The sequence below is a fragment of the Ruminococcus flavefaciens genome, assembly GCF_900116855.1.
GTDB classification, from domain to species: Bacteria; Bacillota; Clostridia; order Oscillospirales; family Ruminococcaceae; genus Ruminococcus; species Ruminococcus flavefaciens_R.
The window spans coordinates 1-57,671 of the sequence record NZ_UETD01000006.1 but is presented as its reverse complement, the minus strand read 5'-3'; the positions used below and the strand labels follow the sequence as shown (position 1 = coordinate 57,671).

Annotated in this window: 32 protein-coding genes and 1 tRNA gene (1 of these 33 running past the window's edge); 27 read left to right on the top strand and 6 right to left on the bottom strand. The window is 47.4% G+C overall.

Annotated elements, in window-relative coordinates; translation table 11 throughout:
- The 4 genes in view from DSZ37_RS07355 to DSZ37_RS07340 are tightly spaced (at most 23 nt apart) and all read left to right on the top strand, a layout consistent with a single transcriptional unit that may run on beyond the window.
- Positions 1-141 carry the 3' portion of a hydroxymethylglutaryl-CoA synthase family protein gene (locus DSZ37_RS07355; RefSeq protein ID WP_109726276.1) on the top strand. It extends 1,089 nt beyond the left edge of the window, so the window shows 141 of its 1,230 coding nt (coding positions 1,090-1,230); its start codon lies off the left edge, out of view; it ends in the stop codon at positions 139-141.
- Positions 142-164: 23 nt separating this feature from the next.
- Positions 165-8,627: an SDR family NAD(P)-dependent oxidoreductase gene (locus DSZ37_RS07350; RefSeq protein WP_109726275.1), complete on the top strand. Its 8,463-nt coding sequence runs from the start codon at positions 165-167 to the stop codon at positions 8,625-8,627.
- Between the two features lie 21 nt (positions 8,628-8,648).
- Complete coding sequence (locus DSZ37_RS07345) at positions 8,649-14,513, top strand: SDR family NAD(P)-dependent oxidoreductase (RefSeq protein ID WP_146198167.1); 5,865 nt, start codon at positions 8,649-8,651, stop codon at positions 14,511-14,513.
- 2 nt (positions 14,514-14,515) lie between these two features.
- Positions 14,516-19,540: an SDR family NAD(P)-dependent oxidoreductase gene (locus DSZ37_RS07340; protein WP_109726273.1), complete on the top strand. Its 5,025-nt coding sequence runs from the start codon at positions 14,516-14,518 to the stop codon at positions 19,538-19,540.
- A gap of 272 nt (positions 19,541-19,812) precedes the next feature.
- Here the strand turns inward: DSZ37_RS07340 and DSZ37_RS07335 are convergent.
- Together DSZ37_RS07335 and DSZ37_RS07330 are read right to left on the bottom strand one after the other, a co-directional pair.
- Positions 19,813-19,899, bottom strand: a tRNA-Leu gene (locus DSZ37_RS07335).
- Between the two features lie 81 nt (positions 19,900-19,980).
- Positions 19,981-21,663 (bottom strand): putative bifunctional diguanylate cyclase/phosphodiesterase, encoded by a 1,683-nt coding sequence (locus DSZ37_RS07330; protein ID WP_109726272.1) that lies wholly within the window; start codon positions 21,661-21,663, stop codon positions 19,981-19,983.
- A 359-nt stretch (positions 21,664-22,022) separates the two neighbouring features.
- Between DSZ37_RS07330 and aroB the strand changes: the two genes are divergently transcribed.
- The 5 genes from aroB to DSZ37_RS07305 all read left to right on the top strand — a co-directional run bounded on the left by aroB (position 22,023) and on the right by DSZ37_RS07305 (position 27,048).
- Positions 22,023-23,063: a 3-dehydroquinate synthase gene (gene aroB, locus DSZ37_RS07325; RefSeq protein ID WP_109726271.1), complete on the top strand. Its 1,041-nt coding sequence runs from the start codon at positions 22,023-22,025 to the stop codon at positions 23,061-23,063.
- A 2-nt stretch (positions 23,064-23,065) separates the two neighbouring features.
- Positions 23,066-24,298: a 3-phosphoshikimate 1-carboxyvinyltransferase gene (gene aroA, locus DSZ37_RS07320; RefSeq protein ID WP_109726270.1), complete on the top strand. Its 1,233-nt coding sequence runs from the start codon at positions 23,066-23,068 to the stop codon at positions 24,296-24,298.
- Positions 24,279-25,358 carry a chorismate synthase gene (aroC, locus tag DSZ37_RS07315; protein WP_109726269.1) on the top strand — a complete coding sequence of 360 codons (1,080 nt, stop codon included), beginning with the start codon at positions 24,279-24,281 and terminating at the stop codon, positions 25,356-25,358. The genes aroA and aroC overlap by 20 nt, the downstream gene beginning before the upstream one ends.
- A 9-nt stretch (positions 25,359-25,367) precedes the next feature.
- The gene (locus DSZ37_RS07310; RefSeq protein WP_028520127.1) at positions 25,368-25,961 is read left to right on the top strand and encodes a DUF4364 family protein; all 594 of its coding nucleotides are present in this window, start codon (positions 25,368-25,370) and stop codon (positions 25,959-25,961) included.
- A gap of 235 nt (positions 25,962-26,196) precedes the next feature.
- A complete protein-coding gene (locus tag DSZ37_RS07305; RefSeq protein WP_109726268.1) occupies positions 26,197-27,048 on the top strand; it encodes a patatin-like phospholipase family protein in 852 nt (283 codons plus the stop codon).
- A 236-nt stretch (positions 27,049-27,284) separates the two neighbouring features.
- Here the strand turns inward: DSZ37_RS07305 and DSZ37_RS07300 are convergent, their stop codons facing one another.
- On the bottom strand, positions 27,285-27,857 hold the full coding sequence (locus DSZ37_RS07300) for a biotin transporter BioY (RefSeq protein ID WP_109726267.1): 573 nt from the start codon (positions 27,855-27,857) through the stop codon (positions 27,285-27,287).
- Between the two features lie 286 nt (positions 27,858-28,143).
- Between DSZ37_RS07300 and DSZ37_RS07295 the strand changes: the two genes are divergently transcribed.
- The gene (locus DSZ37_RS07295; protein WP_109726266.1) at positions 28,144-30,528 is read left to right on the top strand and encodes a cation-translocating P-type ATPase; all 2,385 of its coding nucleotides are present in this window, start codon (positions 28,144-28,146) and stop codon (positions 30,526-30,528) included.
- 342 nt (positions 30,529-30,870) lie between these two features.
- Here the strand turns inward: DSZ37_RS07295 and DSZ37_RS07290 are convergent, their stop codons facing one another.
- Positions 30,871-31,122, bottom strand: coding sequence for a heavy-metal-associated domain-containing protein (locus DSZ37_RS07290; protein WP_109726265.1), 252 nt, complete (start codon positions 31,120-31,122; stop codon positions 30,871-30,873).
- 238 nt (positions 31,123-31,360) lie between these two features.
- On the opposite strand from DSZ37_RS07290, the gene DSZ37_RS07285 reads away from it, so the two are divergent.
- Both DSZ37_RS07285 and DSZ37_RS07280 read left to right on the top strand, forming a co-directional pair.
- Positions 31,361-32,731, top strand: a complete 1,371-nt coding sequence (locus DSZ37_RS07285; protein WP_109726264.1) for a peptidoglycan DD-metalloendopeptidase family protein — start codon at positions 31,361-31,363, stop codon at positions 32,729-32,731.
- 62 nt (positions 32,732-32,793) lie between these two features.
- Positions 32,794-33,399, top strand: a complete 606-nt coding sequence (locus tag DSZ37_RS07280) for a uridine kinase (protein ID WP_109726263.1) — start codon at positions 32,794-32,796, stop codon at positions 33,397-33,399.
- Between the two features lie 74 nt (positions 33,400-33,473).
- Here the strand turns inward: DSZ37_RS07280 and DSZ37_RS07275 are convergent, their stop codons facing one another.
- On the bottom strand, positions 33,474-36,584 hold the full coding sequence (locus DSZ37_RS07275) for a glycoside hydrolase family 11 protein (protein ID WP_109726262.1): 3,111 nt from the start codon (positions 36,582-36,584) through the stop codon (positions 33,474-33,476).
- A gap of 497 nt (positions 36,585-37,081) precedes the next feature.
- Here DSZ37_RS07275 and DSZ37_RS07270 point away from each other — a divergent pair, with 497 nt between their 5' ends.
- From DSZ37_RS07270 to bglS, 4 genes are all read left to right on the top strand, one after another.
- Complete coding sequence (locus tag DSZ37_RS07270) at positions 37,082-40,036, top strand: family 43 glycosylhydrolase (RefSeq protein ID WP_109726261.1); 2,955 nt, start codon at positions 37,082-37,084, stop codon at positions 40,034-40,036.
- A 173-nt stretch (positions 40,037-40,209) separates the two neighbouring features.
- Entirely contained in the window at positions 40,210-40,962 is a 753-nt protein-coding gene (locus DSZ37_RS07265) for a helix-turn-helix domain-containing protein (protein WP_109726260.1), read from the top strand.
- A 188-nt stretch (positions 40,963-41,150) separates the two neighbouring features.
- Entirely contained in the window at positions 41,151-41,942 is a 792-nt protein-coding gene (locus tag DSZ37_RS07260; RefSeq protein ID WP_109726259.1) for an AraC family transcriptional regulator, read from the top strand.
- Between the two features lie 91 nt (positions 41,943-42,033).
- Entirely contained in the window at positions 42,034-44,457 is a 2,424-nt protein-coding gene (gene bglS, locus DSZ37_RS07255) for a beta-glucanase (RefSeq protein WP_109726258.1), read from the top strand.
- Positions 44,458-44,624: 167 nt separating this feature from the next.
- Here the strand turns inward: bglS and DSZ37_RS07250 are convergent, their stop codons facing one another.
- Entirely contained in the window at positions 44,625-45,491 is an 867-nt protein-coding gene (locus tag DSZ37_RS07250; RefSeq protein ID WP_109726257.1) for an AraC family transcriptional regulator, read from the bottom strand.
- 223 nt (positions 45,492-45,714) lie between these two features.
- Here DSZ37_RS07250 and DSZ37_RS07245 point away from each other — a divergent pair, with 223 nt between their 5' ends.
- The 11 genes from DSZ37_RS07245 to upp all read left to right on the top strand — a co-directional run bounded on the left by DSZ37_RS07245 (position 45,715) and on the right by upp (position 57,495).
- Positions 45,715-46,605, top strand: a complete 891-nt coding sequence (locus DSZ37_RS07245) for a hypothetical protein (RefSeq protein ID WP_109726256.1) — start codon at positions 45,715-45,717, stop codon at positions 46,603-46,605.
- A 19-nt stretch (positions 46,606-46,624) separates the two neighbouring features.
- Positions 46,625-48,703 (top strand): glycoside hydrolase family 3 C-terminal domain-containing protein, encoded by a 2,079-nt coding sequence (locus DSZ37_RS07240; protein WP_109726255.1) that lies wholly within the window; start codon positions 46,625-46,627, stop codon positions 48,701-48,703.
- Between the two features lie 11 nt (positions 48,704-48,714).
- Positions 48,715-50,028, top strand: coding sequence for a xylose isomerase (xylA, locus tag DSZ37_RS07235; protein WP_109726254.1), 1,314 nt, complete (start codon positions 48,715-48,717; stop codon positions 50,026-50,028).
- Between the two features lie 47 nt (positions 50,029-50,075).
- Complete coding sequence (locus tag DSZ37_RS07230; protein WP_109726253.1) at positions 50,076-51,485, top strand: ABC transporter substrate-binding protein; 1,410 nt, start codon at positions 50,076-50,078, stop codon at positions 51,483-51,485.
- Positions 51,486-51,552: 67 nt separating this feature from the next.
- Positions 51,553-52,542 carry a carbohydrate ABC transporter permease gene (locus tag DSZ37_RS07225; protein WP_109726252.1) on the top strand — a complete coding sequence of 330 codons (990 nt, stop codon included), beginning with the start codon at positions 51,553-51,555 and terminating at the stop codon, positions 52,540-52,542.
- On the top strand, positions 52,530-53,381 hold the full coding sequence (locus DSZ37_RS07220; protein WP_109726251.1) for a carbohydrate ABC transporter permease: 852 nt from the start codon (positions 52,530-52,532) through the stop codon (positions 53,379-53,381). Before DSZ37_RS07225 ends, DSZ37_RS07220 begins: the two co-directional genes overlap by 13 nt.
- A 203-nt stretch (positions 53,382-53,584) precedes the next feature.
- Positions 53,585-55,258 (top strand): formate--tetrahydrofolate ligase, encoded by a 1,674-nt coding sequence (locus tag DSZ37_RS07215; RefSeq protein WP_109726250.1) that lies wholly within the window; start codon positions 53,585-53,587, stop codon positions 55,256-55,258.
- 15 nt (positions 55,259-55,273) lie between these two features.
- A complete protein-coding gene (gene tsaE / locus DSZ37_RS07210; RefSeq protein WP_109726249.1) occupies positions 55,274-55,714 on the top strand; it encodes a tRNA (adenosine(37)-N6)-threonylcarbamoyltransferase complex ATPase subunit type 1 TsaE in 441 nt (146 codons plus the stop codon).
- On the top strand, positions 55,695-56,390 hold the full coding sequence (tsaB, locus tag DSZ37_RS07205; protein ID WP_109726248.1) for a tRNA (adenosine(37)-N6)-threonylcarbamoyltransferase complex dimerization subunit type 1 TsaB: 696 nt from the start codon (positions 55,695-55,697) through the stop codon (positions 56,388-56,390). The genes tsaE and tsaB overlap by 20 nt, the downstream gene beginning before the upstream one ends.
- Before the next feature lie 22 nt (positions 56,391-56,412).
- Complete coding sequence (rpiB, locus tag DSZ37_RS07200; RefSeq protein WP_109726247.1) at positions 56,413-56,850, top strand: ribose 5-phosphate isomerase B; 438 nt, start codon at positions 56,413-56,415, stop codon at positions 56,848-56,850.
- A 15-nt stretch (positions 56,851-56,865) separates the two neighbouring features.
- Complete coding sequence (upp, locus tag DSZ37_RS07195) at positions 56,866-57,495, top strand: uracil phosphoribosyltransferase (RefSeq protein WP_109726246.1); 630 nt, start codon at positions 56,866-56,868, stop codon at positions 57,493-57,495.
- Positions 57,496-57,671 lie beyond the last annotated feature (176 nt).

Sequence of the window (57,671 nt, the reverse complement as noted above, 5' to 3'; positions counted from 1 at the left end):
AGAAAGACCATTTTCGGAGCTGACAGCTTCGTAAATTCCTATGATAAAGAAAAGGATTATATGAAGAGAGCTGCTGAAGGACGCAAAATGCTTTGTTTGCGAAAAATAACCGATTACAGAAGAGAATACGAGTGGATATGATACAGGAAAAGGATGGCTGATTTATGAATCACGATATTTCTATCGTTGGTATGTCTATAAAGGTTCCCAATGCTGATAACATTGAGCAGCTCTGGGATATTATGAAGAACAAAGAGGTATGCACAGGAAAAATACCTGCGGATCGCTGGGATGCTGAAGCTCTTACTCCGGATGTGAACTGGATGGGATCAATAAAGGACTATAATGACTTTGATCCTTCATTTTTCAGGATCTCTCCGAGAGAGGCATGCCACATGGAGCCTCAGCAGAAAATGATCCTTCAGGAAGTCTGGCGATGTATCGAGGATTCAGGCATACCGCTGAAGGAGCTTCAGAGAAAAAAGACAGCTGTATATATATCATATTTCCTCATAGATAATAAGAATAATTTCCTTAAACGCGGTGATATACCCGAGAAATATGATCTGGCAGGCAATGTTGAGTGCAGTCTTTCAAACAGGATATCCTATTGCTTCGATCTCACAGGAGAGAGCCTGACTGTCAATACCGCTTGTTCGGGAGGACTTGTATGCCTGTATCATGCAAAGCGCGCTCTTGCTGAAAAAGAGTGTGATTATGCGATAGTTGGCGGAGTCAATCTTAACCTTGATGAGTGGAAGTATAAGTGCCTTGATCAGGGGCATATGCTCAGTCACGACGGAAGATGCAAGGCATTTTCCATAAACGCCAACGGCTATGTCTCAAGCGAGGGTGCTCTTGCCTTTTTACTGCAGAGAAAAGAGGATACCGAAAGAGATCATAATGATGCCTATGCAGTTATCAAAGGGGCGGCTGTCAATTACACCGGAAAAAGCTACAGTATAACCGCTCCCAAAATTGAGAGCCAGAGAAATGTCATTCTTGGCGCACTTGAAGATGCGGGTATGAATGCGGATGAAATATCATATATCGAGGCACACGGAACCGGCACGTCTCTTGGTGATCCTATTGAGATCGAAGCACTTACACAGGCTTTTCGCAAGTATACCGACAGGAAGAATTATTGCAATATCGGTACAGTGAAGTGCAATATAGGGCATCTTGAGCCTGCAGCAGGTCTGGCAGGACTTGCAAAGGTGGTATCGATGTTCAGGCACAGAGCTATCCCGCCTATCGTAGACAACGGAGAAGAGAACCCGATCATCGACTTTGAAAACAGCCCATTCAGGACGAATTATGAGACTGTGGAATGGAAGCAGGACGGACCTCTGACGGCAGGCATAAGCTCTTTCGGATTCAGCGGCATGAATTCTCATGTTATCGTTCAGGAATATGTATCGGAGCAGAAAGCCGATACACTTTCTGCTGCTGTGAACAATGATTTTATACTCAGTGCAAGAACAGAGAAGAGTCTGAAAAAAACTGTCAGAAAGTGGAAGGAAGCTCTTACAAAAAACGGAGAAGACTTTGATATAAATGATCTTTGCTTCAATGTACAGAACAGCAGATCAGATTTCAGGTACCGTATACATATCAAAGCCAAAGATATATATGAGCTGATAAACGGACTCGATTCAGCTGATATCTTTCATTCGGAGAATAGTGTTCCCGATGAGCTTGAGATTAATATGTACTTCCTGCCTTCATATGAAGATACAGATAAGCTTTTTGCAAGGTTTGAAAGTATACGCAGTTCATATAGCAGATACTGTGACATGATATCTTCAGAGACAGATATCTCTGACGGACCTGAAGCTGACCTGACCCGGCAGTTTGTACTTTCATACTGTATTTATGAAATGCTTCTCGATTCGGGAGTAAATGTAAAAAGGCTCAGGGCAGGAAAGGGCTCAGAGCTTCTCACAGCAGCTCTGGCAAAAGCTGTCAGCCTAAGCGAAGCTGTAAAAGTATATACAGGACGTATTAACGCGGACAATATTGATGTTTTCCCTCTTTCCATGGACATCACAGACGGTAATAAGATTTTTTATCATGATATCCATGTTGAAAAAGACAGGATACCAGAGCTTATAAACTGCTTTCGCAACAGCTTCGTACACATGAGTGAAAATGACCGCAGGATATCGGATAAGCTGTTATCAGATGTTAAAAAGCTCTATCATACACAGAATACCATAAAAAAGAATATTGATCTATGGAACGACGTTCTGACTGAGCATGATATACCGCTGACAGACTTTATCAACGGCAGTTATGATGTCAGGGATGCAGATGAGTGGTTCATCATCAATATAGTTTTTGCCGATGTTTATATTGAAGTTCTCAACAGGTGGAAGATAACCGACAGGCTCAGATTTGAGAATGCTGATATAAGGCTTATGAAATCGATGATAGCAGCAAAATGTCTGAATCGTTCTCAGCTTATTGAAGCAATAAAGGGCAATATTTCAAACGCTCCGGAATATATAGATATACCTGTGACAGATATATGCAGAGAAGAGCTTTCTGCTTTTGAAAACTATAATGAAAGAGACATCGTATCGTTTATTATGCAGAACAAGGACGAGAGATCATCATATGCCGTATCTGACGACATATGCAGCAGGATAAGAAATATGATCGCAGATCACTGGAAAAAAGGCATCGATATTGACTGGGAGCACATAAACAGTGGAGTCACATATAGGAAATATCATCTTCCTGTATATCAGTACGATTATTATGAGCCGTCTTTAAATGAAGAAGCGCCTGCTGCAAAAACTGCGGAAATAGATACAGAGAACGTGACAGTTGACGCTGTTAGCAGCATAGTAAGAGATATTGCTGCTGAAACCGTTTTTATGTCCTCTGATGATATAGATAACAACACTAATCTGAACGATTACGGATTTGAATCCCTTACCATAGCTGAATTCATCAAAAGGCTGAATGAGAGGCTCGGTATCTCTCTTACACTGCTCACATATTTTATGTACCCTACTGTAAACAAGATAGCGGGCTACATTTTCAAGGAATATGGTCAAGCGCTCAGTATTGGCGGCAGCAATGATCTTTCTGAGACAGCTGACAATAATGCCGCAGGGGATAGTCAGCTTGCCGACTGCCTTATAAAGGCTTTTTCGGATATCACAGGCATAGACGAGGAATACATAGAGCTGTCGAATGAACTCTCGGATTATGACCTTGATGCCTATAAGATGAGTCGTATCATTGAGATGATAAACAAGCATTGCGGCATTTCTGCAACTCCGCTGCTTTTTGCGGACTGTCTTACCATAAATGACATAATGGAAAGAGTTGGTGAATTATCTTCCGGTGTGGATAACGGAACCATAGATGAGACTGTTCACGTTACGCAGGAGGTCTGTGCTTCGCAAAGCAGGAAGATTGCCATTGTAGGAATGTCTTTGGCAGTTCCCGGGGCTGATGAAATGGACAGCTTCTACGGTTTGCTTGAGGAAAACAGGAGTGTTCTTGGTGAGGTCCCTTCAAGCCGATGGGACTGGGACAGCTTTTACGGCTCACTTGACGATAATTCTTCGTATAGAAAGCTGAAGTACAAGGCAGGCTTTATAGAGGATTTTGAGTTTTTTGATAATGAATTCTGGAATATTTCTTATAAGGAGGCACTTGTCACCGATCCTCAGCAGAGAGTACTGCTCGGTGCTGTACTGAAGGCTGTAACGGACGCAGGTATCCGGCTTGAGGACCTTGCCGGCAGAAAAGTGGGTGTTTTCACCGCTGCGACCACGGATGATTATTATTCTCTCGTAAGCGGCAACGGGCTCCTTTCCGATCCTAAACGTCTGACGGGAAACTATCATTGCTTTATAGCTAACCGTATTTCATTTATGTTTGATCTTCATGGTCCAAGCGAAAACATAGACACAGCCTGCTCAAGCGGCATTGTCGCCTGTCACAGGGCAAGACAGGCACTTCTTGATAAGGAGTGTGATATTGCAGTTGTTGCAGGTGTAAATGTTATAGCTATCCCCGAGACATTTCTTTCCCTTGAAAGAAGCAATATGCTTTCCGCTACAGACGCCTGCCATTCCTTCAGCAGTGAGGCAGACGGCTATGCAAGAAGTGAAGGTGCAGGCGTACTGATACTGAAGACTTATGACGATGCTGTAAAAGACGATGATCATATTTATGCGTCCATATGCGGATCTGCTGTTTCGCATAGCGGAAGGACAGGCGGTATAACGACACCTGATATCGATTCTCTTTCGGATGTCATTTATGACGCATGGAAGGATTCGGGAGAGTTTATCGGTGAAAACACATTTATCGAGCTTCACGGAACAGGGTCCGTAATAGGCGATTCCATTGAGTATACAGCTCTTGAAAGTTCCATCAGGCATATGGAGCATGACAGCGGAAGGACACTTGCGCCCGGAAGCGTGTTTGTAGGGACATTGAAGCCTGTTATCGGACACCTGGAGGCAGCTTCGGGTATCGTGGAGATAATAAAGGCTGTTGTCCAGATGAATAATGACACCCTGTTTGCAATAGGCGGACTGGAAGAGCTCAATCCCAATATATCCGAAAATGATCATAGCTGTATCGAACTTCTCAAAGCTCACAGGAAGTGGAAGAAGCATACTGACGAGCGTTTAAGGTGCGGTATTAATTCATACGGATTTGGCGGATTGAATGCACATATCGTACTTGAATCCTGCGACGGTAATATCTCTCTTGATACAGAGGTATATCCTCGGAATCTTTATCTGTATTCCGCAAAAAGCAGAGATGCGCTAATTGAACTGGTAAGGAGAAATGCGGAATTTTTACAGAGCGATGCGGATGTCAGCGGAAGAATAGACGATTATGCTTATACATTACAGTGCTGCTGTCAGCATTATACATACAGAGCAGCCTTTACAGCCGGCAGCAGGGAAGAACTTATAGGTAAGCTCATCGGTTACTGTAATAATGAGGTCGGTGAAAGAGAGATTTCCTGCAAAACATACAGCGCTGATGATATAGAAAGTGCGATTTCTGAAAGGAAGATCGACATTTTAGCGGATATTTGGCTCGGAAATAGCGGCAGGATCGACTGGAAAAGGTTATACGGCGGAGCTGAAAGAAACAGGGTAAGAGTTCCATCCTACCCATTTTCAAAGAAACGCTGCTGGCTGGAGCTAAGTTATAATCAAAGCGGAATATCTGATGATATCACCTTCACACAGACAATAGGCTTCAATGACAGTATAGTCTCCGATCATCTGGTGGGAGAGTGCCGTTATGTTCCGGCAGTGAATTATCTGCTGAACGTAGCAGAAAAGCTGAAAGAGGCATATCCCGATAAGTGCTTTGAAATGTGCAGTGTGCGTTTTATCATGCCTTGCATAGTAATGAAGGATACGGTTATAGAGTATTCCATCAACCTTGCTGGTAAGGGGGGCAGCTTTGTCGCAAAAGCTCCCGATTCGGATATAGTATACGCAAAGGGAGAGATAAAAAGACGAGTGGCTCCCGAAATGCTTCACGACTTCGGATCTGTCAGCGGTGACAGCATTTCAGCAGAGGCTCTCTACGAGCGCATAAGACAGAGAGGGATATACTATGGCGAGACTTATCGGAGGATAAAGAATGCAGTTGTTGGCAGTGATCGCTTTGAGGGCAGTATCGTCACAAGCAGCTGTGATACGATCGCAGAGCGTGCGGCATTATTTGATTCATCACTGCAAGGTGTATTTATGTATTTAGACGATATGTTCGTGCCTTTTGAAGCTGAGAGCGTCTATTTAGACCCCACAGTCAGTGCAGGCAGTTTCAGAAGCAATATGGATATATCACAGGATCATTATGATATAAGCTTCTCTGATGAGAGCGGAAGAACGGTTTTTGAAGTAAACGGACTGGTTATGAGACAGGCAAAGAAGGAGAGCTGCGGTATATTAACACCTGTATGGGAAAAGATCCATACCGACAGAGAGAATGCGGAGAGCGATCCCGAGAGGACGATAGCTGTGATGCCTGTGTTCTCGGAAAAAAACTTCGCAGTGCTGAAGAGCTACTATCATAACATAGGATATATATGCACTGATGATATAATAAATGGCAGTACGGAAGAATTTGACAGCACGGTAAGAAGAGTGATATTTGTCGTTCCCGAAGAAAGAAGCAGTCTCAGCTATCTTGCTGAAAGCTATAAGACGGACAAGACGGCAGTATCCTTCTTCAGACTTGTCAAGAAAATGATCGAAAATGAAATGGACGGCTGCGATATAAGCATTATGATCGTTACCCATTCGGCATTTAACGTCACAGGCTGTGACAGTATCGATCCATTTGGTTCGGATGTTATCGGAATGGCATTATCTGTCAGGAAGGAGATAAGCAACTGGCAGATCACCTGCTTTGATACAGACACATTTACCGAAGATACAGTCAGGGCAATGGAAGCAATAAACAGATATTCCTCGGGAGCGTCAGCGCTCTATGCTTTCAGAAACGGCGAAGTTTACATAAGAAAGCTTGAAAAGACGGATGTGCCCGATAAAAGCAGCATTGCTCCTTTCAACGAAGAAAGTGTTGTGCTTATCATCGGAGGAGGATCAGGCATCGGAGCTCTTACAGCAGCTCATATCGCCGACAGGTATCACAGCAGGATAGCTGTATGCGGAAGAAGGGCAGTGTTAAAGGATAAACCGGACTATGTCGATTATTATTCATGTGACATATCCGATCCGCTTCAGGTTGAAAGGCTTTTTGACGGAGTACTCCGGAAATACGGCAGGATAGATACGGTGATCCATTCCGCTCTTGTACTTGATGATTCAACTATAGCAAACATGACCGAGGAACAGCTCCTCAGAGGTCTTGCGCCAAAGACATCGGGTGTAATAAACGTTGTCTCGGCTATGAGAACTCATAATGCCGGGCAGTTAATAGTGTATTCGTCAGTGATGTCCTTTGCTAACTATGCAGGTCAGAGCAACTATTCCGGCGGAAGTGTATTTATCGACAGCTTTGCGGCATATGCTGCAAGTGAGCTGGGCATCAGATGCAAGGTATTCAACTGGGGTCTATGGTCACAGACAGGTATCGTCACAGACAGCTTCCATGTAGGAGTCATGAAAAAGAAAGGCTTCCTTGGAATGGAAAATGCTGAAGGCATGGAAATGCTTGAAGCCGGACTGCGCTGTACATACGGACAGATGGTAGTGCTGAAGCAGATAGGCTCAGGTGTTACGGACGAGCTTAATGATCACAGATATCCCGAAGCATATGCTGATACAGAAGATGGCGGATTTTCCGATTACCTTGCCGAAAGGCTTATTACCGCTGATAAGGTGAATGAACTTCTTGACTATAAGAGCAGGATAAAACATATTTCCGTAGCATTTGCGGACAGGATACTGAAAACAGTTGGGAATGCCAGTGCGGCTATAACAGGCAGGAATGCAAAGCTGCTATATAATGAACTCAGGGAGGCTGTAGAGGCAGACGGAGATATGCTGGATGCTATCACGGAAACAGGTGATGACTGCTATACAAGGCTGCTTGACAAGATAGAGGGCACCTATACGGATGTGCTTTATGGCAGGACCGCGGCTACCGAGCTGCTCTTTTCAAAAGATACCAAGCAGCTGGTCGCAGATATATATGGCAATAACGACATGGCCGATTACTATAACACTATAATAACCAGGGCGCTTCAGTATAAACTGCTGACATATCTTAGATCAGTCGGAATACCCGACAAAAAGATAAGGATACTGGAGGTAGGTGCAGGTACAGGCGGCACAACAAGACCTGTCGCCGAAGGACTTGAACCTTTCTCGGACTTTATCGAGTATTATTATACTGATATTTCTAAGAGTTTTGTACTTCACGCAGAGGAACGCTTTGGAAGATATGACTTCTTCAGATTCAGAACGCTGAATATGGACAAGCCTCTTGAGGGCGATCTGGCAAAAATGAAATTCGACTATGTGATATGTGCCAACGTGATCCATGCGGTTGCGGATCTTGATCTTGCGCTGGATAATCTCAACAGACTTGTTGACATTTCGGGAAGTCTTATACTGTACGAGATGACAGAAAAGCTTCTGTTCAATACCATCATATTCGGACTTCTTGATGGCTGGTGGCTGTACGAAAATGACAGGCGCAGGATAAATGGCTCGCCGCTGCTTACGAAGTATTCGTGGAAAACGGTTCTTGAGAAGCACGGCTTCGGCAATATCTTTTTCTACGGGGACAAAAGCGGTTCACGCAATATTGGTCAGAATATTATCATAGCCGAGAAATGCGGTGAATCTGCAGCTCCGGACATTTCTGCCGACGAGGTGCAGGAGCAGGTTATCGTAGATGACAGGAAAGAGGCGTTCAGAACAACAGATGATGTGATCTCAGGAGTAATAGGAATGATCGAGGGCGTAGTGCAGGAAAAAATATCCGATCCGCGAAAAACGTTTGTGGATTGCGGCATAGATTCCATAATGGCTATTGAGATAATAGAGAAGATCAATGCAGCCTTTGGTCTGAGACTGAGAGCGGTTGATATTTTCAAATACGTTTCTCCCTATGGACTTGCCGAGCACATAAAAGAGATAAAAAAGACAGATCCGTAAATATTTAAGAGGGTAATTAAATTGAATGATATCAACAGATTAATGGATGACCTATCCGACAAGAAGATAAATAAAAAAAATATATTGCAGTTCATCGGGAAAAACAGCGGCATATCAGATGGCAATACGAAAGGAGCCGAATCTGATGACAGGATCGCAGTCATAGGTCTTGCCTGCCGTTTTCCCGATGCAGACGATCATCGTCAGTTCTGGGACAATCTGCTGGAAGGAAAATGCTCTATCCGCGAGATAAAAAGGTGGGACGAAGAGGATTATTATTCAGCAGACAGGAACGCAGAAAACATGAGTTACAGCAAATGGGGCGGAATGCTTGATGATATAGCTTCATTTGATCCTGCTTTTTTCGATATCACCCCTGCTGAGGCTATAAAAATGGACCCTCAGCAGAGGATACTCCTTGAAGAGACATGGCACGCATTTGAAAATGCAGGATATTCCGACAGGGAACTCAGCGGCATGAAATGCGGAATATACGTTGGCATAGCTGACAGCTCATACGGAGATGTGTTGTCGGAAAACAATATTTCTGCAGATTCCTACCGGTGCATGGGACTGAATAATTCCATACTTGCCAGCCGTATTTCCTACTTTCTGAATATGAAGGGACCTGCCATAGCTGTAGATACTGCCTGCTCATCTTCACTTACAGCTATCCATCTTGCATGCAATGCATTATTGCAGGGGGACTGCGAAATGGCAGCAGCTTCGGGTGTTACCGTCTATTCATCGCCAAAGATGTATATAAATACCAGCAAGAACAATATGCTTTCCGAGAACGGAAAGTGCCGACCGTTTGACAAGGATGCAAACGGCTTTGTGCCCGGAGAAGGCTGCGGAGTCGTTATACTGAAAAGGCTGGGAGATGCAGTAAGGGATAACGATAATATCCTTGCAGTGATAGACGGCTCATGCATGAATCAGGACGGAAAGACCAACGGTATCATGTCACCGAATGTCATTTCACAGTGCGCGCTTGAAAAGGAAGTATACGAAAAATTCAACATACCTGTTGAAAAGATAGGATACTGTGAGGCTCACGGAACAGGAACAAAGCTGGGTGACCCCATAGAGATCGAGGCGCTTACCGAGAGCTTCAGGGAGCATACCTCCAAAGTCGGTTTTTGTTCTATAGGCTCTGTAAAAGCAAATATCGGTCATACTGTAGCAGCCGCAGGTGTCGCGGGAGTAATAAAGCTCATATGTATACTTAACAACGGCGTGAAGCCTCCCGAAATAGGCTACGATGAGTGTAATCCGTATATAGAGCTTGAGAGTTCGCCGTTTTACATCAATACGAAAGCAGAAATGTGGGAGGACAGAGCAGACAAGAAGTGCATAGTCAGCTCTTTCGGATTCAGCGGCACAAATGTACATCTTGTCCTTGAGGGCTATAATGCAAGCGAAAAAGGCTGTGAGCGGAGAAAAAGACTTTATGTATTCTCTGCAAAGACCGAAGCAGTACTCAAAAAGCTGCTGGGTACTTATGCAGACTGGCTTGATGGTCAGTCCGAGGATATTGCGGCACGGCTGGCGTATACCCTTATGTACGGAAGGAGTCATTTTCCTTACAGAGCTGCTTTCATTTGCTCAGATATCAGGGAGCTGAGAAGCAGCATAACAGCTTACCTTGACGAGATCAGCGCCGGGGATATGTGTTATTCTCAGAGTATGGCAGATGATGAAGCCGAGCAGCTTATCGACAGTTTATATGAGAGCGATTTCTCTGACGGTGATATGGAGAAAGTATACGGGATGTATCTTGACGGGTATTCGGGAAACAGGGGAAGGCTAAATGTCCGTCAGAGGATAGTATGTGCTCCTGGCTACTGCTTTGATAAGTCAGTATACTGGATAGACGGTAAAAAGGACAGATATAAAAATATATGTGTACTTGCTGAAAGACTTGTAAAGTCATCCGCGGATATGTCTGCGAGAGCTGATATCAGCAACGCAGTAGTTGCAGCGGCAGATAATAAAAAACCTGCCTATTGCAGGAACATTGCTGCTGTAGGTGAGGAATTCTTTGAACATACCTTTGAGTCGGACACTATAGTATTCGATAATGATGCAGATAAAACAGCAACAGATCCTGACACCTTGGTCAGGGAGCTTTTTGCAAGGATAAAAAAGGTCCTTTTAAACAATACATCAGGAAGCTACAGGATAATAAACGTATTCAGGAATGTTTCCGCAGGTACAGTTCCCGAGCTGGAGGCGCTTGACGGACTGAGCGTAACTGTCCGCTGTGAATACCCGCAGGTGTCAGTGAAGAATATCTTTACGGCATCGGAAGCTGCTGCTGCTTTATCAGACAGCTTGTACGAGGATATCTGCTGCGGCACTGAGAAGACAGTGTACTACAGCTCTCAGGGTGAGAGATATGTATATGATTACTATGATGCAGCTCCATCTGCTGAAGGTTACGTTTTTCCGAAAGAAAAGGGAAACTATATCGTAACAGGGGGAACAGGCGGCATAGGTTCGGAGCTGACAGCATATCTGACAGGGAAGCTTTGCGGTAATATCATAATACTCGGAAGAAAAGCGCTGGATTATGATACAGAGCATAAGCTTGAAAAAATGCAGTCTGATGACTGCAAGGCAGTATATATCAGCTGTGATATCACAGATGAGGAGTCGGTAAGAAAATGTGCACAGAATATTGCAAAATCTTTCGGTACTGTAAACGGCGTTATCCACTGTGCGGGTATATTCAGAAATAACTTTATCATCAACAAGAACGCCGAAGAGTTTGATACTGTACTTGCCCCTAAAGTAAGGGGAACGAGGCTGCTTCATCAATATTTCGGCGGAAACGGTCTGAAGTTCTTCTTCGTTATATCATCTGTGGCATCTGTCATTGGCAAGACAGGCCAGAGTGATTACACCTATGCAAACAGGTTCCTTGATCTGTTTGTCAGAGCCAAGTCAGCCGAAAACAGCAGCTGCAGATATGCTTCCTTCAATTATTCTTACTGGGAAAACATGGGAATGAAGCTTTCTGAGGATGATGCTGACGAGCTTATCAAGAAATATGGTATATACCCGTTCAGGGATTCAGAGGGAACGATGGCGTTTGAGTCAGCAATGAAAACTGCAAGCCTGAACAATTATATTGTAAAGACAAAGGATACATCGATCATCAAGGAAAGAATAAATGCATTTTCTTCTTTACACCGTTCAGATACATTGACAACCGAGTATTCTTTATCAGAAGCAGAGGATATAATAAGGCGTGTTCTATCAGAGGTCACAGGCTATGATATATCAATGTTCACCAAAGGTTTTGAGCTTGATGCCCTTAATCCGGATTCTGTCATCATAAACAGCTTCAATACCTGTATTGAGAAGTACTTCAGCGGTCTTCCGAAGACTATTCTGTATGAGAAGAATACTGTGGAAGAGATAGCTGAATATGTGATAAAGCAAAAAGCTGATCTCAGAAAGCATTCGGAATCTCATAATAATGACTGCACTGACGACGGCAGCGCCTCAGCACCTGCTGAAAAGGATGAACGCAGCACAAAGCTTGCAATCATAGGCATAAGCGGTAGATTTGCCTCAGCAGAAAGTGTCGGAGAACTGTGGCAGGCTGTACTTGGAGAAAAGTCACTGATCTCCGACCTGCCGACTGAGCGCTGGAAGGAGCACGAAAAGCAGCTGAAGCTTTTTGATGAGGAAATATACTGCAAGTCAGGCGGTTTTATGAATGATATATACGGTTTTGACACAGAGCTGTTCCGTATCTCGCCAAGAGAAGCGAAGCTGACAGATCCGCAGGAAAGAAAGTTTATGGAGGTGGTATTCGAGGCTCTGCAGGACAGCGGCTATAGCAGCAGGACACTGAGTTCCTCAAAGGTCGGCGTTTTTGTCGGCTCAACAACGAATACATTTTCTTCCTATGCCGAAAACAGCTGGACAAGCGGAAACTTCACAGCAGCCCAGTCAACTCCATGGTCAATATCCAACAGGATATCGTGGCTTTGCAATTTCCACGGTCCTTCAATGACTATCGATACAGCTTGTTCATCAGGTGCAGTGGCATTTCATACAGCCTGCCGGAGCATAAATAGCGGAGACTGTGATATTGCTGTGGCAGGAGGTGTGAATATATATACTCACCCATACAAGTATGCAGTGATGTGCAGAAAGCAGATGCTGTCACGGTCAGGAGTATGCTCTGCATTTGGCAAGGATGCTGACGGCTTTGTACCGGGAGAAGGTGTTTCGGCTGTTATAATAAAGAGGCTTGATGACGCAGTGAGAGATAACGATCATATCTATGCTGTTATAGAGTCCTCTGCAGTTAATACGGCAGGAAGGTCAAAGGGCTTCCTTGTTCCCGACATAAATCAGCAGGCAGAGGTCATAGAAAAGGCACTTTCAGACGCTGATCTTGTTCCTGAGGATATAACGTACATTGAAGCTCACGGGACCGGAACACAGCTTGGAGACCCGATAGAGATAGCTGCATTGAATAAAGTGTACCGCAGAGAAAGTCAAAGGAAGGATCTCTGCCCTGTAGGTTCTGTAAAGACCAATATCGGACATCTTGAAGCAGCGAGCTTTTTCGCGTCTCTGGCAAAGGTGATATGTATGATCCGAGAGCGGAAGATCGTGAAGACTCTGAACAGTGCAGAGATCAACACTAATATAGATATGGATAATACACCATTTTATTTCCCGCAGTCACAGACAGAATGGAATGCTGACAGAAACGGGCGCAGGATAGCTGCCATAAGTTCATTCGGAGCAGGCGGGGCCAATGTTCATGTGATAGTCAGTGAATACAACAGCATGAATAATAAGGGGCAAAACAGTCACAGTGAAAAAGAGTGGTTTCCGGTTTCTGCAGTCAGCAGCAAGAGGCTCATGACGTATTTAGCAGTTATCAGGGAACGGCTTGCAGAAAGCTCCTTATCACATATAGGATTTGATGATATCTGCTATTCGTTCAGAAGGAAGATGCCGGTACTTGATATATCAGTGGGAATATACGCTCATAGCGCAGATGAAGCTGTAAGAGTCATTGATTCGGTCATTTCGTCCGGCAGTGCAAGTGATGGAACAGTTTACTGTGAGGGCTTTGGAAATGAAGAAATTACAGCTGAGCTTGAGAAATGGAGAAAGGGCGAAAAACTCACAGGCGCCGGGTGCGGCATGGACCTTGTTGAGCTGCCGTTCTATCCTGCTGATAATATGATATACAGACCTGACAGCATAGTGCAGCCACGCCGCAGGAAATACGGCAGCAGTCACAGACAGCTCTCGGGGCGCAGTGTATACGGCATTGATCGCGGAAGGAGCTTTTGCGACGGAACAGTAAACATTTTTGAAGTGCTTGATATCATGGGAGATGTGTTATTCAGATATAGGGCCTCTGATGAAGCTTGCATAGGATCAGTTCGCTTTGCAGCGCCTACAGCTTTTGTGAATGCCGAGCATTTTGAGACAGAGATCTCTGAACACGATATAAGAGTTTATTTTGCAGAAGGCAGCACGAAGAATCTTTTCGCGGAGGCAGAGTTCTGTAATGCAGATGAGATCACCGACGGAGCCGAGATCAGCTATATCGCAGATGAGACGCTGCACAGTGACAGCGAAGTTCCGGTCTCAATATCGGTACATGATGCTGTTAGGAAATTTGTCAGAGCTCAGGCGCCTTCTGTGTCGGGATTTGCTGTTGCTTATGTCGAAAGCTGCATCATTTATGATGAGATATCAGCTGCCGATGAAAAGAATATACACATCGGACTTGTAAAAAGAGTATCCGATTCAAAATACGTTATCGATCTGAGGATCAGTGACGGATACGGGAGTACACTTATGAACATAAAGAGAATGTATCTGATCTGTAAGAGGTAAAAATGATAGAGATTTATAATGAGCAACTGACAGAGCAGCCCGTCAGGGAATATGTTGAACTCGGTCGAGAGACAGTAATATGTGATATATCAGGAAAAGCGTTTGCAGCATTCGATATCGGACATGATATGATCTGCTGCAACAGCATTGATGAGCTTAACGCGTATATATCCGTTTCCATGACAGGCGGTAAAGATATAGATATAGTCATCTTTGATGATACCGCAGCCGATGCAGGCAGTGTGAGTGACATAAGAGAATACTATCTGAAGCTTCTTGCTCTTGTAAAAAAGGTTGTGTTTGAAAAAAAATCAGGATCACGTTTGATAGTATTCTATAAAACGGGAGATGACATCCTGCCGTATAATGAGGCACTTGCTCCGATAGGCAGGTCGGCTGCAATAATCGGTGGAGAGCTGAAGGTAAAGACAGTGGGAATTGACAAGGATACAGACCTTACCCATGATATCTTCGTGTCCGAGCTTAATGAGAAAGGCTTTACTGACAGTACAGTAGTTTACAGCGGCGGCAAGCGATTCATAAAGAGCATGGTGCCATGCTGCAGCGCAGGTGCGGGACACGGAAGCTTCCTGACGCTTGACAGTGATTCAGCCGTTGTTATCACAGGAGCATCCGGCAGGATCGCGGGCATATTAGCGAGAGCCGTCGCCGAAAGGTGCAGAGCAGGTATAATACTTATCAGCCGAAGCAGAAACAGACAGATAGATGAACTTATAGAAAGATACAGCGGAAGGATAAGCTTTATCAAATGTGATATAAACAACAGCAGCAGATTTGAAGCGGTACTGTCAGAAGCTGTTGCAGGATACAGCAGATGTGCGGCTATAATTAATACCGCAGGCAACAACGACGGAAAGTACTTCATCAGCAAGAACAAAGAGGACATGGAATGTGTTTTTGCCCCCAAGCTCAGCGGAGCCTTCGGTCTGTTTGATTATGCCTGTAAGCACCCGGTCGACCGACTGATACTGTTCTCCTCCTCTTCGGCGTTTTTCGGAGATCTGGGACAGGTTGACTATTCACTGATAAACCGATTTACCGATGTATTCGCCGATTATGCGGATAAGTACTTCAGACGCAGCGGCATTCCTGCAAGGGTGATCTCAGCGGCATGGCCGCTGTGGAGAAACGGCGGTATGCACATGGAGAAGGGCAGTGAGGCTGCCTACCTTGCAATGAATAAGTCGGATTACCTCGAAGATGAAGAGGGAGCGGCATTATTGTTTGACCTTATGACAGATGATGAACACACAGATCTGTTGATAATAAAAAAGAAGGATAGTTCAGAGGTGAAAAAAATGTCTGAAAAGAATTATTACAGTGGAGCCGATGATATTTCGTCAGAGCTCAGGAATATAATCTATAAAGTAATAGATCTTGAGCCTGAAAGGATAAGCGAGACCAGAAATTTCAGCGAAATGGGATTTGATTCTATATCCTTCAGAGAATTTGCGGCGCAGATAAATAAGAGTTTCGGGCTTGAAATACTGCCCATAGACTTTTTTTCGTGTACGAACCTGAAGCTGCTTGCCGAAAAGGTGGCAAAGGAATATGCAGCTGTAAAGGAGAACAGCGAAATAAATGCTGCTTCCGATATGGATCCATTTGCCTTTCTTGACGACAGAACTGATACATTTTTGCTTGATAAAGAAGTATCGGCTGTATGCAGTGACAGAGCGGTGAAATGCAACGATGTAGCTGTTATCGGTGCAGAGTGCATAATGCCTGATGCAGACGATATATTGGAGTTCTGGGATAATCTTACAAAGGGAAGATGCAGTGTAAAGAGCGTCCCCGCTGAAAGGCTTACAGATGGTTGTTTCAAAGAAGGGACGGATATAAAAGCTTGCTTCATTGACAGGATCAAGGGCTTTGATGGTGAATTCTTCGGTATCACTCCACGCAACTGTGATAATATGGATCCACAGCAGAGACTTTATATTGAGGTCGTATGGAAGGCTTTTGAGAGAGCAGGTTACAGATTAAGTGACCTTGAGGGTGAAAAAGTCGGCGTATTCACAGGAGTTCAGCACTGTGACTATAAGAATATCCTCATGCAGAAGGGGATACTTGACGGTTCTTCGGTAATCGGAACTGATCCTACAATGCTCAGCAATTATCTTTCGTACATATTTGATCTTCACGGGCCGAGCGAATCCGTGAATACAGCCTGCTCGTCCAGCCTCACAGCAGTACACAGAGCAGCTGACTCGGTAAGGAACGGTGAATGTGAGATGGCAGTTGCAGGCGGAGTAAGTCTTCTGCTGAACGCCAATTCATTCACTATGGCAGACAGTATGGGCATAATTTCGCCTAAGAATATATGCTCTGCCCTTGACGAGAGCGCTGACGGATATGTAAAGGGTGAAGGTATAGGAGCGATCATTCTCAAGCCGCTGGATAAGGCTGTCAGGGATGGCGACAATGTACTTGCCGTCATAAAGGCAAGCGGTGTCAATCACGGAGGAAGGGCGCAGTCAATTACCTCTCCCAATGAGGAGGCACAGCTAAGTCTTGTTACCGACACTTTTGAGAAAGCAGGAATATCTCCTGATACTGTATCGTATATGGAACTCCACGGTACAGGCACAAAGCTTGGCGACCCAATCGAGGTAAGAGCGCTGAAAAGAGCATATGAGCATTTCGGCGTTGAAAGCCGCGGTACTGTAGCAATAGGCTCACTGAAAAACAATATCGGACATCTGGAACCTGCATCGGGAATAGCCAGCATGATAAAGGTCATAATGTGTCTGAGAGAAAAGACTCTTGTACCCCATATCAATTACAGTAACGAAAACCCTTATCTGAAGCTTTCCGAGACGCCATTCTATGTTAATACAGAGCTGCGTCAGTGGAGCACTGAAAAAATCAGGCGAGCCACAGTAAGTTCATTCGGCTTCGGTGGAGCAAATGCGTTCGTGATCCTTGAAGAAGCTCCGGAAAAGCGCAGTTTGACCGGTGATAAAGGAACGGATAGATACGTCTTTGTTCTTTCGGCGAAGACAGAGCAGCGTCTGATGAAGAAAGCAGAGCAATTCAGGACATTTCTTGCGGATAAACGAGCCTCAGAGCTTGACAGACCTTTTTTAGCAGATATGTGCAGCACTCTTCAGCTTAAGCGTGAGGAATATGAGCACAGGCTCGCAATAGTATTCAGCAGAGCCGAAGAATTGCTTTCCTGCCTGTCCGATACTGTGACGGGAGCCGGATGCATCAATGCTTCGGCAGAAATACCCGACAGTGATATAACAGTGAGAACAGCTTGCACATGGTGTGAAGGGGGGCACGCGGACTGGAGCAGTCTTAATGGCGGACGCAGATTCTTTACAGCTGACCTTCCGCCCGAACCCTTCATGCACCGCGATTACTGGTTCGATTCCTTCTGTCAGAAAAAGCCTGATACCAAGCACACGGCAGAGAAGAAGTCATATAAATATATACCTTCTGTGAATACGGATGTTTCCGAGACGGTATTCCTTGAATACATCACAGATGAGATATGTGTGCTTCATCTGAATTATACAGAGCAGAAGAATATGTTCACCAAGTCATTTCTGAGTTGTATCTCCGAAAAGCTATCTCAGGTAAAGCAGGATAAGAGACTGAAGGCTCTTATAGTAACGGGATATGGTAATATATTCTCCATGGGCGGAAGCAAAGAGGAACTGATGAGTCTTGCAAACGGTGATAATGAGTTTTCCGATGCAGACGGCGCCGTAATATACAGTGGCTTTGCCGAACTGGATATTCCTGTTATATCGGCGATACAAGGATATGCCTTCGGAGGCGGTCTGATATTCGGACTGTACGGCGATATAGTCATACTTTCAAATCAGGGTTCCTACAGTGCAAACTTCATGAAGTACGGCTTTACTCCCGGACTGGGTTCCACTTTCCTGCTAAGGCACAAGCTTGGCGACCTGCTTGCAAATGAGATGATGTACACAGCTCATATATACACAGGAAAAGAACTGAGCACAAGATGTACGGGTGTAATATTCGAGGATCAGGAAGATGTTATGACCAGAGCGGTCAGCATAGCCCGTGAGATCGCCGGCAAGACATCAAGATCGCTTGCTGTGCTTAAACACGGTCTCGGTCAGAAGTATCGTGATGATCTTAAAGCTGCCATTGAGCTTGAACTCGAAATGCACAGAGAGACCATAACCACCGCTGAATCAAGACAGAGAATAGACAGGCTTATCAGCGACAGTGTGTCAAAATCTTCAGCAGTCCGTTCTGACAGTGCAGCTGTGCTTGAACTTAATAAGCAAGTAGTTTCCCCTGCATTGAAGAGGGAAAGCATTGAGCTGCAGCCTCTCGACAATACATCGGCAGAGAAAAAACAGGACAGTGGTATGCTGGAATATGTAGTTTCGGTTATTTCCGGTATTCTGCATATACCCGAGAGCGAAATAGACAGCGATATCACATTGCATGATCTGGGCATAGATTCCATAAATATGGTGGAGCTGTCAAGGATTATCAACAATGATCATATGCTGGATATAGATGCATCGGAACTATATGATTATTCGACACCGGAAAGAATAGCAAGGCTCATATCAGAAAGAACAGGGAACGATAGGATAGTGCCGGAGCGTAAGGAAATACCTGTACAGAACGTTTCAACGGAAGGACCGGAAGCTGAAAAAGAAGATATGCAGGATATATACGAGGGGCTTACTTCTATCATAAGCGAGATACTTCATCTTCCTTCATCTGATATAGACATAAATGACAGCTTCAGCGATCTTGGCATGGATTCTATCAATATGATAGAACTGTCGAGAAGAATGAAGGATACCTATGACGTATCTGTTGATGCATCTGAGCTCTATGACTATAATTCCGTCAAAAAGGCGTCACAGCTCATAGGAGGAGATCATATCATACAGGAAAGCTCATCGGGAGATAGTGAAAAGAGCGTACTTGAAATGCTAAAAGGCATTGACGACGAAACAGATCTTGATGATCTTGACAAGTATCTTACAGATCTTCTGTGATCATCATGGTATAAATATAAGAAAAACCGCAGATCAGGGATATTCTGCGGTTTTTTATTATATAATCTTCATTCGCGGATAGAATCAGACATTTATATACGGGGAGGACGGGAACACAAATGAAAAAACAGGCTCCTGAATACAAGAACCTGTCCTGCTGTGTAAGCTGTAGAAAACTGATGAGACTGCCGTAAGCGATGTGCAGCTATCTTTTCTGATAATAGTGAGCGAGCCTGCGAGCGTCAACGTGGTCGGGCGCACAGGCACTGTGCTGGTGCCGGTGGCGGGGGTCGAACCCGCACGGTGTTGCCACCACGAGATTTTGAGTCTCGCACGTCTGCCAATTCCATCACACCGGCGCATTATTGTAATTATAACACATAATAATACAAAATGTCAATACCAAAATTTCAGGCTGCCGTAAAAAGGCAGCCTGTTAGTTATATATCGTAGATGTAATTTGCGTCCAGTCTGGTCTCGAATTCCTCAACGGGCAGGGGCTTGTCGAAGTAATATCCCTGTGCAAGCTTACAGGAGTTTGAGGTGAGGAGATCGACGTGCTCCTTGGTCTCAACGCCCTCGGCGATGCATTCCAGCCCCATTTCCTGAGCCATGGCGACGATGTATTTGAACATGATGCCTTTCTGCTCGTCATTGTTATTGTTCTTGTCGGGCAGCAGGCTCTTGTCCAGCTTCAGCACGTTCCACGGAAGCTCCTTTATAAGGTTAAGTGAGGAGTAACCTATGCCGAAGTCGTCCACAGAGGTCGATATACCAGTCTGCTGGAGACCGCTTATAGTACGTTTCAGGTCTTTGAACTCCACATCGGTAGTGGTCTCTGTGAGCTCTATCTCGATGAGCTCATGGGGGACCTTATGTTTGTCGATTATCTTGACTATACGGTCCAGCAGGTCCATATCCGAGAGATGACGTCTTGACAGGTTAACAGATATCCTCACGACATTTCTGCCGGTGTCAAGCCATCTTCTGATATCCCTGCACACTTTGTCGAGGACATAGAAGTCAAGCTTGCAGATATCGCGTCCCTGTTCGAGGACGGGAATGAAATCCGCAGGAGAGATAAGTCTGCCGTTGTGGTACCAGCGTGAGAGCGCCTCTGCACCTGCGATATTCCGACCGTCAAGGGAAACCTTTGGCTGATAGTAGACGAGGAACTCCTCGTCTGCAAGAGCCTTTGGGAAGCTGGCTGTGATATCGTTATGGCGTTTGCTACTTGTGAGGAGAGCGTCGTCAAAGAAGACCACATCCTGAGTGAGTTTTGCGATATGGAAAGCCATGCTAACTCTGTCCATGATATCCGTGGGAAGGACAAAGCTGTCCATATCGGGAATGACGTAAACTCCGACGGTAGCGGAGATAAATATACGCTCTGATTTGTTGTCGTCGATGGTGATTCCTACACCGCTGAGGAGCTTCAGTACAGACTCAAGCTTTTCGTCTGCAAGGATTATTATGAAATTGTCTCCGCCGATACGGCATACGAACTCGTTTTCGTGGTCAAGGAGCTCATCTATCATACCGATGAACTTTTTCATGACACGGGTGCCGTTTTCGCGGCCTATCTGCTGATTGACAATGGAAAAGCGCTTCAGATTGAAGTATACTGCGGTAAATTCGTCTATTCTTTCCGCCTTGCAGAGCACTCTCACAGTTTTCATGAACTGTCTGAGGTTGTACATATCCAGCTCACTGTCGAAAAAGGTGAGCCTGTGAGTCAACTTCAGAAGCCTTCCTCTGGCGTTGAAGGTGCTGAGCAGAGAGATAAAGACCTCGATCCTGCCGCGGTCCAGCTCAGTCCACTCGTCAGTGCCGTCGCGGTGGATGATCTTGTATACTGCTATATTGTCATCGGGCGTGATAAGACGCCTTGTGATGTAATCACCGTCAGAACTGCCCCCACAGTCGTAAAAGCAGTAGCTTCTGAACAGCCCCATATGTTCCGAAGCCTCATTGTCATAGGCAATGAAATCGATCTTGCCTATCTTGAGAACATAGCACAGATCCTCCATTGCTTCTGTGGAAGCGGGCGCAAGTGTATCGGGAATGACATACATCCCGCTGATAAACTTTTCAATAGCTGTCAGATACTCGTTTGTATTCATGCATATCCCCTCCGAACAGGCAAAAGCCTGCGTCAGATTATATTTTATACATGATAATTATACCACAAGAAATGACCATAATGATAAACATTCTATGAACACAGTGTGAATAATACAATGCTTGTTTTGGAATGTTATTTTTTGTTGTACAAATTCAACAAACGGAAGGGGCGGCGCTTCGTTTTTGAGTTAGATATTAAAAAAACGTGAAGAAGCAAAGATCACACGAAAATCCGAGTTTTATCGGATAAAAGTTTTAGAGTGGAAAAGCGTTGACAATTGACCTCCTCTATGGTATAATTTTTCTAAGATGACCGCAGTGTTTTACGGCGGTCGGTTTAGTATCGGAGGTCGGTCAAATGAAGAAGATAAGCGTAAAAACGAGCCATCCCTATGAGGTGCTGATACAGCGCGGAGGACTTGCTCACTGCGGAGAATATATATCAGAGGTCACAAAGTCGAGAAAGGCAGCCATCATCACCGATGATATCGTGGAAAAGCTCCATCTTCAGACTGCACTTGACTCAATGAAGGCTGCAGGGTTTGAGTGCAGCGTTTTTGTTTTTCCCAACGGCGAGCAGTCCAAATGCCTTGAAAATCTGGGGAAGATCTACGACTTCCTCTGTGAGAGCAATATCACCAGAAGCGACATCATCATAGCTCTCGGCGGCGGAGTTGTTGGCGATATCACAGGCTTTGCCGCTGCTTCCTATCTCAGGGGAGTGGAGTTCGTGCAGATACCCACTACTCTCCTTGCACAGGTGGACTCCTCTGTGGGCGGCAAGACCGCTATCGACATTGCAGGGGGCAAGAACCTTGTGGGAGCTTTCAAGCAGCCTGCACTGGTCATCTGTGACAGCGACATACTGAAAACATTGAAGTCCGAGACCCTTGCAGAGGGCATGGGCGAGTGCATAAAATACGGCATGATAAGGGACGAAAAGTTATTTGAGCTCATGGAGTCCAAGGACCTTGATACTGTTGACGACATAATGGACGAAATGGTCTATGCCTGCATAGATATAAAGCGTATCGTAGTCGAGCACGACGAGTTTGACAGGGGAGAGCGCATGGTGCTCAATTTCGGACATACTCTCGGACACGCCTTGGAGGGCTGGTACAACTACAAGGGCATTGCCCACGGTGAGGCAGTTGCCGCAGGAATGTGCATGATAACCGACCGCCTTGCGCCTCAGCTTTCTGACAGGCTCAGAAAGGTCTGCGAGGCATACAGGCTTCCCACAGGAAGTGATATCCCAATGAGCGAGCTGCTGCCATTCTGCTCAAAGGACAAGAAGAATGAGGCGAAGGACATAAACTACATCATCTGCAATGAGATAGGCAAGGGCGAGATAGTTAAGGTGCCATTCACCGAATTCTGCCGCCTTATGGAGGGCTGACCATGGATGTAAGTATCAGACCCTCGGTGCTCCGCGGAAAGCTCAGTGTCCCTGCATCAAAGAGCTGCGCTCACCGTTCGATTATATGCGCTGCTCTGGCAGACGGAGTTTCACACCTCAGCGGAGTTACCATGTCCAAGGACATTGAGGCTACTATCGGAGCTATGACCGCCCTCGGTGCCAAATTTACCGTAGACGGCGGCGATATCACTGTTATCGGCTCCGGCAGCCGTAAGGCGGAGAAGTGCGTTATCGACTGCAACGAGAGCGGCTCCACACTTCGCTTCATAATCCCCATAGCAGCTGCACTGGGCAGCGATACGGAGTTCCGCGGCAGAGGAAGACTGCCGCAGCGCCCCATCGACATTTTTATCAGGGAGCTGGGGAAAAACGGTGTTGCCTTTGACTATCAAAACACCATGCCCTTCAATGTGTCGGGCGGACTTAAAAGCGGCATTTTCGAGATAGAGGGGGACGTTTCCTCACAGTTCATCACGGGACTTCTCTTTGCGCTTCCTCTGCTTGAGGGTGACTCCGAGATAGTTCTCACTTCACATCTGGAATCCCGTCCCTATGTGGATATAACCATTGATACCCTGCGAAGATTCGGCGTTTCCGCGGAGGAGACCGACCGCGGCTTCCGTATAAAGGGCGGTCAGAGCTATGCTCCCCACGATGAGAGGATAGAGGGAGACTACTCACAGGCAGCTTTCTTCTGTGTGGCAAATGCCCTCGGTTCACAGGTAGAGCTTGGCAACCTCAACGAAAACAGCGTTCAGGGCGACAAGAAAATCCTTGAAATTATACGCGATATGTGTTATAATGGCAGTATCGGACACTACAGAGCCGACTGCTCGGACATTCCCGACCTTGTACCCATACTTGCGGTGCTGGGCGCCTTCGGCAGCGGCGATTCGGTAATATACAACGCTAAACGACTCAGGATCAAGGAAAGCGACCGCCTTCAGACCACTGCCGCCATGCTCAATGCCCTCGGCGGTAATGTGGAGATAACCGATGACGGTCTTATAATCCACCCCACAGGTGCTATGCACGGCGGTACAGTTGACAGCTTCGGGGACCACAGGATAGTAATGGCAGCTGCCATTGCTGCTACCCGTATCGACGGCGAGGTGGTCATCACGGGAGCTGAGGCTGCGGAAAAGTCTTACCCTGCTTTCTTTGACGACTACAATATGCTCGGAGGTAAAGCAAATGTCATCATTCTGGAATAATAGGATATCTGTCTCCATGTTCGGTGAGGCTCACGGTCCTGCCATAGGCGTTACCGTGGACAATCTTCCCTCGGGAGAATATATTGATGCCGAGGAGCTTGCACGCTTCATGGCAAGAAGATATTCCTGCGGCAGCGCTCCTGCCGTTAATTCCATGCCCCATATAATGTCGGGTATCTTCAACGACCGCACTACGGGAACTCCTCTCTGTGCCTTTTTGCAGAATACCGACACCTCCGCACCTCAGCACGAAATGCCCGATAATCTGGTGAGACCCGGTCATGCCGACTATACGGGAACTCTCCGCTATAAGGGCTTCAATGATGTGCGCGGCGGGGGACATTTCTCCGACAGACTTACGGCTCCTCTCTGCTTTGCGGGAGCTGTCTGCGCCCAGATACTGGAAAGACGCGGTATCTACACAGGCGCACACATTCTTCAGATACACAACATCAAGGATAATCCCTTTGATCCCGTCAATATCACAAGGGACGGCATACTCAGCGTAAGGAACAAGGATTTCCCCGTTATCAACGACCGCAAGGGCTGGGAGATGACAGAGGATATCAATAAGGCTTTCGAGGGAGGAGAGTCCCTCGGCGGTGTCATCGAGTGCGCTGCTGTCAATGTTCCCGCAGGTATCGGCTCTCCCATATTCGACGGACTTGAGAACAACATCGCTCAGCTCGTTTTCGGCATCCCCAATGTCAGGGGACTGGAGTTTGGAGCAGGCTTCCTTTCGGCAAAAATGGTTGGAAGTCAGAACAACGACGAATTCTACGTCAACGACCACGGTCACGTTGTCACAAGGACCAATAACCACGGCGGCATAATCGGAGGTATCTCCTCGGGTATGCCCATAACTCTCAGAGTTGCCTTCCGTCCCTCGGAATATGTGGGCGGTCAGCAGAATGCGGTCAACTACCGCGATATGACAGACGAGACTGCCGAGAGCATAAAGCATATACCCTGCAATGTCCCTGCGGCAGTTCCCTGTGTGGAGGCTGCGGTGAATATTGCCCTTCTCTCACATATGATGGACTATCCCAATTTCTGTTAAGGTGATAATATGCAGGACGAAAATATCATGAAAATGGCAGAACGTGCCGATACTGAGATAAGGGACATCCCCACGCTCAATATCCTCCTCTGCTATCTCCTTTACAAAATAGACAGACCCGTCAGCCCCGACCAGCTCTATGATATTGCTATCGGAACGGGTATCATAAACTATTTCTACTATCAGGACTCTATCGGCTATCTCCTGAAAAACGGCCATATCACAGCCGAAAAGGACGACAAGGACGAGGACTGCTATGTGCTTCAGCCCAAGGGCAGAGAGTGTGCAAAGCAGCTGAAAAACTACGCTCCCAAGTCCTACAGGGACAAGCTGGTGCTGGCTGCGCTCCGCTATTTTGCGCGGATACAGTACGAAAAGGAACTGAAAATAGAGTACGAGCCCGTGGGAAACGGCTACTACACCCATGTAAGGTGCATCGACTCAAGCTTTGACCTTATGGACCTGAAGCTCTATGCTCCCGACCTGACGCAGGCAAAGCTCATAGGCGAGAAGATACTTCTCAATCCCGCAGGCTTTTACGGCAAGGTCATTGAAGTTGCCCTCTCCAATGAGGAGCCTCCCTACGACCTCAGCGACAACTGAAAATATAAGGAGCTGTCTTATGCCAGCTCTTTTGTTTTATGCCCGTTACATTATGGGCGGCATCATCTCCGTTCTGAAAAAGTGCTTTCACTATAGGTTCGGAAAGGCGGTATTTTCAACGGAAAACCGTTGTATAACTCAAAATTTATTTTCAACTTTGTAGGAATGACTGAATCAGCATACGAATAATTGTCAGGTTTGAACAATAATGCTGACAACATCAAGGGAGTAAGATATGAAATACGGACTTGTTCTCGAGGGCGGCGCTATGCGCGGACTTTTCTCCGCAGGAGTCATTGATGTCCTCATGGAAAATAATATAATCCTCGACGGCACTGTGGGAGTCTCCGCAGGTGCTGCCTTTGGCTGCAACTACAAATCGGGACAGATACGCAGAGCTATCCGCTACAATACGCGGTTCTGCAAGGACAAGCGCTATTGCAGCAAGCGCTCACTCTTTAAAACAGGAGACCTTTTCGGCGCGGAGTTCTGCTATCATACAGTCCCCGATGAGCTGGATATCTTTGATAATGCTGCCTTTGCGGCTTCTCCTATGGAGTTCTGGGTGGTGGCTACGGATATCACCACAGGCAAGGCGGTGTACCATAAATGCGGTCCCATCGACTATGACGAGCTGGAGTGGATAAGGGCTTCCGCTTCTATGCCTGTTGTGGCGCGTATAGTGGAGGTGGGCGGCTATAAGCTGCTTGACGGCGGTATTTCCGACTCAATACCGCTGAGGTTCATGGAGAGCAGGGGCTACGACAGGAACGTGGTGGTGCTCACACAGCCCCGTGACTATGTCAAAAAGCCTGCGAGCGGTATATCTCTCATGAAGATGAAGTACAGAAAGTGCCCCGAACTCATAAAGGCTGCCGAAAACAGACACAAGATGTACAACAGTGAGCTGAAGTATATCCGCGGTGCCGAGGAGAAGGGAAGCGCTTTTGTTATCGCCCCCGAGGAGTCTCTCCCTGTGGGGCACGTTGAGCACGACCCCGATGTTATGCGCGAGGTCTACCGCATCGGCAGACGTATCGCAAAGGAGCGCCTTGAAGCTCTGCAAGCTTTTCTGGATAAAGAGTGAGGTAAATCAGAATTTAACACCGCAGGTGTTAAATTCCGAAGCCCTTAGCCTTTAGCTTTTAGCCATTAGGAAGTGGCTTCGCCGCTTTATTATCGGGCGGCGGAACGCCGCCCCTACATCAGGCTAACGGCTAATGGCTATGGGCTAACGGCTTAAATCATAATTTAGCTTTGCTAAATTATGATTTAACACAGCAATGAAAAAGTCCCCGAAGCATTTAAGCTTCGGGGACGCTTTTATATATCCGCGTGTTTCTTTATGCGCTCTGTGATCACCAGCGCAAGTATCAGCTTCACAACATCTCCCGGGATATATGGAAGTACGCAAAGCTCCATGGCGTGGATGAATGTCATGTCACTGCCTGACTTTGTATAGCCGAATACGAACCAGATAGTGCCGAAGGTGTAGCACAGGATAAGTCCGACCACCATAAGAGACACCCTTACGGGAAGGCTCTTGCCGAGGAGCTTCGTGCCGCCCCAGTATACCAGCGCCATCAGGACAAATCCCAGTATATAGCCACCTGTGGGACCCGTTATGACTCCTGCGCCGCTCTGCATCTTAGAGAATATCGGAAGTCCGATACAGCCCAGCAGTATGTACACCAGTACGGAGAAAAGTCCGTTTCTGCCGCCGATAATGTTCAGCGCACAGAATACCGCGAATGTCTGGAGGGTAAGTGATATCTCTCCTATGGGTATGGAGATTATGGAGCATACTGCGATAAGTGCCGTGAACATGGCAGTGAGTACAAGCTCCTTTGTGGTGAATGGTCTATGTGGTTCCTTTGCGGAAACAGTGCTGTTCATAGTTCATAGCTCCTTTCTGGATATGTACTATTATAGCACGGGAGAATTGCTTTGTCAACCACTGTATTGCAACAGGTTGACGCTATGCTTCGCTTTTTTCGGTGCGAGTATTTTTCTCTCGGTATAATGCTTTACTGTGATTTATGAGTTATAAGCGGTGAGCCATCGCAGCTCTTTTCGCGGAAAAGGTTTTCAAAGCAGAAGCATTTTCTCCGCACCTCTTGCCTTTTTTAAAATAGTATGTTATAATTAAAAAAGTATATTTTGTGAGGTGTTTATCGACATAATGAAAACCAGTGAATTCCGCGAGGTATCCGACCCGGAACGCTTCAAGGCTGACCCCGATGAGGGACTTTCCGCTTCTCAGGTCAGACAGCGTATCGCTGAGGGACTCGACAACAAGCCTGTTGAGTCGCCCTCAAAAACGGTGAAGGAAATACTCGCTGACAATATCTTTACCTACTTCAACCTTATATTTGTTATCCTCTCTGTACTCCTCATTGTGGTAGGCTCATACAGAGACCTGACATTCATGCCTGTTATCATTGCCAATGCTCTCATCGGTATCATTCAGGAGCTTCGCTCAAAATCCGTTCTGGACAAGATAACGGTGCTCAATGCTCCCGTAAGTACAGCGGTCCGCGACGGACAGGTCATAAGCGTTCCCTCAAAGGAACTTGTGCTGGACGATATCGTCATATTCAAGGCAGGAAACCAGATATGCGCAGATGCCATCGTGGTGGACGGAAACGTCTCCGTAAACGAGTCGCTGCTGACAGGTGAGTCCGACGAGATATCGAAGAAGCCCGGGGATACTCTCATGTCGGGAAGCTATATAGTTTCGGGAAGCTGCCGCGCAAGGCTTGAAAAGGTGGGCAGACATTCCTATATCTCAAGACTGACACTTCAGGCTAAGAAGTCCAAGAAGGGCGAGCAGTCCGAGATGATACGCTCGCTCAACAAGATAGTCAAGTTTGCAGGCGTAGCTATCATTCCTATCGGCATAATCCTTTTCTATCAGGCTTACTATGTGAATCACTACCACGTCAAGGAAAGCGTTCAGTCGATGGTCGCCGCTGTCATAGGCATGATACCCGAGGGACTGTTCCTCCTTGCCAGTGTTTCTCTTGTTATCAGCGCAATGAAGCTTGCCATAAACAAGGTACTCGTTCACGACATGAAATGTATCGAGACCCTTGCCCGTGTAGATGTGCTCTGTGTGGACAAGACAGGTACTATCACACAGAATGAGATGACTGTTGCGGATGTTGTATCAGCTTCCGATGAGTATGCGGACGATATGATACAGGGACTGCTCAGCGACTTTGCCGCCGCACAGGAGTCCGATAACCAGACCATGACTGCCATGAAGGGACATTTTCACCGTCCCGCAGGAAGAACTGCCATATCCACTACGGGCTTTTCCTCCGAGTTCAAGTACAGCAGCGTTACATTCGAGCGCGATGCCTTTGTTCTCGGCGCTCCCGAGTTTGTCCTCAAGGACGATATCAGGGAGTTCAAGAGCGTTATCGACAGTTACAGCCGCAAGGGCTACCGTGTCCTTGTTTTCGGCAGATACAGAGGCATACCCGACGGAAAGGCGCTTACTGCTCCCGTTGAGCCTGTGTGCTTCGTGATGATGTCCAATCCCATCCGTGAGAATGCTCCCGAGACTTTCAAATACTTCGCCGAACAGGGCGTGGAGATAAAGGTCATCTCGGGCGATAACCCCGTGACCGTTTCTGAGGTCGCCAAGCAGGCAGGCATCAGGAATGCAGGGGCGTATGTTGACGCTACAACCCTCACCACCGATGACGCCATAAAGGACGCCGTAAGGAAGTATACCGTATTCGGACGAGTTACTCCAGAGCAGAAGCGAAAGTTCGTAAGGGCTCTCAAAAAGGCAGGCAAGACCGTTGCCATGACGGGCGACGGCGTAAACGATGTTCTCGCTCTCAAGGACGCGGACTGCTCCGTGGCTATGGCTTCGGGAAGCGATGTTGCCGCTCAGGCTGCACAGCTGGTGCTCCTTGAGTCGGACTTTTCCAAGATGCCCGACGTTGTTGCCGAGGGACGCAAGGTGGTAAACAACCTTGAGCGCTCGGGAAGCCTTTTCATCGTTAAGAATATCTTCTCGCTGATAATCGCTATACTGTCCATCTGCTTCGGTATGAAGTATCCTCTCATGCCATCGCAGATATCACTCATAAGCGTTTTCACTATCGGACTTCCTGCGTTTTTCCTGTCATTCATGCCCAACCGTGACCTTATCCGCGGAAGATTTATCACCAATATCCTGCTGAAGGCTCTCCCTGCGGCGCTGACTGATGTTCTGGTGGTAGGTGCAATGATATACTTCGGCAACATTTTCAGCGTTGCCCCAACGGATATAGCTACGGCTTCCACCATTCTCATGAGTATCGTCGGTATGATGATAGTTTACCAGATATCCAAGCCCCTTGATGTGTACAAGCTGGGTATATGGATATTCTGCGGTGTGGGACTTGCCTGCTGTATGATATTCGTCAGCAACCTGTTCGCCATCACCTCAATGTCCAACCGCTGTATCCTCCTCTGCGTGAACTTCTCTATCATCGCAGAGCCCTGTCTGAGATATTTGACGCTCATAACCAAAAAGGTACAGGATTTCTTTATCAGGGATAATGCATAAAAAAGAGCTCCCCCGTAAGGGCTACACTCATATAGAATGCTATAGCAAATTATCGGGGAAAAACCTTTCTGAGGAAAGGTTCTTTCCCCGAACCCCTTTTCCAAAGACTTTATAACTGAATTTAGCCCGGACAGGGCGCTGCACACAAGATGTGAAAACCAGTATAATACTGTGAGCGCCCTGTCTGGGCTAAATTAAATGCTGAAAGTTTTAGGGGAGGAGTTTGAGGAAGAACCCTTTTTCAAAAGAGTTTTCCTCAATATCACTTGTAAAACTTCTATAAGAGTACCGCCCTTAGCTACGGGGAGCTCTTTTTTATAGCTTATGCAGGGACAGGAAGGCTTACTTTCTGCCGAAAAGTCCCTTTTTCTCATAGGGCTCGGAGGTGATATCCAGCACCTTGTAGCCGTCCTTCTCAACTGCTTCCCTGAGAACTGCGCTGTCAAGCTCGCTCTCGGAGATTATCTCGGTAATTCCTTTACTGTGTGAGGAGTTTACCTTTTTAGGGGAAACTGCTGCGCGGATAGCGTCGTTGACGTGTGCTTCGCACATACCGCACATCATGCCGTCGATCTTCATTATTGTTTTTACCATATTATACACTCCTTTGGGTTAGTATATGCTGACAATATTATTCTAAACCTTTTCACACTAAATGTCAAGTGGAAGTGCCAATGTTCAGCAGCCTTATGAAATGGTCACAGAATAAATCCGAAGACAGGCAAAAATTGCTCCCTTTGTCAGAAATTACGGTTTTGCATTGACTTTTTGCCAAAAATATGGTAATATATATATTGTTCAGTTACTTTTTACTATGTAAGGAGAAAATATTATGAAGAATGTGATCAAAAGAGCGGCTGCGATCCTTCTGACGTTTGCGCTTCTCTTCACAGTACAGATATGTACTCCCATCGGAAAAGTCCACGCTGCACCATACGCGGTATGGCCTACAGAGCCTAAGTACAAGAACATTACAACATACTTCAATCCACAGAGAAATATCAACGATGTTTCAGGCTATCACAATGCCATTGATATTGAGGCGGCAGGCGGAAGCAATATCTACGCCGCTTACAGCGGAGAGGTCATCTCCGCAGACTGGAAGGGCGCTTACGGTAATATGGTCATCATTTACCATGCGGATCTGGGCGTCTATACCTTCTATGCACACGCTTCTCAGCTGAATACCAGCGCAGGAGCTAAGGTCAATCAGGGTGACTTGATCGCCAAGGTGGGAAGCACAGGTGAGTCCTCGGGAAATCACCTCCACTTCGGTATCTGCAATACCCTGTTGGGGGCTTATCCAGCCCGTACATACTACGATCCGCTTTCATATTTCGTTTATTCCGACAACGACGGTACCACCGTTACCACGCCCCCTGCTTCAACTGAGCCTGAGTGCTCATGTTCAGAGGACTGTGCAGGTCTTTACACTACCAAGAGTGTTGTTACCTACCTCAATATAAGATCGGATCACAGCACTAATTCTTCCATTGTGGGCTCAATACCAGCAAATGCGGAGTTTACCGTTACCAAGGGTGACGGTAAGTGGGCGCACGTTGAGTACAACGGTGTCAAGGGCTACGCATCCATGGATTATATGCAGCTCAAAAAGGCAAACGAGCCCGTTGAGTCCGATATGAAGATCGAGAATGTTGCTGCTCCCGAGGGGGCAATACCCAAGGGCAAGGCTTTCTCCCTCAAGGGCGTTATCACCTCAAATCTGCCCATAACAAAGGTATACGGCGGCGTTTACTTCCGTGAGGGCGAGGCTACAAGTCAGGTGGCTGAGGCTGCTCCCAACGCTGTAAAGTATGACCTTGCGACATATTTCGACAAGAATATAGTCTTCAACGCTCTCTATGACGGAGAGTACACATATAAGATCGTTGCCGAGGATAACAGCGGCAAATCCTACGAGCTGGTGAAAACTGAGTTCACTATCGGCGAGGTAAAGCCTGCCGAGCCCGTTACAACGGAGCCGCCTGAGGATGATCCCCCTGAGGACAAGCCCAAGGGAGACCTTAACGGCGACGGTACGCTCAATGTTTCGGATGCGGTAGTGCTCCAGAGCTATCTGCTCAAGAGCTCAGGAGAATTCTCGGAGGAGCAGTACAAGGCTTCCGACATGAATGATGACGGCTCGGTCGATGTATTTGACCTCATCGAGCTGAAGCAGGCTGTCGTAAAGGCAACTTCATAACGCATAAAAGGGCAGTATCACTGCGGTGGTACTGCCTTTTAATTTTTTATAAGGAGAACAATATGAACGCAGCAAAGATCACAGACGAGATAATGAAAAGACGGAGCACCGACAAGACATTTATGGTGGGACTTGACGGACTCGGCGGCGCAGGCAAGAGCACTGTTGCAGAGGAGGTCAGGAAGCTTCTGGCGGAAAAAGGCGTGAACGCCGAGATATTCCACATCGATGACTTCATCCACCCCAAGGCTGTCAGGTACAATGACGACTACCCTCAGTGGGAGCAGTATTACTATCTCCAGTGGAGGTACGACCACTTCCTTGAGGCTGTGGCAGGTCCCGTAAGACAGGGGAGAGAGCTTCCGCCCGTGGAGCTTTACGATAAGGACAATGACACTTATATAGTGAAAAGCATACAGATACCCGTGGGAAGCGTGGTTCTTACAGAGGGCATTTTCCTCCAGCGTGAGGAGCTTGAGGGTGCCTTTGACTACATGATATATTTCGATGTTCCCGAGGAGGAAAGACTCAGGAGAGTTCTTCTCCGCGACGGCTATATCGGTGACGAAAGGGCTATCCGTGAGAAGTATGAGAACAGATACTTCCCTGCGGAGAGGTTCTACGCCGAGAAGTACAGCCCTGCCGAAAAGGCTGATACGGTACTGTAAACAAAACAAACAGCGCTCAGAAGGGAGCTCCCTCTGAGCGCTGTTTTTATGTTACTATATCATGTCCTCTACACTTATTTGAAAGCGTATCTGAAGAATGTATAGAGGTGGGGCTTAACTGAGTTGTCGCCGTGTCCGCCGCCGGGGATGGACTGGTAAACATGGTCAACACCGTTTCTTGTGAGAATGTCGCTGTACTGCTTGGGGAATGTGCCGACAACAGAATCGTTTGTTCCGCCTGTGATGAAGAATACGTTAGGCTCGGGACCTACGTCTCTGAACTTCATCTCGCTCTCCTGCATACAGCCGGGGTGAGTCATGAACATATCGCTGCCGGGTGTTATTCCGGGAGCAGGACACGCACCGCCTACATAAGCGAAGAGGTCGGGACGCATGAGACCGATGTAGATAGCTTCACGTCCGCCCATTGAGAAGCCTGTGATAGCTCTGTTCTCTCTGCCTGTCTTAACGGGGTAGTTAGCCTCGATGTAGGGGATAAGGCTGTCTGAGATGTCATAGAGGAAGTTGTCATAAGCTGCGCATACTTCCTGATTGATGCCGAAGCCGCCCTGTGAGCCGTTCTTGCTTGTATACTGGCTGGGAAGAACAATGATCATCTCTTCTGCCTTGCCGTTGCTGATAAGTCCTGCAAGAAGCTCCTGAACACCCATGCCGCTTAACATGGAGTCTTCGTTGCCGCCGATACCGTGGAGAACGTACATTACGGGGTACTGCTTGGATGAATTATAGTTGGGAGGAAGAATTACATTACAGCTCTTCTGTCCGCCTGTGAATTTGCAGTTATAAGTTTTCTTCTCGACCTTGCACTTGTTGCTCTGCTCATTGCCGCTGGGCACTGAAGTAGGCATATCCTGACGGATCTGTGCGTTAAGGTTCTGTCCCTGTGAAATGGGCTTTGTTGTTGTGGTAGTTGTGGTTATTCTGGGAACTGTTGTTGTGGATGTTGTAACAACATCGGGGAACTTGCTGATCTTGCCGAGGAGGAACTGCTTGAGAGTTACAAGGTCTGCAACCGAAACGTCACCGTCGCCGTTGACATCTGAGTTGGGAGCAGCCTTGCCGCTTCCTGCCATTACTGCCAGAATGCTCTTTCTGAGAGGGATAAGGTCGAATGAGTCAACCACTCCGTCGGAATTTGTATCGCCGCGGATACCTGTTGAGGGCTGAACTGCGGGACCTGATGAAGCTGAGATGTACTCGTCGATGACTCCTGCCCAGTACTTGCCCATCTTCTCGTAGCCTGCCTTGCTTGGGTGGATACCGTCGCCGAGGTCAGCTGTGCCGTTGAGGCAGCCGTGGATGTCGGCAAATGTAACGTGCTTGCCGCTGCTGCTGTATTCCTGAGCGACTTTCTTCACGAGGCTGTTGTAGTTAGCTATCTTCTGGGTGTTGTCTCCGCCGCCGAATGCACTGAGCTCGGGAATGGTGGAGAGGAAGATCATGCCGTCAGATGACATATCTCCCAGCATATAGTCGAGGAGAGTGTGGAGGTCGTCCTCACACTCGTTCATTGAGCGGTTTGCAGTCATATCGTTTGTACCGATGATGAGAAGGATGATATCGGGATCAGCACTCTTGACTGCGTTTTTATTCTTGAGCGTTTCATAAAGACCGCTGTTATTGCTCCAGCCGCCTGCGTGCTGCTTGATAGTGTAGCCGCTGTAGCCTGCATGGTTGTCGTCATATGTAACGGTCTTTCCGTTGTATGAGAATGTTGCGCTGTTTGAGCCCTCGGGACCTACGAAGTCCACATTGGTATAGCCCTTTTCCTTGAGGAAGTAGTCCAGGAACTTTCTGTATCCGCCGTCGTCGCCCATACCGAAGGTGATGGAGTCGCCTGCGGGCATGATCTTGATCTTGTCGGTCTTTGAGGTGACAGGAGTAGGATCAATGGTGACGGGAGTAGATGTGGAAGGTGTAACGCTGGGCTTTGTGCCGCTTACAGCACCGAAAGCGTTGTCCACATATATGTCTGCAAGGCTGTCTGTGGTCTCAATGTAGAGAAGGAGATCGGAAGCGCCTGCGGGAATGGTGTAGGTGGGATTTGACACTGATACCCACTGCCCCTTGGAAGCCTTGGCTGTAGCCACTTCATCGTAGTTTTCGCCCGAGCCGTTGTTATACTGGAGAGAGAGCTTCATTGTGGCAGAAGAATCGGCATTCTGCATTGCCATTACTCCTAAACTGTAAGTCTCGCCTGCTTTGAAAGCGTTTTCATCGAGCTCGATAGCTGCGCCGTGCCACTTTTCGGTTCTGTCGGAAGCGACGATGCCCTTTGAGCCGTCGTAGCCTGTTGATGCAGAGACACTGGCACTTCCGCGTCCTGTCCAGTTGCTCTTGCCTGACTCAAAATCGGTGTTGAAGTAATAGCCGTTTGCATCGGGCTCTACGGGCTCTACGGGCTTTTCGGGCTCAGGCCCCTTGCCGAGAGTTATCGTATTCTTCTTGACGTTAGCTTCACCGTTGCTCTCCCAGCCTTCAACGTTGAAAGCGACTTCATACATCTTTCCCATCTGGAGTCCCTTGGACTCCCAAGCCTCGAAGTGCTTTGAAACACTGATGGTACCTGACGTTCTTCCGCTGCTGCGGACACTGAAATACTGCACGAAGGGCTTGTTGCCCTCTATGGTGTAGGAATTGCGGTTTTCCTTGTAGATGTAGTACTTTGCTCCGTCGAGGTCAACTGTACCTAAAGGACTTCCCGCTCCGGGAGTTCCGTTAGGAGGACACCAGTTCTTCCAGTCCTCAACGATGTAGTACTCTACGAGAGGGTTCTGTGTCCAGCCGTAGATGCAAAGACGGGAGTTACCCTGACTGCTTGCAGACCAGCTTACATCGAAATCGCAGGTGATTCCGCCGTAATCCTGAAACTTCTTTGTGCTGCCCATATCGATACCGCGGCGAGCGAGGAAGTTTCCGCTGGGTCCTGCACAGTTCCATTTTGTGGTGAATGTGCCATTGTCTCCCAGCGTCATTGATGACGGCTGGTTTGTGTCAGCAGCCCAGATCTCGTAGCTGTATCCGTCGGGACCTGTGCCCTTATGCTGTCCTGCACCGTTCAGAGTATAAGTCTGACCTGCTGCATTTGCGGGAAGGGCTGCGGGAATATTTGCAGCGATAAGTAATGCTGAGACTATCCCGCTGATGAATTTGTTTGTTTTCACTTAAATCACTCCTTTGTTTAATTAAGCAATGTCATGATTTTAGTAATCCCCTGAGGAGTGCCCAAACTCCTCTTTTTTTATCTTGATACTATTATATATTAATAAACTGTGAAATAACAAGTCAAAATTTGTGATATTGGTAAAAAGCTACTAAAAATTGCGGATAGATTGAAAATATCGGTTTAATAGCGATAAAGCGAAGGCGTAACCATATATAATACTTCTTTATGCTTAACTTGACAACCCACTTTCTGAGGAAAAGGTGGATAAAATGATGAAAGTTTTGAAATTAATTGGTTTAAAGATAAAATCATGATATTTGTAGCGCAAAAATGCTATTTAAAGTAGAAATATTACCACTTTTATCATAATAATGATATAACGAGCATAGTTTCACCATTATAATTGAGGTAATAAATAAAGAACTGTGTATTTTGTATATCTTTTACAAAACGCAGCAAGAAGGGTAATTAAATATTAAAAACGGGGGCAGACTTATGAAAAAAATCCTCTCAATGGTGACTGCCGCAGCTCTGGCTATACCTGCCGCAGTTATCACACCGTCTGCATATGTTAATGCGGATAATCCCTGCATCCAGACTATCTACAGCACCGATCCCGCACCTATGGTCTACGGCGATACGGTATACCTGTACACAGGCAGAGATGAGGACAATTCCGACAATTACCATATGCCCGACTGGCACTGCTATTCCTCACAGGATATGCAGAACTGGACCGATCACGGAATGATCCTCTCATGGGACAGCTTCTCATGGGGCAAAAAGGACTCGGCTTGGGCGTCTCAGTGTATCGAACGCAACGGTAAATTCTATTACTATGTGACTCTCGAAAACAATACGGGAGGCGGACGCGGTATAGGCGTTGCTGTTGCAGACTCTCCCACAGGTCCTTTCAAGGACGCTCTGGGCAAACCGCTCTGCGGTCCCGACTGGGCGTATATCGACCCGACTGTTTTTATCGACGACGATGGTCAGGCATGGCTCATGTTCGGAAATCCCACCTGCTACTATGTCAAGCTCAAGGAGGACATGGTCACTCTTGACGGCGAGATCAAGCATTTTGACATGAACAAGGATACTTTCGGTCCCTCAAGCAAGCAGAGCTCATACGGCGAGGGTCCGTGGTTTTACAAGCGCGGAGACCTTTATTATCTGGTGTTTGCAGCCTTTTACGGCAATGACGGAGGAGAGAGTCTCGGCTACTCTACAGCTCCGTCACCCACAGGTCCGTGGACGTATCGCGGTCAGGTAATGAAGACTCACAACTGCTTCACAAACCACCCCGGAGTCATTGACTTCAAGGGTCACTCCTATCTGTTCTACCATGACGCCAGTCTCCCCGGAGGCGGCAGTTTCGACAGAAGCGTCTGCGTTGATGAGTTCAGCTACGGTGCGGACGGCTCCATACCGACTATATCGCCGAGCAAGACAGGTCCTCAGCAGCTCATGAGCGTTGACCCGTTCAAGAGGGTAGAGGGCGAGACTATGTGCTTCTCAAAGGGTGTAAAGACCGAGAATTGCAGCAACGGTGGTCTTGACCTTGCCAATATCGAAAACGGCGACTATGTAAAGGTGAGCGGTGTTGATTTCGGCAGCGGTGCGGAGAAATTTACTGCTAACATCGCCTCTGCAACAGACGGCGGTGATATAGAGATCTATCTTGACAGCCTTTCGGGCAAGAAGATAGGTACCTGTCAGGTGCCCTCAACAGGCGGCTGGCAGGATTGGAAGAAGGTATCGTGCAGCGTCAGCGGTGCAAGCGGCGAGCATGACCTTTACTTCAAATACACAGGCGGCAGCGGATATCTGTTCAATGTTGACTGGTGGACATTCGGCGATGATGAGGGAACTCCCACAGTTACCGATCCTCCCGTGACAACAGATGGCGACTACCTCCTTAGCTGCTCCTTTGAGAGCGGCGCTGAAGGCTGGGAGGGCAGAGCCGGCGCAAGTGCGGCGGTTTCGTCCAAGGCTTCTCTTACGGGCAGCAAATCCCTCTGCTGCTCGGACAGAAGCAATGAATGGCAGGGCGCTGCCTACAAGCTGGGAAGCAGCTTCAGAGCAGGCGAGAGCTACAGCTTCAGTGCAAACGTAATGTATGATGAAGGAAGCACAGCAAGTCAGCTGTTCCACTTCACCATGCAGTACGACCTTGACGGTACTACAAAGTACGAAAAAATAGCAAGCGCTTCTCCAATGAAGGGCAAATGGACTCAGCTTGCGAATACAAGCTTCAAGATACCCTCGGGCGCGGAGAATGTATACATATATGTTGAGACAGACAAGGGCTCAACAAGCTTCTACGTTGACGATGTTAAGATAGCTGCGGCAGGCACCGAGATAGAGGGCGCTGTGGGCGGTCAGTTCATACTCGGCGACGTAAATTCCGACGGCGTTATAAACTCCATGGATATGATAGCTGCAAGAAAGCTTATCCTTTCGTCAAACAAGTCCGCAGACCTTGTGAAGCTGGCTGACGTTGACAGAAGCACGGAATATGAGGTCAACGACCTTGTGCTCCTCCAGCAGTATATCCTTGGCAAGATACAGGAGTTCCCCGATAATACTCCAGAGCCGCCTCCGAGCAATTTTGCTTATGAGGCTAACCTCAGGTACAAGGACGCTCCCAGAGACTACACAGAGAAGCGTTGTCCTCAGCAGGGAACTGTTACAAAGGAGACCTACAATGGCATAAGGGGCAACAAGTCACTGTATGTCTATACTCCTTATAACTATGATCCCAGCAAGAAGTACAATATCTTCTACCTCATGCACGGCGGAAGCGAGAACGAGAATACACTGTTCTTCCAGGACGATACAAATCTCCAGAATATCCTTGACTACATGATAATGAACGGTGAGCTGGAGCCCCTTATCGTGGTAACTCCTACCTTCAACGGCAACGGCAGCTCCGCTCAGAACTTCTATGAGGAGCTCCGTCAGAGCGTTATCCCCTTCGTCGAGAGCAAGTACTCCACTTATGCGGAGGATACCACAGCAGAGGGTATGAAGGCTTCGAGAATGCACAGAGCATACGGCGGCTTCTCAATGGGCGCAGTTTCCACATGGGCTGTGTTCAAGAATGACCTTGACATCGTAGGCTACTTCATGCCTCTCAGCGGCGACCACTGGGGTCCCAACACTGCTGAGGGCAAGGCTAAGGATATGGCGGACGCTGTTGACAAGCTGGGGCTGAAGAAAAATCAGTACTTCATCTTCGCGGCAACAGGCACAAACGATATGGCTTATCCCAATATTGATCCTCAGATACAAGCTATGAAGAAGCTTGACCAGTTTGAGTTCACATCGGACTTCTCTAAGGGCAACTTCTACTACTTCGCCGCAGCAGGCAAGGAACACTGGTGGGGTCATGTAAGACACTATGTATACAACGCACTTCCTTACTTCTTCCATGAATCGGGTCAGTGATAACTGATGATGAACAGCTCACCGCGAAATATTGCGGTGAGCTGTCATATGAAATGGTAGATTAGTTCATATTTATATGATATAATATGTATACAGGGGAATAACTATCCCTCACAGGCTTTGCTCAGCCTTGTGCGAGGGGTGTACATATCATATCAGAGAGGTGTTTAGACATGAGTGACTATACAGAAAAATATATTTCTTCCCATCTTTTCCTCAAGCGTGAGGAAGGTTTCGAGCACGCTCCCTTTGACCGCGAGATAGCCTGCTATGAGAGCATCTGCTCAGGCAATATCGAGCTGGTAAAGGTGTTCGCGACTCCACTGTGCAGCGAGGGCTACGGTATCCTCAGCAAGGACCCCCTCAGAAACCTGAAATACCACTTCGCGATCTCCGCTGCTCTTATCGCAAGATTTTGTATCAACAGCGGTATGACTCTTGAGGAGGCTTACAACCTCAGCGACATATATATAATGAAATCCGATGAGTGCCGCACGGAAGCAGAAGTCCACGCGGTCCATCAGGAAATGATCGAGGGCTATACGAGACATATGAGGCGTGTCCGCAACAGTGGTATCTACTCAAAGCAGATCGTTCGAGCTCTGGATTATATCAGCGATCATCTTCACGGAAAGATCATGATCGAGGATGCAGCGGCTTATCTGAAGATCAGCCCTGCTTATCTCTCGAGACTGTTCAAGGCGGAAACAGGTATTGCATTCAGCAACTATGTCAGCAAGACAAAGGCTGAGGAAGCTGCCAATCTGCTGACCTTCTCGGAGTATACCGATTCGGAGATAAGTAATCTTCTCGGATTCAGTTCCCAGAGCTATTTTATCAAGATATTCAAGAAATATCTCGGTGTTACGCCGAAGGAGTACAAGAAACGGTATAAATTTCCTGATTTCAGTAAAGAAAATCATTGATCTGCGTTATCCCCTGCTTCTGCAGGGGATAACATTTTATGCAGATATCATAAATTTACCAATTTTGACAATAAAATAATATATTTATAGGTTTGAAAGTGGTATAATCAGGATAGAAAATAACATGGAAAAGATATTCGGATCAGGGATTTGTCAAAAACAATTTTTCGGAAAATGGAGAGTTAACAATGATAATTAATAATGTTGGCTTCGATCACTGCCACGATGCAGACTTTTTTATTGACAGACCCGACGGGAGCGGAGACTACCTCCTGCTTCTGGTTAGAACTCCTGCTGTCTTCGACATCGGCGGCAGGGAAACAGTGACCTCCGCAGGCACTGTTTTCATATACCCTAAGGGCAGGGCTCAGCGCTATCGCTGTACTGCGGGAAACGTTTTCGAGAACGATTGGGTACATTTTGATTTCGACGACAGAGGAGAGGAGGAGGAATTCCTCAGAATGGGCATACCGCTGGAGACTCCTATGGAAATGCCTCTCGAGTTCCTCAGCTACTGCGTGAAGTCCATCGCCTATGAGAAGTACTCCGACAACCCCTGCAAGGCAGAGTCGGCTGACCTCTTTATGAGGCTTATGTTCATTAAAATAAGAGAGAGTTCCCTCAACAGCGTTTCGGGAAGAAGGAGCACTCAGTTCGAGCTTATTTCCACGGTGCGCAACAAGATATACAGCCGCCCCTATGAGCAGCGCAATGTTGACAGTACCGCACATGAGGTGCGCATGAGCCGCTCGGCTTTCCAGCACGCCTACAAGAAGCACTTCGGCATGACTTTTATCGAGGATCTGGTGAGGAGCAGGGTAAGCTACGCGAAAATGCTGCTCTCCACCACCAATATGAACATCAATGATATCTCCGCAAGCAGCGGATATCACAGCTATGTTCACTTCGCAAGACAGTTCAAGGAGCAGACGGGATTTACTCCCTCTGAATACCGCAAAAAAGCACAAAATGCAACATGACCTCATCGCCCCTTCGGTGACCGCGGTCGGTGTTGCTTAAATGTAAATAAAAACAGTGACTAAGGTCACGGAATGAGAGGGCTGATATATTATGAAACTGAAAGGCATGAAAATTACTGCACTGGGACTGGCAGCAAGCATGATCTGTGCTGCGTCTTCCGCATTTGCAGGCGTAACAGCAGTTGCAGCCGGTCAGACTTATACTCTGAACGGTGCAGGACAGCATAAGGGTACAGGTCCCGACGGCTACAGCTACGAGATCTGGGCTGCTGACACAAACCAGCCGTCATCAATGACGCTGGGAGATAACGGTACTTTCACCACAAAGTGGAACTGTGCAGGTCCCAGCGGAAACTTCCTCGCTCGCCGCGGTATCGGTATGGGCAGCACAAAGAAGTTTCAGGATTACGGCGGAATCACCTGCGATTTCGATGTAAACTGGTCTGCAAGCAGTCAGGGTAACTCCCGTCTTTGCATCTACGGCTGGACACAGAATCCTCTGGTAGAGTACTACATCGTTGAGGACTGGAAGAACTGGTGTCCTCCTAACGGCTCCCCCGGAGCAGGCAGTCCTTTAGGTACAGTTGACCTTGACGGTGCAAAGTACTACATTTATAAAGAAAACCGCAACTCCTATACCATCGAGGGCAATAAGCCCTTCGTACAGTACTTCAGCGTTCGCAGCAGCGGCAGAACAAACGGTACCATCAGCGTTTCCAAGCACTTCGAGGCTTGGGAGTCCAAGGGTCTCCAGATGGGCAAAATGTACGAGGTCGCTTTCAACGTAGAAGGTTGGGAGAGCAACGGTGAAGCTAACGTCAAGAAGAATACGATAACTCTCGGCAAGGAGCCTGAGCCCGAGAAGCCCGTAGAGCCCGATGCAAACGGCTATTATCTCACAGAGAGCTTCGAGTCGGGCGAAGGTGACTGGACAGGACGCGGAAGCGCAAAGGTAAAGTCCTCGTCAGGCTATGACGGATCAAAGGGACTCTATGTTTCCGACCGTGCCGACAACTGGAACGGTGCTTCCATAAGTCTCCCGAGCAATCCCTTCAAGGGCGGCGAGACATTCGCATTCGGTGCTGCTGTAATGCAGGATACCGAGGAGTCTGTTGAATTTAAGCTCACACTCCAGTATTCAGACGCTTCCGGCACAGAGACTTACTCAGAGGTAAAGACTGCGACCGGTGCAAAGGGTCAGTGGGTAGACCTTTCAAACTCTGCTTACACTATCCCCGAGGGCGCTACAAATCTTGTGCTCTATGTTGAAGCTCCCAAGAGCCTTACGGATTTCTACGTTGACGGAGCATATGCTGCTGTAAAGGGAACAGGTCCCCTTATCAGCGTGAAGAATGCGGAGCCTGTTGTGACTACTACAACTACACAGCAGCCCGTTGTGATAACAACAACTACCACACAGCCCAACCCCTACAAGCCTTCAGGCGTAACTATGTGGGGCGATGCAAACCTCGATAATACGGTAGAGCTCAGCGATGCTATACTTATCATGCAGTTCCTTGCAAACCCCAATAAGTACGGCTATACAGGTTCTGAGTCCAAGCATATGACAGAGCAGGGTGCTCTCAACGGCGATGTTTATGAGAGCGGCGAAGGTCTTACTGCGAATGATGCACTGGCTATCCAGAAGAAGCTGCTGAATCTTATTCCCAGCCTTCCCGAGTCCTATGCACAGGGTCATCAGCCTGCTGCAACGACTACAACTACAAAGCCCGCTACAACTACAACTACAAGCACAACAACTACCACAACCACAACAACTATCGTGACTACCACTACAACTGCACCTCCTGCTGTTTACGGCGGAATGCAGGACAAGGGCACTCCCATGAACAAGAATGCCACTATGGTATCTGACTTCCGCACAGGCAATGCAGGCGACTTCTTTGCTTCTGACGGATGGACAAACGGCAAGCCCTTTGACTGCTGGTGGTACAAGCGCAATGCTGTTATCGGCGGCGGTGCTCTTGAGCTCAGCGTTGACCAGAAGTGGACAAATGACAGCAATCCTGACTGGAATCCCCAGTACTCAGGCGGCGAGTTCCGTACAAACAACTTCTATCACTACGGTTACTATGAGACCTCTATGCAGGCTATCAAGAACGACGGCGTAGTATCGTCCTTCTTCACCTACACAGGTCCTTCAGACAATAATCCATGGGATGAGATCGATATCGAGATACTCGGCAAGGACACAACAAAGGTACAGCTCAACTACTACACTGACGGCGAAGGCAAGCATGAGTATATGTATGATCTCGGATTTGACTCATCTGAGGCATTCCACACCTACGGCTTTGACTGGCAGCCCGATCATATCACATGGTATGTTGACGGCAAGGCTGTTTACACTGCTTACCAGAACATCCCCAAGACTCCCGGAAAGATCATGATGAACGCATGGCCCGGAAGAACTGTTGATGACTGGCTGAAGGCATTCAACGGCAGAACACCTCTCAAGGCACACTATCAGTGGGTAACATACAACAAGCAATAATTGCAGTGGTATATAGTTTTTCTTCCATTAAAAATGAGCAGGGCAGTACACGAGTACTGCCCTTGTTCATTTATTGCGCAGATGGTGAAATGGTTGATCCGATGCGCCAAAAATTGCGATAAAAATATCCCGAAGGCAGCATTGATGGCTGCTTTCGGGATTCATTTTTATGTCTGATCTGATATTTTATAAAGAGTCTTGAACTCTGTGGGTGTGCAATTTTTGGCTTTCTTGAAGGCTCGGTTAAAGGTGGTCAGGCTGGCAAATCCGGCTCTCATGGCGACCTCGGTAACTGACAGGTTCGGGTCGATAAGAAGTCTTTCTGCCGCCTTTATTCTCTTACTATTTATATACTGTATGTAGGAGACATTGTTGTACTTCTTGAAAATGCGCGAAAAATGGTACTTGCTGTAGCCTGCGATAGAAGCGATCTTCTCCAGCGGTATCTCGTACATATAGTTCTGGTTGATGTACTTCATGACCATGCTGAACTTTCGGGTATCGTCCCTGCCCGAGGGATCGCCTGTAAATGCGTCGGCTGCCTGAGTGAGCTGGTACTCCCTGACGGCGGTGAGCATTTTTATGAGACAAAGGTAGATCCTTACGTCGGCAAGCGCAGATTTTGAATAGTATTCGGAATATATATCAAGAATGCTCTTTCTGGAAAGTATATACAGCTCCTTGCTGACAGCAGGAGTGATGTGAAAGGCTTCGGAAAAAACGGGGACTAATGCTTCGAGAGCCGGAACGTCGCTGATTATGCTGTTGTCGCACTGAAAGATGATTCGTCTGCCCTCCTGAGCAGGCATGGAATGGAGCTCTCCCGGGGGGATGATGATTATTTCCTTTTCATTCAGGTGATAGTCCACACCGCCAGAAGTTACCGTAAAACCATTGTGCAGAGGAATGATGACTTCGACCGCATTGTGCCAGTGTGTCGGATATTCTTCGACCTGGTCGTTATCATAAAGCATGACAAATCTTTGGTTTTCGTACTCGACGGTTTCGTAATCGCCGGATAGATTTTTAATCATGATTAGCCTCCTTAACCAAAAATTGTTGTGAAATTTATGTCAATATTCATAATTCACCGTAATATCTGGATATATTATACACTATTATCATAGTATTTGTAAAGTGGGTTTGAAGAATTTGTGCAATGTTAGCAATTCTTGAATAAACAGCCGCAATATTTGATTAGTATAAATTGCCGAAGTAGTATATAATAGCATTAGAGCTTACGAAAGGTGATGTGTGATGTCTGTTAAGTGCTATGAGACCGACTACAAAAACTACGGAAAATGTCTTTGCCTCGATAATGGTATTATCAAGCTCATCGCTACTATAGATGTGGGACCGAGGATCGTTTTCTTCGGCTTTACTGATGGTGATAATGTTCTTTTTGAAGACATCGACAGAAACTTCTATGAGATAAACAACGGGTACGGAGTCTGGTACGCCTACGGCGGTCACAGGATATGGAGCGCCCCTGAGGTGATGCCCGAAACTTATCTTCCCGACAATGCAAAGGTCGAGGCACATTTTGACGGCGGAGTACTCACTCTTACGCCTGCTATGACAAAATTTGAAAAGCAGTTTGAAATGGTCATCTCCATGGACGACAAAACTTCGGTCACCATCGAGAACAGGATCACCAACTGCTCCGATAAGCCCTCGGAATTTGCTCCGTGGTCCGTTACGGGACTTGCGGCGGGCGGCACCGAGATCATCCCGCTTTGCAGAGATGACAAGGGCTTTTTACCAAACAGAACGATGGCACTGTGGAGCTACTCCGCAATAAATGACCATCGCTTTGTGCTTGCCGACAAGTACGCTCTCCTGAGGCAGGACCCAAAGGAGAAAAAAGCTTTCAAGGCAGGCTTCAATGTTACGGGAAAACAGGTACTATATATAAATGGAAGAAACATTTTCAGAATGTGCTTCGATGAGTATGAGAATGTAAATTATCCTGATTTCTGCTGTAATTACGAAACTTACACCAATGACCTGTTCCTTGAATGTGAGCTCCTCGGAGAGCTGAAAAGCTATCAGCCCAATGAGACAGCCTGCATAAAGGAAAGATGGGAACTCTCCACTACGGAATGGTCTCCCGAAAAGGTCATAGATGAGTTTATAAGCAAAATATAAATAAAGAAAGGAAATGCTTATGGAGAAGTACATGGACGAAGCATTATCCGCAATCGAGAGAGCTGAGGACCTGACGGACAGGCTTTCTGTTCAGGAAATGGCAGAACAGCTCAAATATGACGCTCCTGCTGTGGAGCGCTTGGGGATATCCGCTTACAATTGGTGGAGCGAGGGATTGCACGGAGTTGCAAGAGCAGGAACGGCTACAATGTTCCCGCAGGCAATCGGAATGGCTGCTATGTTCGATGAGGAGGCTGTCCGCAGGGCAGGCGAAGTCACATCGACAGAAGCAAGAGCTAAATACAATGAATATTCCGCTCACGATGATCGTGACATTTATAAAGGCCTTACACTCTGGTCACCGAATATAAACATATTCCGCGATCCGAGATGGGGCAGAGGTCAGGAGACCTACGGCGAAGACCCGTTCCTGACAGCTCGTCTGGGCGTGGCTTACACCAAGGGACTTCAGGGCGATGGAAAGGTCCTGAGAGTTGCTGCCTGTGCAAAGCATTTCGCCGTACACAGCGGTCCCGAGGCTACCAGACATGAATTTGATGCCAAGGCAAACATGAAGGATATGACAGAGACCTATATTGCCGCATTTGAGGCTCTCGTAAAGGAAGCCAAGGTCGAAAGCGTTATGGGTGCATACAACAGAGTCAACGGCGAACCCGCCTGTGCAAATACCTTCCTCATGAATAAGCTTGAGGAATGGGGGTTCGACGGTCATTTCGTTTCAGATTGCTGGGCAATAAGAGATTTCCACACCAATCACGGTGTTACCAAGACCGCTCCCGAGTCGGCAGCACTTGCTCTCAAGAAGGGCTGCGACCTGAACTGCGGAAATACATATCTCCATCTGCTTGCCGCATACGGCGAGAAGCTCATCACAGATGAGGACCTCAGGAAGTCGTGCGTAAAGCTGATGAGAACAAGGATCAGACTTGGTATGTTTGACAAGTCCACCGAATACGACGGACTTGATTACGATATCGTTTCATGTGACGAGCACAAGAAGTTCGCTCTTGAATGTTCTGAGCGCTCGATGGTGCTCCTGAAGAACAACGGTATCCTGCCGCTGGACGGCAGCAAATACAAGACCATCGGAGTCATCGGTCCCAATGCCGACAGCGTTCCTGCTCTGGAAGGCAACTACAACGGCAAGGCTGATGAGTATGTGACCTTCCTCAGCGGTATCCGCGAGGCGTTTGAAGGCAGAGTCATCTACTCCGAGGGATGTCACCTGTATAAGGACAGATGCATGGGTCTTGCTCTCCCCGATGACAGACTGGCTGAGGCTGAGATAATCGCAGAGCACTCCGATATAGTTGTGCTTTGTGTAGGCCTTGATGCTACTATCGAGGGCGAAGAGGGAGACACAGGTAATGAGTTCTCCTCGGGAGACAAAAACGATCTCAGGCTCCCTGAGTCACAGAGAAAGCTTGTTAAGACGGTAATGGCTAAAGGAAAGCCCGTCATCATAGTCACTGCTGCCGGCAGTGCGATAAATGTAGAAGCAGACTGCGATGCACTCATACACGCGTGGTATCCCGGTCAGTTCGGCGGAAGAGCTCTTGCGAATATCCTGTTCGGCAAGACTTCTCCCTCGGGAAAGCTTCCCGTTACATTCTATGAGGACGCTTCAAAGCTGCCCGATTTCTCGGATTACAGCATGAAGAACCGTACTTACAGATACGCCGAGGGCAATATTCTTTATCCCTTCGGCTTCGGACTTACTTACTCCGAAACAGAGTGTTCGGAGCTGTCCTATGCGGACGGCAAGGCTTCGGTGAAGATCACCAACACAGGCAGCCGCGCAGTTGAGGACGTGGTCCAGTTCTATATCAAAGGTCATTCGGAGAACGCAGTTCCCAACCATAGCCTCTGCGGCTTCAAGAGAGTCGCACTTGATGCGGGCGAGAGCAAGGTCGTACAGATCACTCTACCCGAAAGAGCCTTCATGGCTGTCAATGAAAAGGGCGAATGGATAAAGGAAGGCAGTGAGTTCACCCTCTACGCAGGCACCTCTCAGCCCGACTCACTCAGCACAAAGCTGACAGGAAAACAATGCACATCTCTGAAAATAAATTCTTAATGGAGGATAAAATGGAATTTTTCAGCAATATTGGTAAAATTCAGTATAAGGGCAAGGATAGTACTGATCCTCTCTCATTCAAGTACTACAACCCCGATGAGGTCATCAACGGAAAGAAAATGCGCGATCACCTGAAGTTCGCTCTTTCATGGTGGCACACAATGGGCGGCGACGGAACAGATATGTTCGGCTGCGGAACAGCAGACAAGACATGGGGTCAGTCAGATCCCGCTGCAAGAGCTAAGGCTAAGGTAGATGCAGCTAAGGAGATCATGGATAAGCTTTCCATTGATTACTACTGCTTCCACGACCGCGATCTCTCTCCCGAGTACGGCAGTCTCAAGGCTACTAACGACCAGCTCGATATCGTTACAGACTATATGAAGTCTGTTATGGGCGACAAGAAGTGCCTCTGGGGTACAGCAAAGTGCTTCGACCATCCCAGATTCATGCACGGTGCAGGTACATCTCCTTCCGCTGACGTTTTCGCTTTCTCAGCAGCTCAGATCAAGAAGGCTATTGAGTCTACTGTAAAGCTCGGCGGTAACGGTTATGTATTCTGGGGCGGCCGTGAGGGTTATGAGACTCTCCTCAACACAGATATGGGCCTTGAGCTTGACAACATGGCTCGTCTCATGAAGATGGCTGTTGAGTACGGACGTTCTATCGGCTTCACAGGCGACTTCTACATTGAGCCCAAGCCCAAGGAGCCCACAAAGCATCAGTATGATTTCGATACCGCTACTGTTCTGGGATTCCTCAGAAAGTACGGCCTCGACAAGGACTTCAAGATGAACATCGAAGCTAACCACGCTACACTTGCTCAGCACACATTCCAGCATGAGCTCCGTGTTGCAAGAGACAACGGTGTGTTCGGTTCTATCGACGCTAACCAGGGCGATGTTCTTCTCGGATGGGATACAGACCAGTTCCCCACAAACATCTACGATACAACAATGTGTATGTACGAGGTTATCAAGGCAGGCGGCTTCACAAACGGCGGTCTCAACTTCGACGCTAAGGCTCGCAGAGGAAGCTTCACTCCCGAGGATATCTTCTACAGCTACATCGCAGGTATGGATGCATTCGCACTCGGCTTCAGAGCTGCACTCAAGCTCATCGAGGACGGACGTATCGACAAGTTCGTAGAGGACAGATACGCTTCATGGAAGACAGGCATCGGTGCTGACATAATTGCAGGCAAGGCAGATTTCGCATCTCTCGAGAAGTATGCTCTTGAAAAGGGTGAGGTTACAGATTCACTCTCAAGCGGCAGACAGGAAATGCTGGAGTCTATCTTAAATAATGTTCTTTTCAGTCTGTAAAGGCTGATTGAAATAATATCAATTTTTTTAATTGGAGGTCAAGAAAAATGAAAAAAGCATTATCGGTCATCTCAGCAATCGCACTTCTGGCATCTTCTGTAGCTGCTACAGGCTGCAGCAAGAAGGATGAAGCAACCACCAAGGACGGCAAGACCATTCTTAATCTGTGGACATTCACAGACGAAGTTCCCGGCATGGTCAAGAAGTTCATGAGCACACACCCTGACTTCGCTGCTAAGTACGAAGTAAAGGAAACAATCATTCCTACAACTGACGGTAACTATCAGCCTGCTCTCGACAAGGCTCTTCAGGCCGGCGGCAAGGACGCTCCTGACTTCTTCTGTGCAGAGGCTGCATTCGTTCTGAAGTATACACAGGGCGATATGTCAAGCTACGCTGCTCCTTACAAGGATCTCGGAATCGACGTTGACAAGGAGATCAAGGACGCTGACATTGCTCAGTACTCAGTAGATATCGGTACTAACCCCAGCGGTGATGTAGTTGGTCTCGGATACCAGGCTACAGGCGGTGCTTTCATTTACAGACGTTCAGTAGCTAAGGCTGCTTTCGGCAGCGACGATCCTGCTACAGTTTCCGCTAAGATCGGCGGCGGCTCAGGCAGCTGGGATAAGTTCTTTGAGGCTGCTGCAGAGCTCAAGAAGAAGGGCTTCGGCATCGTATCAGGCGACGGTGATATCTGGCACGCAGTTGAGAACAGCTCAGACAAGGGCTGGCTCGACGGTGACTCACTCTACATTGATCCTAAGCGTGAGGAATTCCTCGACCTGTCCAAGAAGCTCAAGGACAATGGTTACCACAACGACACAGAGGACTGGGGCGATGCTTGGTTCGCTGATATGAAGGGCGAGGGCGATAAGGAAGTTCTCGGATTCTTCGGTCCTGCTTGGCTCATCAACTACACAATCGCTAAGAACTGCGGTTCTTGGGTTGACACAGGCAAGAAGGATGCAGACGGCAACGCTATCCAGGAGCTCGATACTTCTATCGGTACATGGGGCGACTGGGCTGTTTGTGAGCCTCCTATCGGATTCTTCTGGGGCGGTACATGGCTCCTCGCTAACAAGGATTCCAAGAACAAGGAAGCTGTTGGACAGATCATCGACTGGATCACACTCGACTGCACTAAGGACGGTCTCCAGTATATGTGGGCTAACGGTACTCTCAACGGCGAAGGCGGTACTAAGGACTCAGTAGCTTCAGGCACAGTTATGGCTATGTCTGACGGTTCACTTGACTTCCTCGGCGGTCAGAATATGTTCGACGTATTCGTTCCCGCTAACCAGTACGCTAACGGTAAGAACCTCACTCAGTACGATGAGAAGATCAACCAGAAGTGGCGTGGTCAGGTTCGTCAGTACACCGCAGGCAACAAGTCCAGAGAAGATGCTATCAAGGACTTCAAGCAGGAAGTAGCAGACGAGCTCGATATTCACTAAGTAACTTTAGAGCTGTACCGCAGTCCTCTGCGGTACAGCCCTCTAAATAAAAAGGAGGCTTTAGGCTTTGAAAACGAAGCTCAAGGGTATTAGTTATTCAAAATACGGATATCTCTTTAGTATTCCTTTTGTTGTTGCATTTTTGATATTCACGCTGTATCCTACTATTTATACAGCAACCCTCGGTTTTACCGATTGTAGAGGTGTAATTAACGACAATTACCATTTCCTTGAACATCCATTTGATAATTTCAAGGAGATCTTAAAGAATGACTCATTCCGTGTATCTCTGAAGAACACCGTCGGTATCTGGCTGGCAAACTTTATCCCCCAGATATCCATTGCTCTTCTCCTGACTGCTTGGTTTACCTCGCATTCCAACGAGATCAGAGGAAAAGGTTTCTTCAAAGTCGTTTTCTATATGCCTAACATCATTACGGCTGCAACAGTTGCGATCCTCTTCCATTCACTGTTCAACTATCCCGTAGGCCCTGTGAACGATATCCTCGTTTCTTCAGGACTCAGGGATTCATCCTATTATTTCTTTACCAATAAATTGGCGTCACGTCTTATCGTTGCGTTTATCCAGTTCTGGACATGGTACGGAAATACAATGATAGTGCTCATTTCGGGTGTACTCGGAATCAGCCCTGATATCTATGAAGCGGCAGAGATCGACGGAGCGAACGGTGTTCAGACCTTCTTCCGTATTACGATACCTAATCTAAAGACAGTTTTACTGTATACACTTATTACCAGCCTTGTCGGCGGTCTGAATATGTTCGATATTCCATACCTCTTAAATCAGGGAGGTCCCGACAGAGCTACAACTACAACAAGCGTATTCATCTACAATCTTGCCTTCTCGGGCAACTACATTTACAACAGAGCGGCTGCAGCAAGTATGATCATGTGGCTGATTATAGCGTTCTTCTCGGCTATCCTGTTCTATATCATGCGTGATAAAGATCAGATCAAGATCGATAAGGAGATCAAGAGAGCCAAGAAAGAAGCTAAAAGAGCAGCGAAGGGAGGAGTCAATCAATGGCAGTTGTAAACAAAAAGGCATCAAGCTATGCATTTAAGATATTTGCTTATGCTTTTTGTATACTCCTTACCGTTCTCAGTCTTTTCCCGTTCGTTATCATGATCGTTAACGCTACAAGAAATACCGCTGAGATCCAGAGCCACGCTGTATCCTTCATCCCGGGACATAATTTCAAAACAAACTGGAATATCCTTATGGGTCGTGGATTCAGCCCAATTGACGGCTTTAAGAACTCACTGATCGTATCAGTAGGTTCCACAGCCTGCAATGTTTATTTCTCAACAATGACCGCATTCGCACTCGTTGCGTATGACTGGAAACTGAGAAAACCGTTCTTCACCGTTATCATGGCAGTTCTTATGATACCTGCTCAGGTAACAAGTATCGGTTTCTATTCGTTCATGTACAAGATCCAATGGACAAACAGTTTCCTTCCCCTTATTCTTCCTACGATCGCAGCACCTACTACTGTTTTCTTCATGAGGCAGTATATGATACCCTCGCTTCCTATGGAGATACTCCAGTCAGCGAGAATCGACGGTGCAGGCGAATTCAGGATATTCAACCAGATAGTGCTTCCCATGATGAAGCCTGCTATGGCTACACAGGCAATTTTCTGCTTCGTAACCAGCTGGAACCAGCTGTTTATGCCTCAGATCCTTATCACAAGGATGGAAAAGTACACAATGCCTATGATGGTAAGCCTCCTCAACGGTGACGCGTACAAGACCGAGTACGGTTCCGTTTATCTGGGACTGCTTTTGACGGTAATACCGATCCTCATTGCATACTTCCTGTTGTCTAAGTACATCATCGAAGGTGTTGCACTGGGCGGCGTCAAGGGCTGATGTTTTCTTAATGTTATCACATTTTTCTTTCTTAAATCTTTGGGGACTGTACCTTCGGGTACAGTCCTCTTTGAATTATACGGTAAAAAAGCAGGCTTCGGATTTTTAACGGAGCCTGCTATAATATTTTTTCAGACCTTGCAATTAATGAAAAAACGTGGTATAATAAAATTACTATTACAACGACACGGAGGATATTTTTTATGTTATCTGATATCGAAATCGCTCAGGCTGCCGATATGAAGCGTATCACCGAGATAGCTGCACAGCTCGGCATTGACGAGGAAGACATTGAGCCATATGGTCACTATAAGGCTAAGCTGTCCGAGGAGCTTTTTACAAAGCTTGCGGATAAGGAGGACGGCAAGCTCATTCTTGTTACCGCTATAAATCCTACTCCCGCAGGTGAGGGTAAGACAACCATCAGCGTCGGTCTTGCAGATGCTATGCGCAGGATCGGCAAGAACACCGTTCTCGCGCTCCGCGAGCCTTCACTGGGACCCGTATTCGGTATGAAGGGCGGCGCTGCCGGCGGCGGATACGCACAGGTAGTTCCCATGGAGGACATCAACCTCCACTTCACAGGCGATATGCACGCCATTACTGCTGCAAATAACCTTCTCTGCGCGATGATAGACAATCATCTCCAGCAGGGAAATGAGCTCAGGATAGATCAGCGCAGGATAATGTTCAAGCGCTGCATGGATATGAATGACCGTGCGCTCAGAAATATCCTCATCGGTCTCGGCGGTAGAGCCAACGGCATCCCCCGTGAGGACGGATTCAATATCACGGTTGCTTCCGAGGTAATGGCTATACTCTGCCTTGCGTCCGATGTTGCCGACCTGAAAGAGAGACTTGGAAATATCCTCGTTGCATATAATCTCAGCGGCGAACCTATCTACGCTAAGGACCTCGGCTGCACAGGCGCTATGACAGCTCTCCTCAAGGACGCTCTCAAGCCCAATCTGGTGCAGACTCTGGAGAATACTCCGGCGTTTATCCACGGCGGTCCCTTTGCAAATATCGCTCACGGCTGTAACTCGCTGAGAGCTACAAAGCTCGCTCTGAAGCTGGGAGACTATACAGTTACCGAGGCAGGCTTCGGTTCGGACCTCGGTGCCGAGAAGTTCATGGACATCAAGTGCCGTATCGGCGGACTTGCTCCCTCATGCGTTGTCCTCGTAGCTACTATCAAGGCTCTCAAGTACAACGGCGGAGTTCAGAAGCAGGACCTTGCAAAGGAGAATATGTGGGCTCTCGAAAAGGGTATAGAGAACCTGAGAACTCATATCGAAAATATGCATAAGTTCCATGTTCCCGTAGTTGTTGCTATCAACAGATTTGCAACAGATACTGACGAGGAAGTAAAGTTCGTACAGGACTTCTGCGCTGATATGGGCGTTGAGGTATCTATGTGCGAGGTTTTCGCCAAGGGCGGCGAAGGCGGAAAGGACCTTGCTCAGAAGGTCTGCGAGACAATCGACCTTGTAAGCGGAAATGAATTCAAGCCCGTTTACGATACAGAGGCTACCATCAAGGATAAGGTGGAAAAGATCGCTAAGGAGATCTACCGCGCTGAGGGAGTTATCTTCACTCCTCAGGCTGAAAAGGCTATCAAGGAGATCGAGAGCATCGGCTTCTGGGACCTGCCTATCTGTGTTGCAAAAACTCAGTATTCACTTTCGGATAATCCCAATCTTCTCGGAAAGCCCAAGAACTTCAAGATAACGGTCCGTGACGCAAGACTGTCCTCGGGTGCAGGATTCGTTGTTATCTACACAGGCGATATCCTGACAATGCCGGGACTTCCCAAGGCTCCTGCCGCACTCAATATCGACTGCGATAAGGACGGCACTATCACGGGACTTTTCTGATAGGACTGAGCATTTATGAAGATCATCACTCATTCTCCTCAGGAGACTATAGTTGCCGCTGAAAAGCTTGGCGCTATGCTCAGGGCAGGAGACATGATAGCATATAAAGGCGGACTCGGTGCCGGAAAGACTACCTTCACCAGAGGTCTTGCCCTTGGCATGGGACTGGGAGACAGCGTTACCTCTCCCACCTTTGCGCTTGTAAATGAGTACCGCGGCGAGAACATCACTCTCTATCACTTCGATATGTACCGCATAAGTTCCGAGGAGGATCTGGAGTCTACGGGCTTTTACGATTACCCTTTCGAGGATAACGTTGCGGCTGTGGAGTGGTCCGAGAATATAGCGGAGTTCCTGCCGAATGACACCATTTATATCACTATAAACAGCATCAGTGAGAACGACAGAGAAATAATTATCGAGGACGGTGGAAGATTTGCTGCTGCTTGGGATTGATACATCGGGAAAGACAGCTTCCGCAGCGCTTTTTGACTCTGAGACCGAGCTCTTTCTGGCTCAGAGTACAGTTTATACCCAGAAGACCCACTCACAGGTCATCATGCCCATGGTCAATGATATTATGGCGCAGGCTGGGAAAGAGCTCTCAGACCTTGGCGGCATTGCCGTTGCCAACGGTCCCGGTTCATATACGGGGCTGCGTATCGGAGTTGCGGCTGTAAAGGCGCTCAGCTTCGGACTTGGCGTGAAATGCTGCGGCGTGTCAACACTTCTGGGACTTGCCTGCAACAATCTCGCCTACAAGGGTCATATCTGCTCAATTATGAAGGCGAGGGGAGAGCTGGTCTACACCTGCACCTACAAGAGCGACGGCTTCTGCGTTGAGCAGGTAACAGAGGAGCAGATGATATCCCGTGATGAGCTTGCGGAGTATCTGGCACTTAATGTGGGCGAGGCAATGCTCTGCGGAGACGGCGCTGCCGATTTCTACAACACTTACAGCTCACCTGCTTTCGTTATAGCTCCCCCTCAGGGAAGGCTCCAGAGCGCTGTGGGCGTGTGCCTTGCAGGAGTTTCGAGAAAGCTCACCGAACCCGACAGCCTTGAGGTCTCATACCTCCAGAAGGTAAAGGCTGAAAAGGACTTAGAGGAAAAAAACAAGAATTTAGCGTAATTAACAGATCGGAGATGTTGATATGATAGCTATCGGATGCGACCACGCAGGAGTGGAAATGAAAAAGGCTATAATCGAGGCTCTGTCGGTTCAGGGCTTTGAGTTCATGGATATGGGTACCGACGGAGAGCCCTGCGATTACCCCGACGTTGCTGAAAAGCTCTGTCATGAGGTGCTTGCGGGGAACTGCGAAAAGGGCATACTTATCTGCGGCACAGGCATCGGAATGTCCATTGCCGCTAACAAGATCAAGGGCATAAGAGCAGCTCTTTGTGCGGACTCTTTCTCTACACGCTTTACCCGTATGCATAACAACTCAAATGTTATGTGCGTGGGTGCAAGAACTCTCGGCTGCGGACTTGCCTGTGAGCTGGCTGAGATATTCCTTACGACCGAATTTGAGGGCGGACGTCATCAGAGACGTATCGACCTTATAACAGCAATAGAAGAAAAACAGTGAAGGGAGTAAATTACTATGGCTGAATTACACATTATAGATCATCCTCTCGTACAGCACAAGATCTCGCTGCTGAGAGACAAGAACACAGGTACAAAGGAGTTCCGCGAGCTGGTATCCGAGATCGCTATGTTCATCTGCTACGAGGCTACAAGAGACCTTCCTCTGAAGGAGATCGAGCTTGAGACTCCTCTTGCAGTTGCGAAGACCAAGATAATCTCAGGCAGAAAGCTTGCATTCATTCCTATCCTCCGTGCAGGTCTGGGAATGGTAGAGGGCGTAACAACACTGGTTCCTGCTGCAAAAATAGGTCATATCGGGCTTTTCCGTGACCCTGTCACAAAGGAGCCTGTGAAGTATTACGCAAAGATGCCCGACGACATCAACGAGCGTGACGCTATCATCGTTGACCCTATGCTGGCAACAGGTAATTCCGCAGTTGCAGCTATCACAGAGTTGAAAAACCTCGGCGTAAAGCACATCAAGTTCATGTGCATCATCTGCTCTCCCGAGGGCGTTGAAGCTATACAGAAGGCTCATCCTGATGTAGAGATATACGCAGGCGTTATGGACGAAAAGCTCAACGAGGACAAATACATCGTTCCCGGTGTAGGCGACGCAGGCGACCGTATCTTCGGTACAAAGTAATAGTGAAATAAAGCAGCCCCGAAGCATATGCTTCGGGGCATTGTGTTTTATTTGAGTGTAAGATAAATCATAATTTCGAGCTGAGCCAGCTCGACCGCTTGCCACGTTGTCGCTCGTAAACTCGCTTAATAATATCAAAAATGGTATTTGTACATCGCTTACAGCGCAATAAGTAC

Coding starts and splice junctions, on each gene's coding strand:
- DSZ37_RS07350 (WP_109726275.1), top strand. CDS start 165: ATGAATCACGATATTTCTATCGTTGGTATGTCTATAAAGGTTCCCAAT.
- DSZ37_RS07340 (WP_109726273.1), top strand. CDS start 14,516: ATGATAGAGATTTATAATGAGCAACTGACAGAGCAGCCCGTCAGGGAA.
- DSZ37_RS07330 (WP_109726272.1), bottom strand. CDS start 21,663: ATGAATACAAACGAGTATCTGACAGCTATTGAAAAGTTTATCAGCGGG.
- aroB (WP_109726271.1), top strand. CDS start 22,023: ATGAAGAAGATAAGCGTAAAAACGAGCCATCCCTATGAGGTGCTGATA.
- aroA (WP_109726270.1), top strand. CDS start 23,066: ATGGATGTAAGTATCAGACCCTCGGTGCTCCGCGGAAAGCTCAGTGTC.
- aroC (WP_109726269.1), top strand. CDS start 24,279: ATGTCATCATTCTGGAATAATAGGATATCTGTCTCCATGTTCGGTGAG.
- DSZ37_RS07310 (WP_028520127.1), top strand. CDS start 25,368: ATGCAGGACGAAAATATCATGAAAATGGCAGAACGTGCCGATACTGAG.
- DSZ37_RS07305 (WP_109726268.1), top strand. CDS start 26,197: ATGAAATACGGACTTGTTCTCGAGGGCGGCGCTATGCGCGGACTTTTC.
- DSZ37_RS07300 (WP_109726267.1), bottom strand. CDS start 27,857: ATGAACAGCACTGTTTCCGCAAAGGAACCACATAGACCATTCACCACA.
- DSZ37_RS07295 (WP_109726266.1), top strand. CDS start 28,144: ATGAAAACCAGTGAATTCCGCGAGGTATCCGACCCGGAACGCTTCAAG.
- DSZ37_RS07290 (WP_109726265.1), bottom strand. CDS start 31,122: ATGGTAAAAACAATAATGAAGATCGACGGCATGATGTGCGGTATGTGC.
- DSZ37_RS07285 (WP_109726264.1), top strand. CDS start 31,361: ATGAAGAATGTGATCAAAAGAGCGGCTGCGATCCTTCTGACGTTTGCG.
- DSZ37_RS07280 (WP_109726263.1), top strand. CDS start 32,794: ATGAACGCAGCAAAGATCACAGACGAGATAATGAAAAGACGGAGCACC.
- DSZ37_RS07270 (WP_109726261.1), top strand. CDS start 37,082: ATGAAAAAAATCCTCTCAATGGTGACTGCCGCAGCTCTGGCTATACCT.
- DSZ37_RS07265 (WP_109726260.1), top strand. CDS start 40,210: ATGAGTGACTATACAGAAAAATATATTTCTTCCCATCTTTTCCTCAAG.
- DSZ37_RS07260 (WP_109726259.1), top strand. CDS start 41,151: ATGATAATTAATAATGTTGGCTTCGATCACTGCCACGATGCAGACTTT.
- bglS (WP_109726258.1), top strand. CDS start 42,034: ATGAAACTGAAAGGCATGAAAATTACTGCACTGGGACTGGCAGCAAGC.
- DSZ37_RS07250 (WP_109726257.1), bottom strand. CDS start 45,491: ATGATTAAAAATCTATCCGGCGATTACGAAACCGTCGAGTACGAAAAC.
- DSZ37_RS07245 (WP_109726256.1), top strand. CDS start 45,715: ATGTCTGTTAAGTGCTATGAGACCGACTACAAAAACTACGGAAAATGT.
- DSZ37_RS07240 (WP_109726255.1), top strand. CDS start 46,625: ATGGAGAAGTACATGGACGAAGCATTATCCGCAATCGAGAGAGCTGAG.
- xylA (WP_109726254.1), top strand. CDS start 48,715: ATGGAATTTTTCAGCAATATTGGTAAAATTCAGTATAAGGGCAAGGAT.
- DSZ37_RS07230 (WP_109726253.1), top strand. CDS start 50,076: ATGAAAAAAGCATTATCGGTCATCTCAGCAATCGCACTTCTGGCATCT.
- DSZ37_RS07220 (WP_109726251.1), top strand. CDS start 52,530: ATGGCAGTTGTAAACAAAAAGGCATCAAGCTATGCATTTAAGATATTT.
- DSZ37_RS07215 (WP_109726250.1), top strand. CDS start 53,585: ATGTTATCTGATATCGAAATCGCTCAGGCTGCCGATATGAAGCGTATC.
- tsaE (WP_109726249.1), top strand. CDS start 55,274: ATGAAGATCATCACTCATTCTCCTCAGGAGACTATAGTTGCCGCTGAA.
- rpiB (WP_109726247.1), top strand. CDS start 56,413: ATGATAGCTATCGGATGCGACCACGCAGGAGTGGAAATGAAAAAGGCT.
- upp (WP_109726246.1), top strand. CDS start 56,866: ATGGCTGAATTACACATTATAGATCATCCTCTCGTACAGCACAAGATC.